The 55,739-nt window shown below is 67.5% G+C and carries 54 protein-coding genes (2 of these 54 cut by a window edge); 34 read left to right on the forward strand and 20 right to left on the reverse strand.

The genetic code is table 11. From position 1 onward, the window contains the following. Positions 1-3,111, reverse strand: partial view of an L-glutamate gamma-semialdehyde dehydrogenase gene (locus AC07O8_RS02005; RefSeq protein ID WP_495046448.1) — the 5' portion only. 477 nt of this gene lie to the left of the window's left edge; 3,111 of the gene's 3,588 nt are visible here — the first part of the coding sequence; it begins with the start codon at positions 3,109-3,111; its stop codon lies off the left edge, out of view. A gap of 114 nt (positions 3,112-3,225) precedes the next feature. Between AC07O8_RS02005 and AC07O8_RS02010 the strand changes: the two genes are divergently transcribed. Next, positions 3,226-3,696, forward strand: coding sequence for an Lrp/AsnC ligand binding domain-containing protein (locus AC07O8_RS02010; RefSeq protein ID WP_088387328.1), 471 nt, complete (start codon positions 3,226-3,228; stop codon positions 3,694-3,696). Positions 3,697-3,865: 169 nt separating this feature from the next. After that, positions 3,866-4,249, forward strand: a complete 384-nt coding sequence (locus tag AC07O8_RS02015; RefSeq protein ID WP_495046449.1) for a hypothetical protein — start codon at positions 3,866-3,868, stop codon at positions 4,247-4,249. A gap of 48 nt (positions 4,250-4,297) precedes the next feature. Here AC07O8_RS02015 and AC07O8_RS02020 read toward each other — a convergent pair whose 3' ends face one another. Together AC07O8_RS02020 and AC07O8_RS02025 are read right to left on the reverse strand one after the other, a co-directional pair. Next, entirely contained in the window at positions 4,298-6,640 is a 2,343-nt protein-coding gene (locus tag AC07O8_RS02020; RefSeq protein ID WP_495046450.1) for a sensor domain-containing protein, read from the reverse strand. A gap of 133 nt (positions 6,641-6,773) precedes the next feature. Continuing rightward, positions 6,774-8,834, reverse strand: coding sequence for an FAD-dependent oxidoreductase (locus tag AC07O8_RS02025; RefSeq protein WP_495046451.1), 2,061 nt, complete (start codon positions 8,832-8,834; stop codon positions 6,774-6,776). Between the two features lie 171 nt (positions 8,835-9,005). On the opposite strand from AC07O8_RS02025, the gene AC07O8_RS02030 reads away from it, so the two are divergent. The 4 genes from AC07O8_RS02030 (at position 9,006) to AC07O8_RS02045 (ending at position 13,517) form a co-directional block, all read left to right on the forward strand. After that, positions 9,006-10,295, forward strand: a complete 1,290-nt coding sequence (locus AC07O8_RS02030) for a DUF4397 domain-containing protein (protein ID WP_495046452.1) — start codon at positions 9,006-9,008, stop codon at positions 10,293-10,295. 204 nt (positions 10,296-10,499) lie between these two features. Next, positions 10,500-11,252 (forward strand): hypothetical protein, encoded by a 753-nt coding sequence (locus tag AC07O8_RS02035; protein WP_495046453.1) that lies wholly within the window; start codon positions 10,500-10,502, stop codon positions 11,250-11,252. Between the two features lie 94 nt (positions 11,253-11,346). Further along, positions 11,347-11,835 carry a GFA family protein gene (locus AC07O8_RS02040; protein ID WP_495046454.1) on the forward strand — a complete coding sequence of 163 codons (489 nt, stop codon included), beginning with the start codon at positions 11,347-11,349 and terminating at the stop codon, positions 11,833-11,835. Between the two features lie 107 nt (positions 11,836-11,942). Continuing rightward, the gene (locus AC07O8_RS02045) at positions 11,943-13,517 is read left to right on the forward strand and encodes a thioredoxin family protein (RefSeq protein WP_495046455.1); all 1,575 of its coding nucleotides are present in this window, start codon (positions 11,943-11,945) and stop codon (positions 13,515-13,517) included. Positions 13,518-13,640: 123 nt separating this feature from the next. On the opposite strand, the gene gstA is transcribed toward AC07O8_RS02045, so the two are convergent. Next, positions 13,641-14,255, reverse strand: coding sequence for a glutathione transferase GstA (gene gstA, locus AC07O8_RS02050; protein ID WP_495046456.1), 615 nt, complete (start codon positions 14,253-14,255; stop codon positions 13,641-13,643). Between the two features lie 74 nt (positions 14,256-14,329). On the opposite strand from gstA, the gene AC07O8_RS02055 reads away from it, so the two are divergent. From AC07O8_RS02055 to AC07O8_RS02070, 4 genes are all read left to right on the forward strand, one after another. Further along, positions 14,330-14,809 (forward strand): MaoC family dehydratase, encoded by a 480-nt coding sequence (locus AC07O8_RS02055; RefSeq protein WP_495046457.1) that lies wholly within the window; start codon positions 14,330-14,332, stop codon positions 14,807-14,809. 129 nt (positions 14,810-14,938) lie between these two features. Beyond that, positions 14,939-16,423, forward strand: coding sequence for an alpha/beta hydrolase (locus AC07O8_RS02060; RefSeq protein WP_495046458.1), 1,485 nt, complete (start codon positions 14,939-14,941; stop codon positions 16,421-16,423). Beyond that, positions 16,420-17,229, forward strand: a complete 810-nt coding sequence (locus AC07O8_RS02065) for an ABC transporter ATP-binding protein (RefSeq protein WP_495046459.1) — start codon at positions 16,420-16,422, stop codon at positions 17,227-17,229. Before AC07O8_RS02060 ends, AC07O8_RS02065 begins: the two co-directional genes overlap by 4 nt. Next, a complete protein-coding gene (locus AC07O8_RS02070; RefSeq protein ID WP_495046460.1) occupies positions 17,226-18,404 on the forward strand; it encodes an ABC transporter permease in 1,179 nt (392 codons plus the stop codon). Before AC07O8_RS02065 ends, AC07O8_RS02070 begins: the two co-directional genes overlap by 4 nt. A 20-nt stretch (positions 18,405-18,424) precedes the next feature. Here AC07O8_RS02070 and AC07O8_RS02075 read toward each other — a convergent pair whose 3' ends face one another. Beyond that, a complete protein-coding gene (locus AC07O8_RS02075) occupies positions 18,425-18,796 on the reverse strand; it encodes a DUF4902 domain-containing protein (RefSeq protein WP_495046461.1) in 372 nt (123 codons plus the stop codon). 233 nt (positions 18,797-19,029) lie between these two features. On the opposite strand from AC07O8_RS02075, the gene AC07O8_RS02080 reads away from it, so the two are divergent. The 4 genes from AC07O8_RS02080 (at position 19,030) to AC07O8_RS02095 (ending at position 23,513) form a co-directional block, all read left to right on the forward strand. Next, positions 19,030-19,743 (forward strand): helix-turn-helix transcriptional regulator, encoded by a 714-nt coding sequence (locus tag AC07O8_RS02080; protein ID WP_297524631.1) that lies wholly within the window; start codon positions 19,030-19,032, stop codon positions 19,741-19,743. Positions 19,744-19,868: 125 nt separating this feature from the next. Then, positions 19,869-20,054 carry a hypothetical protein gene (locus AC07O8_RS02085; protein WP_495046462.1) on the forward strand — a complete coding sequence of 62 codons (186 nt, stop codon included), beginning with the start codon at positions 19,869-19,871 and terminating at the stop codon, positions 20,052-20,054. Positions 20,055-20,107: 53 nt separating this feature from the next. Next, positions 20,108-21,352, forward strand: coding sequence for an HlyD family secretion protein (locus AC07O8_RS02090; protein WP_495046463.1), 1,245 nt, complete (start codon positions 20,108-20,110; stop codon positions 21,350-21,352). Then, entirely contained in the window at positions 21,345-23,513 is a 2,169-nt protein-coding gene (locus tag AC07O8_RS02095) for a peptidase domain-containing ABC transporter (protein ID WP_495046464.1), read from the forward strand. Before AC07O8_RS02090 ends, AC07O8_RS02095 begins: the two co-directional genes overlap by 8 nt. A 17-nt stretch (positions 23,514-23,530) precedes the next feature. Here AC07O8_RS02095 and AC07O8_RS02100 read toward each other — a convergent pair whose 3' ends face one another. Both AC07O8_RS02100 and AC07O8_RS02105 read right to left on the reverse strand, forming a co-directional pair. After that, positions 23,531-24,532: a Bug family tripartite tricarboxylate transporter substrate binding protein gene (locus AC07O8_RS02100; protein ID WP_495046465.1), complete on the reverse strand. Its 1,002-nt coding sequence runs from the start codon at positions 24,530-24,532 to the stop codon at positions 23,531-23,533. Between the two features lie 73 nt (positions 24,533-24,605). Continuing rightward, the gene (locus tag AC07O8_RS02105; protein ID WP_495046466.1) at positions 24,606-24,908 is read right to left on the reverse strand and encodes a YkgJ family cysteine cluster protein; all 303 of its coding nucleotides are present in this window, start codon (positions 24,906-24,908) and stop codon (positions 24,606-24,608) included. A 212-nt stretch (positions 24,909-25,120) separates the two neighbouring features. Here AC07O8_RS02105 and mnmG point away from each other — a divergent pair, with 212 nt between their 5' ends. From mnmG to AC07O8_RS02125, 4 genes are read left to right on the forward strand one after another with little or no spacing between them, the layout of a single operon-like run. Further along, the gene (mnmG, locus tag AC07O8_RS02110) at positions 25,121-27,085 is read left to right on the forward strand and encodes a tRNA uridine-5-carboxymethylaminomethyl(34) synthesis enzyme MnmG (RefSeq protein WP_495046467.1); all 1,965 of its coding nucleotides are present in this window, start codon (positions 25,121-25,123) and stop codon (positions 27,083-27,085) included. Positions 27,086-27,119: 34 nt separating this feature from the next. After that, entirely contained in the window at positions 27,120-27,788 is a 669-nt protein-coding gene (rsmG, locus tag AC07O8_RS02115; RefSeq protein WP_495046468.1) for a 16S rRNA (guanine(527)-N(7))-methyltransferase RsmG, read from the forward strand. A gap of 38 nt (positions 27,789-27,826) precedes the next feature. Continuing rightward, on the forward strand, positions 27,827-28,600 hold the full coding sequence (locus AC07O8_RS02120) for a ParA family protein (protein WP_495046469.1): 774 nt from the start codon (positions 27,827-27,829) through the stop codon (positions 28,598-28,600). 15 nt (positions 28,601-28,615) lie between these two features. Continuing rightward, positions 28,616-29,401: a GNAT family N-acetyltransferase gene (locus tag AC07O8_RS02125; RefSeq protein WP_495046470.1), complete on the forward strand. Its 786-nt coding sequence runs from the start codon at positions 28,616-28,618 to the stop codon at positions 29,399-29,401. A gap of 3 nt (positions 29,402-29,404) precedes the next feature. Here the strand turns inward: AC07O8_RS02125 and AC07O8_RS02130 are convergent, their stop codons facing one another. Together AC07O8_RS02130 and argC are read right to left on the reverse strand one after the other, a co-directional pair. Further along, a complete protein-coding gene (locus tag AC07O8_RS02130) occupies positions 29,405-29,854 on the reverse strand; it encodes a GNAT family N-acetyltransferase (RefSeq protein ID WP_495046471.1) in 450 nt (149 codons plus the stop codon). Then, complete coding sequence (argC, locus tag AC07O8_RS02135; protein WP_495046472.1) at positions 29,854-30,819, reverse strand: N-acetyl-gamma-glutamyl-phosphate reductase; 966 nt, start codon at positions 30,817-30,819, stop codon at positions 29,854-29,856. Before argC ends, AC07O8_RS02130 begins: the two co-directional genes overlap by 1 nt. Before the next feature lie 68 nt (positions 30,820-30,887). On the opposite strand from argC, the gene AC07O8_RS02140 reads away from it, so the two are divergent. From AC07O8_RS02140 to AC07O8_RS02160, 5 genes are all read left to right on the forward strand, one after another. Continuing rightward, positions 30,888-31,478 carry an RBBP9/YdeN family alpha/beta hydrolase gene (locus AC07O8_RS02140; RefSeq protein ID WP_495046473.1) on the forward strand — a complete coding sequence of 197 codons (591 nt, stop codon included), beginning with the start codon at positions 30,888-30,890 and terminating at the stop codon, positions 31,476-31,478. Positions 31,479-31,540: 62 nt separating this feature from the next. Next, entirely contained in the window at positions 31,541-32,449 is a 909-nt protein-coding gene (locus AC07O8_RS02145; protein ID WP_495046474.1) for a ParB/RepB/Spo0J family partition protein, read from the forward strand. A 421-nt stretch (positions 32,450-32,870) separates the two neighbouring features. Further along, positions 32,871-34,793, forward strand: a complete 1,923-nt coding sequence (locus tag AC07O8_RS02150) for a PrkA family serine protein kinase (RefSeq protein ID WP_297524652.1) — start codon at positions 32,871-32,873, stop codon at positions 34,791-34,793. Positions 34,794-34,824: 31 nt separating this feature from the next. Further along, a complete protein-coding gene (locus AC07O8_RS02155; RefSeq protein ID WP_495046475.1) occupies positions 34,825-36,114 on the forward strand; it encodes a YeaH/YhbH family protein in 1,290 nt (429 codons plus the stop codon). A 113-nt stretch (positions 36,115-36,227) separates the two neighbouring features. Continuing rightward, positions 36,228-37,736, forward strand: a complete 1,509-nt coding sequence (locus AC07O8_RS02160; RefSeq protein ID WP_495046962.1) for a SpoVR family protein — start codon at positions 36,228-36,230, stop codon at positions 37,734-37,736. A gap of 13 nt (positions 37,737-37,749) precedes the next feature. On the opposite strand, the gene AC07O8_RS02165 is transcribed toward AC07O8_RS02160, so the two are convergent. Beyond that, complete coding sequence (locus AC07O8_RS02165) at positions 37,750-39,117, reverse strand: FAD-binding oxidoreductase (protein ID WP_495046963.1); 1,368 nt, start codon at positions 39,115-39,117, stop codon at positions 37,750-37,752. A gap of 279 nt (positions 39,118-39,396) precedes the next feature. On the opposite strand from AC07O8_RS02165, the gene AC07O8_RS02170 reads away from it, so the two are divergent. Beyond that, a complete protein-coding gene (locus AC07O8_RS02170) occupies positions 39,397-39,705 on the forward strand; it encodes a hypothetical protein (RefSeq protein ID WP_495046476.1) in 309 nt (102 codons plus the stop codon). A gap of 76 nt (positions 39,706-39,781) precedes the next feature. Continuing rightward, the gene (locus AC07O8_RS02175) at positions 39,782-40,426 is read left to right on the forward strand and encodes a cob(I)yrinic acid a,c-diamide adenosyltransferase (RefSeq protein WP_495046477.1); all 645 of its coding nucleotides are present in this window, start codon (positions 39,782-39,784) and stop codon (positions 40,424-40,426) included. 18 nt (positions 40,427-40,444) lie between these two features. On the opposite strand, the gene AC07O8_RS02180 is transcribed toward AC07O8_RS02175, so the two are convergent. Beyond that, positions 40,445-41,425: a helix-turn-helix transcriptional regulator gene (locus AC07O8_RS02180; RefSeq protein WP_495046478.1), complete on the reverse strand. Its 981-nt coding sequence runs from the start codon at positions 41,423-41,425 to the stop codon at positions 40,445-40,447. A 159-nt stretch (positions 41,426-41,584) separates the two neighbouring features. Here AC07O8_RS02180 and AC07O8_RS02185 point away from each other — a divergent pair, with 159 nt between their 5' ends. Beyond that, a complete protein-coding gene (locus tag AC07O8_RS02185; protein ID WP_495046479.1) occupies positions 41,585-42,673 on the forward strand; it encodes a hypothetical protein in 1,089 nt (362 codons plus the stop codon). A 15-nt stretch (positions 42,674-42,688) separates the two neighbouring features. On the opposite strand, the gene AC07O8_RS02190 is transcribed toward AC07O8_RS02185, so the two are convergent. From AC07O8_RS02190 to AC07O8_RS02225, 8 genes are all read right to left on the reverse strand, one after another. Then, positions 42,689-42,907, reverse strand: coding sequence for a hypothetical protein (locus AC07O8_RS02190; protein ID WP_495046480.1), 219 nt, complete (start codon positions 42,905-42,907; stop codon positions 42,689-42,691). Positions 42,908-42,925: 18 nt separating this feature from the next. Further along, the gene (locus AC07O8_RS02195; RefSeq protein WP_495046481.1) at positions 42,926-43,405 is read right to left on the reverse strand and encodes a PIN domain-containing protein; all 480 of its coding nucleotides are present in this window, start codon (positions 43,403-43,405) and stop codon (positions 42,926-42,928) included. Beyond that, a complete protein-coding gene (locus AC07O8_RS02200; RefSeq protein WP_495046482.1) occupies positions 43,402-43,704 on the reverse strand; it encodes an AbrB/MazE/SpoVT family DNA-binding domain-containing protein in 303 nt (100 codons plus the stop codon). Before AC07O8_RS02200 ends, AC07O8_RS02195 begins: the two co-directional genes overlap by 4 nt. 4 nt (positions 43,705-43,708) lie before the next feature. Next, complete coding sequence (locus AC07O8_RS02205; RefSeq protein WP_297524668.1) at positions 43,709-44,227, reverse strand: GNAT family N-acetyltransferase; 519 nt, start codon at positions 44,225-44,227, stop codon at positions 43,709-43,711. Positions 44,228-44,393: 166 nt separating this feature from the next. Continuing rightward, a complete protein-coding gene (locus tag AC07O8_RS02210; RefSeq protein WP_495046483.1) occupies positions 44,394-45,056 on the reverse strand; it encodes a 3'-5' exonuclease in 663 nt (220 codons plus the stop codon). After that, positions 45,053-45,367: a nucleotide pyrophosphohydrolase gene (locus tag AC07O8_RS02215; RefSeq protein ID WP_495046484.1), complete on the reverse strand. Its 315-nt coding sequence runs from the start codon at positions 45,365-45,367 to the stop codon at positions 45,053-45,055. The genes AC07O8_RS02210 and AC07O8_RS02215 overlap by 4 nt, the downstream gene beginning before the upstream one ends. 383 nt (positions 45,368-45,750) lie before the next feature. Then, complete coding sequence (queE, locus tag AC07O8_RS02220) at positions 45,751-46,398, reverse strand: 7-carboxy-7-deazaguanine synthase (protein WP_495046485.1); 648 nt, start codon at positions 46,396-46,398, stop codon at positions 45,751-45,753. Continuing rightward, positions 46,395-47,525, reverse strand: a complete 1,131-nt coding sequence (locus AC07O8_RS02225; RefSeq protein ID WP_495046486.1) for a 6-pyruvoyl trahydropterin synthase family protein — start codon at positions 47,523-47,525, stop codon at positions 46,395-46,397. The genes queE and AC07O8_RS02225 overlap by 4 nt, the downstream gene beginning before the upstream one ends. A 346-nt stretch (positions 47,526-47,871) precedes the next feature. Between AC07O8_RS02225 and AC07O8_RS02230 the strand changes: the two genes are divergently transcribed. Both AC07O8_RS02230 and AC07O8_RS02235 read left to right on the forward strand, forming a co-directional pair. Further along, positions 47,872-48,258 (forward strand): type II toxin-antitoxin system RelE/ParE family toxin, encoded by a 387-nt coding sequence (locus AC07O8_RS02230; RefSeq protein ID WP_495046487.1) that lies wholly within the window; start codon positions 47,872-47,874, stop codon positions 48,256-48,258. 10 nt (positions 48,259-48,268) lie between these two features. Next, complete coding sequence (locus tag AC07O8_RS02235) at positions 48,269-48,571, forward strand: helix-turn-helix domain-containing protein (protein ID WP_495046488.1); 303 nt, start codon at positions 48,269-48,271, stop codon at positions 48,569-48,571. A gap of 63 nt (positions 48,572-48,634) precedes the next feature. Here the strand turns inward: AC07O8_RS02235 and AC07O8_RS02240 are convergent, their stop codons facing one another. Further along, positions 48,635-49,693: a S1/P1 nuclease gene (locus AC07O8_RS02240; RefSeq protein WP_495046489.1), complete on the reverse strand. Its 1,059-nt coding sequence runs from the start codon at positions 49,691-49,693 to the stop codon at positions 48,635-48,637. A gap of 294 nt (positions 49,694-49,987) precedes the next feature. Here AC07O8_RS02240 and AC07O8_RS02245 point away from each other — a divergent pair, with 294 nt between their 5' ends. The 6 genes from AC07O8_RS02245 to AC07O8_RS02270 form a co-directional block, all read left to right on the forward strand. Beyond that, positions 49,988-50,206: a TOBE domain-containing protein gene (locus AC07O8_RS02245; protein WP_067280234.1), complete on the forward strand. Its 219-nt coding sequence runs from the start codon at positions 49,988-49,990 to the stop codon at positions 50,204-50,206. A 31-nt stretch (positions 50,207-50,237) separates the two neighbouring features. Next, entirely contained in the window at positions 50,238-50,858 is a 621-nt protein-coding gene (locus AC07O8_RS02250; protein WP_495046490.1) for an RBBP9/YdeN family alpha/beta hydrolase, read from the forward strand. A gap of 182 nt (positions 50,859-51,040) precedes the next feature. Beyond that, complete coding sequence (locus tag AC07O8_RS02255) at positions 51,041-51,487, forward strand: SRPBCC family protein (RefSeq protein ID WP_495046491.1); 447 nt, start codon at positions 51,041-51,043, stop codon at positions 51,485-51,487. Between the two features lie 326 nt (positions 51,488-51,813). Further along, positions 51,814-54,045, forward strand: a complete 2,232-nt coding sequence (locus AC07O8_RS02260) for a protein-disulfide reductase DsbD family protein (protein WP_495046492.1) — start codon at positions 51,814-51,816, stop codon at positions 54,043-54,045. A 57-nt stretch (positions 54,046-54,102) separates the two neighbouring features. Then, positions 54,103-54,765, forward strand: coding sequence for a redoxin domain-containing protein (locus AC07O8_RS02265; protein WP_495046493.1), 663 nt, complete (start codon positions 54,103-54,105; stop codon positions 54,763-54,765). A gap of 160 nt (positions 54,766-54,925) precedes the next feature. Beyond that, positions 54,926-55,739 carry the 5' portion of a diguanylate cyclase gene (locus AC07O8_RS02270; protein WP_495046494.1) on the forward strand. It continues 4,607 nt past the right edge of the window, so the window shows 814 of its 5,421 coding nt (coding positions 1-814); its start codon is at positions 54,926-54,928; its stop codon lies off the right edge, out of view.

Genomic DNA, 55,739 nt, shown 5'->3' on the forward strand with positions numbered 1-55,739 from the left:
CAGCGCGCGACGCGCGCCGGCGGCCAGCGTGCGCCAGGCGCCGGCGACCACCGGGGCCTGGCCGGCCGCGGAGCGCTCCAGCGCCGTGGCGCGCTCATCGACCGGACGTTCCGCCCAGGCCTCGTGCGCGCTGAACAGCGGCGACAGGTCGGCTCCCGCGCCGGTGGTCGACAGCGCCGGCGTTTCGGCGGCGGCCTCCACCTTCGGCTGAGCGACGAAACGCAGCAGGTAGTGCGGGCCGCCGGCCTTCGGGCCGGTGCCGGACATGCCTTCGCCGCCGAAGGGCTGCACGCCGACGACCGCGCCGATGATGTTGCGGTTCACGTAGACGTTGCCGATGCGCGCCTCCGATGCGAGCCGCAATGCGCGGCTGTCGATGCGGGTCTGGATGCCCAGCGTCAGGCCGTAACCCAGCGCGTTGATCTCGCGCACGACGCCGTCGACGTCACCGTTCCAGCGCACCACGTGCAGCACCGGGCCGAAGATTTCCTTCTTCAACGAGGCGATCGTCGGGAGCTCGACCGCCACCGGCGCCAGCAGGCGCGGGCAGCCGTCGGCCGGCACGGCCTCGGCGATCAGCGTCGCCTCGCGCTTGAGGCGCTGGACGTCCTTGGACACACCCTCGAAGGCCTCGTCGTCGATCAGCGGGCCGACGTCGGTCGCGAGGTCCGCCGTATCGCCGACACGCAGTTCCTTCACCGCGCCGCGCAGCATCTCGATGACGCCGTCGGCGACCGCCTCATGCACCGCCAGCAGGCGCAGCGCCGAGCAGCGCTGACCCGCGCTGCGGAAGGCCGATTGCACGACCGCGTCGATGACCTGCTCCGGCAGCGCCGTCGAGTCCACGATCATCGCGTTCAGGCCGCCGGTCTCGGCGATCAGCGGCAGCGCGGCGGCGCCGGGCTTCGCCGCCAGCTGGCGGTTGATGATCTGGGCGACCTGCGTCGAGCCGGTGAAGCACACGCCCGCCGTCTGCGGCGCGGCGACCAGGCGCGCGCCGACGGTCTCGCCGCGGCCGTGCACCAGTTGCACCGCGTCGACGGGAACGCCGGCCGCATGGAGCAGCGCGACGCACTCGCGGGCGACGGCCGGCGTCTGCTCGGCCGGCTTCGCGGCCACCGCGTTGCCGGCGGCCAGCGCCGCGACCACCTGACCGGCGAAGATCGCCAGCGGGAAGTTCCACGGCGAGATGCAGACGAACACGCCGCGCCCGTTCAACGCGACACCGTCGCCGGCCAGGCGCTCGGCCTCGTCGGCGTAATAGCGCATGAAGTCGATGGCCTCGCGCACTTCGCTGATCGCGTCGCCCAGGCTCTTGTAGGCCTCCTTGACCAGCAGCGCGCAGTACTGCGGCAGCTGGGCCTGCAGCGCGTCGGCGGCGCGGCGCAGCACGGCGGCGCGCTCGGCCACCGGGGTCGCATTCCAGCCGGCGAAGCCGCCTTGCAGGCGCGTCATCACGGCGTCGACCTCCTCCGGCGATGCCTCCACCATCACCGGCACCGTGCATGCCGCGAGCGCGTCCAGCAACACCTGGCGCTGCGCCGGCACCGCGAGGTCCAGGCCCGACGAGTTGTCGCGGCCGCGGCCCTGGGCGTCGCGGTACAGGTCGACCGGCAACGGCAGGGACGCGTCCTCGCGGATCTCGGTCATCGGCGACGCCAGCAACTCTTCCGGCGCGACGGTCGGGTCGGCGAGCTGGTGGACGAAGGACGAGTTGGCGCCGTTCTCCAGCAGGCGGCGGACCAGGTAGGCGAGCAGATCGCGGTGTTCGCCGACGGGCGCATACACGCGGCAAGGGATCGACCCGTCCTTCAGCACTTCGCGATAGACGCCCTCGCCCATGCCGTGCAGGCGCTGCATCTCGAACTTGGCGCCCAGCGAGCGCGCCATCTGCAGGATGGCGGCGACCGTGCCAGCGTTGTGGGTCGCGAACTGCGGATAGATGACGTCGTGGTGCCGCAGCAGCGCCTGCGCGCAGGCCAGGTAGGAGATGTCGGTGTGCGGCTTGTGCGTGTAGACCGGATAGAACGGCAGGCCCTGCTCCTGCGCGCGCTTGATCTCGCCGTCCCAGTAGGCGCCCTTCACAAGGCGCACCATGAATTTCAGCCCGTGCTTGCGGGCGATCGCGGCGACCGCCTCGACGACATCGCGGGCCCGCGTCTGGTAGGCCTGCACCGCGAGGCCGAAGCCGCGCCATTGCGGGAAGTGCGTCGCGATGCGCGCCGCCAGCGTGTCGAGCAACTCCAGCGAGAGCTCGAGCCGGTCGACTTCCTCGGCATCGATCGTCAGGTTGATGTTGGCCTGCGCGGCCTTCTCGACCAATTGCCACACGCGCGGCAGCAGCTCGGCGTAGACGCGCTCGCGCTGCAGGACCTCGTAGCGCGAGAACAGCGCCGACAGCTTGATCGAGATGCCGTCGCTGCCCTCGGGCGACTCGGCCTTGCGGCCGGCGGCGATGGCGGCGATCGCGTTCAGGTAGGACGCCTGGTAGCGTTCCGCGTCACGTTCGGTGCGGGCGCCCTCGCCCAGCATGTCGTAGGAGAAGCGCAACTGCGCCTGCACCTTGCGCGCAGCGTCCGCTTCCTTCATCGCCTCCTGGATGTTGCGGCCGAGCACGAACTGGCGGCCCAGCAGCTGGATCGCGCGCACCGTCGCGGCGACCACGGTCTGCGCGCCCAGGCGCTTCATCAGGCCGGCATCGGCCTCGGCATCCGGCAGGAACTTCTTGGACAGCGAGATCGCGCTGGCCGCCAGGCCGGCCAGCATCTTGTGCGGGCCGTCCGAGGCGCCGTCGAAGTCGGCGCGGCCGAGCTGGTCGGCAGTCAGCGCGATCGCGGTCTCGGCGTCGGGCACGCGCAGCAGGGCTTCCGCCAGGCGCATCAGCGCCAGGCCTTCCGCGCTGGTGATCGGGTACTCGCGCAACAGCGATTCCATCGCCCAGAACGGCGCCGGGTTGCCGCGCACCTGCTGCACCCAGGGCCTCGCCTGGTCGACCACCGCCTGCCAGTTCAGCGCCTGCATCTCGGCGGCCAGGGCGCGCACCAGGGGCAGTTCCTCGCGGTACGGGTCCGGCAGGCGGGAGGTCTCCGGCGGGAGGGAAAAGGCGGTCATAGAATCCTCGGATGTTCGTGCGAGGGGCGCTCCCCTAGCGAATAGCGGGAGTTTAGAAACTTACGCTCCGAATTACTCTCCAATGTTTCCGGTGTCCGCCGGATGGAATCCAGCATGAGCAGCCTCGAGGACCTGGACAAGATCGATCGGCGCATCCTGGGCCTGCTGCAGCAGGACGGGCGCATCAGCAACCTCAAGTTGGCCGAGGAGGTGCAGATGTCCGCGACGGCGGTGCTGGAGCGCGTGCGGCGCCTGACCCGCGACGGCTTCATCCTCGGCTACGAGGCCCGGCTCAACCCGGCCAAGCTGGGTGCGCAGATGCTGGTGTTCATCGAGATCCTGCTGGACCGCACGGTGCACGACGTCATGGACAACTTCCGCGCCGCGGTGCAGGCCCGACCGGAGATCCTGGAGTGCCACCTGGTGGCGGGCGGCTTCGACTATCTGCTCAAGACCCGGGTGTCCGACATGGCCGCCTACCGCGAGTTCATCGGCGCGGTGATCTGGACGCTGCCCGGCGTGCGCGAGACGCGGACCTATGCGGTCATGGAAGAGGTGAAGAACACGACCGCGCTGCCGCTGTGATCCGGAGGGCGTTGTCCCGACGCTGGTGATTCCCACACACCGCCGCCGCTGGCAAGCGAATTCAAGGGGGAGATGTCCTCCCCCGTCGGCCCCTCCATCTGCGGGCTGACGGTCGGGCTGCGACAGGATCACCATGGAGTGCCTCTCCCGTGATCCCGAGGTTTCCGAGATGAAGTACCGGTCCTCCCAGTCCCCGTCCCCGCTCCCGCGCGCCGCGTCCCGGCCGTTCGCCGGAGGCGGACCCGACGGCGAGCTGCCCAGCCACTACGGCGACAGCCGGTTCAGCCATGGCGACAGCCGCTATTCCGACAGCGGCAGCAGCTTCGGCGATTCCGACTTCGGCGCCGAAACGCCCCCGCGACGATCGCTCGCCGGTCCGGTGGAGAGCTGGCACGACTCCAGCTTCATCCTGCGTCGCGGCCTGGAGGTGCGCGAGGTCAGCGCCAAGGAGTGGCGCGTGTGGGCGGAGGCGCCCGCGGCGCCCTCGGCGCCCTCGGCGCTCCCGGCGCCGGCCACACCGCGGCGGCGGATGAATGGCGATGGCGACGCGTGATCGGGCCTGGGCCCGCCGTCCGCAGGACGATCAGCCCGATCAGGCCGATCAGGCCAGCTGCAGACGCTTGGGCGCGCGGCGCAGCGGCTCCGGCGGCGGCGTCACGACGAAGTCCTCCGGCGGCATGGGCCGGCCGTAGTACCAGCCCTGGGCCCAGTCGCAGCCCTCGCGGCGCAACCACTCGGCCTGCTCGATCGTCTCGACGCCCTCGGCCAGCACATCGAGGTTGAGGCTGCGCGCCAGCACGATGACCGTGCGGGCGATCGCGGCGACGTTGGCATCGCTGCTGAGTTCGTTGACGAAGCTGCGGTCGATCTTCAGCGTGCTGACCGGCATCCGCTTCAGGTAGGCCAGCGACGAGTAACCGGTGCCGAAATCGTCGATCGCGATGCGCACGCCCCGGTTGGAGATCCGCGTCAGCAGGCTGATGGCCTGCTCGGCGTCCTCGAGCAGCAGGCTCTCGGTGACCTCCAGCTCGAGCGCGCTCGGCGGGCAACCGGTTTCGCCAAGGACGAAATCCAGCGTCTCGATGAAGTCCGGCTGGCGCAGCTGCCGCGCCGACACGTTGACCGCGACCTGCTGCGGCTTGCCTTCCTGGCCCTGCCAGCGCACCACCTGCGCGCAGGCCTGCTCCAGCACCCAGCGGCCGATCGGGATGATCAGGCCGGTCTCTTCGGCCAGGGGGATGAAGTCCGCCGGCGAGATGGGGCCGCGCGTGGGATGGCGCCAACGCAGCAGCGCCTCCGCGCCGATCAGCGCGCCGTCGCTCAGGCGCACCTGCGGCTGGTATTCCAGACGAAACTGCGCGGCCTCGTTGGCCTGGCGCAGTGCGTGCGTCAGCTCGAAACGCTGCTGCACCGCCTGCGTCAGTTCCGGCCGATAGGCCTGGACCGAGCCGCGGGCATGCAGCTTCGCGCGCACCATGGCGACCTCGGCGTTGCGCAGCAGCTCGTCGACGTGCGTGCCGTCGGCCGGGAACAGCGCCAGGCCGATGCTGGCGCCGACATTGAAGCGGTGGTGGTCGATGACGATCGGCTCGTCCATCGCCTGGATCAGCCGGTCGCCGAGCCGCATCGCGGTCTCTTCGTCGACCAGGCCGGACAGCACGACGACGAATTCATCGGCGCCGACGCGCGCCACCGAGTCGCTCAGGCGCGTGACGTTGGCGAAACGCGCCGCCGCCGTCAGCAACACCTGGTCGCCTGCGGCATGGCCGGCGATGTCGTTGACGTCGCGGAAGCCGTCCAGGTCGATGTACAGCACGGCCACGCAGGTGTGTTCGCGCTGGGCGTTGCCGACCTGGCGCGCGATGCGGTCGCGCAGCAGCGCCGCATTGGGCAGGCCGGTCAGGCTGTCATGCAGCGACTGGTGCAGCAGCTCGGCTTCGGTCTGCTTGATGCGGGAGATGTCGGTCAGCACGCTGAGGTACTGCACCTGTTCCGGATCGCCCGAGGGCGCCGGCACCTTCACGAAGGTCGCCCACATCGGGATGGAGTCGCCATTCTTGTGGCGCTCGGTGACCTCGCCGCTCCACTTGCCGCGGGTCTCGATGTCGGCCCACAACGCGCGGAGCTTCTCGGGATCCTGCTCGGCATCGCGCAGCAGCAGCGGGCGCTTGCCCAGCAGCGTCTGCCGGTCGTGGCCGACCATCGCGACCAGGGCGGGATTGACGTCGACGATGCGCAACTCGTGGTCGATGACCATGATGCCTTCGCCGCAGTGCTCATACACGGTCGCGGCACGACGCGCCGCGTCGGTGGCCTGCTGCAGCTGGGTCACGTCGCGCGCGATCGCCACCTGGCCGAGGTACTGGTCCTCGTCGAACACGCGGGCGCTGGAGACGTCCAGGCAGCGCGCCCCGCTGCCGGCGTCGGAGGTGTCGTCGCGCCAGGTCAGGAGACGGCCGTCGGACTGCGTGTCGACCCAGCCCGGGGGGTTCGGCAGGTCGGCGTCGCGGCGGCCGATCAGCTCCTGCTCGGTGAGGCCGACGGCGCGCTCGAAGGCCGGATTGCAGCCTTCGTAGGCGCCGTTGGCGTCCTTGAAATACATCGGATCGGGGATCGCGTTCAGCAAGGCGCTGAGGCGGGCGCGCTCATGGCGGACGCGCTTGAGTTCCTCCCGGCGCCGGTGCAGACGGCCGCGCTGCTGGACGAACAGGCTGACCATCACGCCCAGCGTCAGTCCCCCGATCACGCAGCCGGCGCCCAGCCAGAACACGGTGGAGCCCGAATCGATCCACGCCGGCAGCTCCGCCACCATCGCCCGCGCCGCGGACGGCACCGCCGCGGGGACGGACGCGGACGCACCCGCCCACGCCGGCGTGCTCAGGCACGCAGGCAGCAGTGCGGACGCGGCAAGGCACCCCCAACGACGATTCAGGCGAAGACGCATGGCTCACCCAAGGATCTTTTTATGAATGGAGGGGCAACAGCTGGCCCCATGTCGGCGCCGTCCACGTGTGGTGGACGTTCCCTCATGCACGACCGCCGGAGTATCGACGCCGGTAAGAAAACGTAGCTAGGGGTTACAGCGAGGCCGCCACTTGCGTTCCCTGCAAGATTGCACGCTTTGCATCCAATTCTTTGGCCTCGGCCGAACCGCCGATCAGTTGCACCGACCGGCCCGCCGCGCGCAGCGGCGCTTCGAGTTCGCGCAGCGGTTCCTGCCCCGCGCACAGCACGATGGTGTCGCAGTCGATGCGCTCGGGATCGGTGCGATCCTCGCCCTGACTGATCCACAGGCCGTGCTCGTCAATGCGCTCGTACTGCACGCCGCCGACCATCCGTACACCGTGCGTTTTCAGGGCGGCGCGATGGATCCATCCGGTGGTCTTTCCCAGACCCGCGCCGAGCTTGCCGGCGCGTCGCTGCAACAGCGTGACCTCGCGCGTGGCGGGCTCGGGCTGTGGGCGCGCCAGACCGCCGCGCGTCTGCTCGGGATCGCCGACACCCCAGTGCCTGCGCCACGCCGGCGCATCGAGCGCCAGCGAGTGGCCCTGCTCCAGCAGGAACTCGGCCACGTCGAAGCCGATGCCGCCCGCGCCCACGACCGCGACGCGCCGTCCGACCGGCTTCTCACCGCGCAGGACTTCGAGGTAGGTCAAGACCTGACCCCGGGCGATGCCGTCGTCCTGGCCGGGGATGCGCGGATCACGCGGTGTCACGCCGGTGGCGAGCAGCACCTCGTCGTAGTCCATCAGGTCCTCGGCCGTCACGCGACGTCCCAGTTGCGGCGTGACCCCGAGCAGTTCCAGCCGCCGCTTGAAGTAGCGCAGCGTCTCGTGGAACTCCTCCTTGCCCGGGATCCGCTTGGCGAGGTTGAACTGGCCGCCGATCTCGTGGGCCGCATCGATCAGCGTGACGTGGTGGCCGCGCTCCGCGAGCGTCGTCGCCGCAGCCAGGCCGGCCGGTCCCGCGCCGACGACGGCGACCCGCTTGCGCGGCTGGCCCGCGGCGACGGGCACGATGCGCAGCAGGGTCTCATGACCCGCGCGCGGGTTGACGAGGCACGACGCGACCTCCTGTTTGAACACGTGATCCAGGCAGGCCTGGTTGCAGGCGATGCAGGTGTTGATCTCGTCGGCGCGGCCTTCCGAGGCCTTGCGCACGAAGGCGGGATCGGCCAGCAGCGGTCGCGCCATCGACACCATGTCCGCCGAGCCGTCGGCCAGCACCGATTCGGCGACCTCGGGCGTGTTGATGCGGTTGCTGGTGATCAGCGGGGTGGCAATGCCCTCGGCGCGCAGCTGATCGCGCAGCTTCTTCGTGACCCAGGCGAAGCCGGCGCGCGGCACGCTGGTGGCGATGGTGGGGATGCGGGCCTCGTGCCAGCCGATACCGGTGTTGATGATCGTCGCGCCGGCCCGGGCCACGGCGCGGGCCAGCTGCAGCACCTCGTCCCAGTTCCCGCCTTCGGGCACCAAGTCCAGCATCGACAGGCGGTAGATGATGATGAAGTCGGGACCGACGGCCTCGCGCATGCGGGTGAGGATCTCGACCGGCAGCCGCATGCGGCCTTCGAAGTCGCCGCCCCAGGCGTCGGTGCGCCGGTTCGTGGCGGCGACCAGGAACTGGTTGATGAAGTAGCCCTCGGAGCCCATGACCTCGACGCCGTCGTAGCCGGCCTCGCGCGCCAGCGCGGCGCAGCGGACGAAGGCGCGGATCTGGCGTTCGATGCCGCGCTCGCTCAACGCATGCGGCGTGAACGGCGAGATCGGGGACTTCAGCGCCGACGGCGCCACGTTGAACGGGTGGTAGCCGTAGCGGCCGGTGTGCAGGATCTGCAGCGCGATCTTGCCGCCCTCGCCATGGACGGCGCGCGTGATGGCCTGATGCCGGCGCGCGGCGCCGCCGGTCATGAGCGTGCCGGCGAAGGGCTTGGTCCAGCCGGCGATGTTGGGCGCGTAGCCGCCGGTGACGATCAGGCCGACCTGGCCGCGGGCGCGTTCGGCGAAGTATTCGGCCAGCCGGTCGATGTGCTTGCGCGAGTCCTCGAGTCCGGTGTGCATGCTGCCCATCAGCACGCGGTTCTTGAGGGTCGTGAAGCCCAGGTCCAGGGGCGACAGCAGCTGCGGGTAGGCGTTCATCGCGCGGATGCTAGCGCCGGACCTCGCGCGCGTTTAGAGAGGTGGTACCAGGGGGCGCCAGCAACTCTGTGTCGGCGTTGATATCGAAGTTCACAAAGCTGGCAAGCGGCCACAAGCCCCAGCAACACGGCCCGCGTTCAATCGCCGCATTCTCAACCGGAGTGTCGGACGATGCGATTCAAGACCTGGGCCTGGGGCCTGAGCGTGGCCACCGCCGCCCTGCTGGCCGCCTGCGGCGGCGGCAGCGACAGCAGCTCGGCGCAGATGCGCCTCCTCAACGCCAGCATCGGCTACGCCGCGCTGGACATGGCCGTGGACAGCACGACGGTGAACGCCGGCGTGACCTATGCCGGCGTGGGCAGCTATGCCGACGTGAAGACGGACGCGACCGGCACCGAGGTGCAGAGCAACAACGTCGGCAGCACGCTGTCGTCGTCGACGCCGTCGCTGGCCTCCGGCAGCCACTACACGATGATCGCGTACGGCGCGGCCGGGTCAGTGCGCACGACCCTGCTCCAGGAAGACCAGGAAGTGCCCGCCACCGGCAAGTCCAAGCTGCTGGTGCTGAACCTGGCGCCGGACGCCGGCGCGATGGACGTGTACGTCACCGGCGCCGACGAGTCCCTCGACACCGCGTCGACCGTGGCGAGCAGCATCGCGACCGGCTCGGGCAGCGGCTACATCACGCTCAACAGCGGCACCTTCCGGGTCCGCATGACCGCCGCCGGCGCCAAGACCGACCTGCGGCTGGACATCCCCAGCATCACGCTGCCGTCGGCCGGCGTCTCGACGCTGATCCTCACGGGCAGCACCGGCGGCGTGCTGGTCAACGGCATCCAGCTGCTGCAGCAGGGCGCGACCGCCAACTTCCCCAACACGACCGTCCGGACGCGTCTGGTGGCCGCGGTGGGCGGCAGCGCCCTGGTGTCGGGTTCCATCGGCCAGACCTCGCTGATGCCGACCTCGGTGGCGCCCACGATCGGCGACTACACGACGGTCACCGCCGGCGCGGCCGACCTGTCGATCTACGTCAACGGCGCCCTGATGTCCTTCGCGAAGCCGACGCTGACCGCGGGCAGCGACTACACGCTGATGGTGTGGGGCACGGCGGCCGATCCCAAGCTCGCGGTCCTGACCGACGACAACCGCCTGCCGACCAGCCCGACGACCACGGCCAAGATCCGCCTGGTCAACGGCGTGGCCAGCGCCACCACCGGCCTGACGCTGAACGTGGACTACAGCGCCCTGGCCTCGAACGTCGCGGCGGGCACGTCCTCGTCGCCGCAGACGACCTCGGCCTCGACCTCCGCGCTGCTGACGGTGACCTCGCCGTCCTCGACGACGCCGGTCTACAGCCTCAGCGAACTGGGCATCCAGGCGGGTTACGTCTACACCGTGTTCGTGATGGGCGACAGCAACGCGATGGTCGGTTCGCTGCGTCGCGAGCGCTCGTCCAACTGACCCCGGGCGCGCCTCGGCGCGCCACCCGGCCGGGAACAGGTCCCGGCCCCGGACCACTCAGCGCGCATCCCGGCGCGGCGGCCCTGTCGGCCGCGGTCCGGTGCAACCTCCTCCCTGTTGGCCACGTCCTCTCACGAGGCGTGGCCTTTTTTTCGTCCGTCGCTGCTGACGTCCTTCGTCCGGCGCCTGCGGCAACATCGCGGGATGTCGACGACGCCACCCCGCCCGACCGTGATCCAGGTCCGCCGCCTGCGCCAGCTCTGGCGCTCGGCCGGCTGGCCGTGCCAGGACATGCTGGAGGTGGAGCTGCTGGCGATCGGCTGGCTTGAACGCCGGGTCGATCCCCATGGCCGGGAAACCTTGCGGCTGACCTCGCCCGGGATCGACGCGCTGCACCACGGGCTCCAGAAGAACCGCACGGCCCGCGACCGCCACGAGGACCTGGTCGCCCGCATGGCCGTCGAACTGCAACGCGCGGGGCGCGTCGTCTGGCGCGGGCTGTCGCTGCGCGCGGGCCTGCCGCGTGAGGACGAACCGGAGCGGATGCGATGGGTGAACGCGATGCCGGATGTCTATTCGGTGCGCAACACCACCGTCGAGGACTACCTCGAACCCGCCGTGCACGAGATCAAGGTCAGCCGGTCCGACCTGTTGTCGGAACTCCGACGCCCCGCGAAGTCCCAGGCCTATCTCGCGCTGGGCGGGCAATGCTGGTACGTGCTGCGCGCCGGCATTGCCGAGGTCGAGGAGATTCCCCCGGCCTTCGGCGTGCTGTTCGCGCATGCGCTGACGGGCGGCGACGGCTTCCGCTTCGAACTCGGCAGGCCCGCGCCGCGCCGCGCGATGAAACCGGACTTCGCGACCTGGATGGCGCTGGCCAAGGCGAGGCCGGAGCCCGCGCCGCTCGACGAGGGTCAGGACTTGCTGGGCGAGGTTGGAGGTTCGGGCGACGGGTGACCTCCGTCGTCCCCGGTTCGTGCGGCGCCACGCCGACGCATCAGCCGTTTCCGGACGGCTATCCTGCGCGCCTCGCTTCACGGAGGGGATGCCCATGACCGACACGACGGAGACCTTCGAAGGCGGCTGCGACTGCCGCCAGGTCCGCTACCGGATGACCAGCCGACCGCTGATCGTCCATTGCTGCCACTGCCGCTGGTGCCAGCGCGCGAGTGGCGCGGCCTTCGCGCTCAACGCGATGATCGAGGCCGATCGGGTCGAGCTGCTGGCCGGCGAGCCGGTCCCGTTCATGAATCCGAGCGAAAGCGGCAAGGGCCAGAAGATCTGGCGTTGCGCCAGCTGCGCGATCGCCGTCTGGAGCAACTATGCCGGCGGCGGCGACGCGGTGCGCTTCGTGCGCGTGGGCACGCTCGACGAGCCGGACCGCCTGCCGCCCGACATCCACATCTTCACCGCGTCCAAGCAGCCGTGGGTCCAGCTGCCGCCCGACGCCGTGGCCATGCCCGAGTACTACGACGTCCGCCAGCACTGGTCGCCGGCCAGCCTGGAGCGCGGCGCCCTCCTGCGCGCCAAGAAAGCTTAGAAGGGTCCCTCATATCGGGTTGGCCGGCGCGGCGCCACAATGCCGGCTTTCCTCGACATCGGCCGGCTCACGAGGCCGCGCTCACCGCCATGACTTTCCACACCTCGATGGCCCGTCGTCTCCGCTCGGCCGCCCGGCTGACCGCCCTGGCCGCGGCGCTGTCCACGATCGGCGCGCTGCCGGCCCTGATGTCCGCGGCGACCGCCGCCAGCGCCTCGGCCTCGGTGTCGTGGCAGGAGGCTTCCGGCGACGCGGACATCGAGCGCGCCTTCACCCAGGCGCGCGGCGAGAAGAAGCCGGTGCTGCTGTACTGGGGCGCCAAGTGGTGCCCGCCGTGCAACCAGCTCAAGGCGACGCTGTTCAACCGCGCCGACTTCATCGAGCAGTCGCGCGCCTTCGTCGCGGTCCACATCGACGGCGACAACCCCGGCGCGCAGCGCCTGGGCGCGCGCTTCAAGGTGCGCGGCTACCCGACCATGATCCTGTTCAGCAACGACGGCCAGGAGCTGACCCGCCTGCCCGGCGAGGTCGACGCGCCGCAGGTGCTGCGCGTGCTGCAGCTGGGTCTCGCCGGCGGACGCCCGGTGAAGACCGTGCTGGCCGACGCGCAGGCCGGCAAGAAGATCTCCGCCAACGAGTGGAAGCTGCTGGGCTTCTACTCCTGGGAGACCGATGAACAGCAGCTGGTGCCCGCTGCGCAGCGTCCGGCGCTGCTGGCGAAACTGGCTGCCACGAGCCAGGGGGTCGATGACGAGACCACGACCCGCCTGTGGTTGAAGGCGCTGGCCGCCACCGAAGGCGGCGGCTCGCTGAAGGCGGACGCCGCGCTGCGCGTCCGCGTCGACCAGGTGCTGGCCGACCCGGCCGCCGCCCGGGCGCAGATGGACGTGCTGAGCAACAACGGCGACGACATCGTCCGCGCGCTCGCGCCCGCGGCCGGCCCCGACCGGCAGGCGCTGATCGCGAAGTTCGATGGGGCGCTGAAGCGCTTCGAGGCCGACGCCTCGTTGTCGCGCGCCGACCGGCTGCAGTCGCTGCTGGCACGCGTCGAACTGGCGCGCCTGGACCAGAAGAAGGACGAGCTCGCGCCCAAGCTGCCCGCGCCCTTGCTGGCCGAGGTCAAGGCACACGCCGCCAAGGTCGACAAGGAGGTCACCGACGGCTACGAGCGTCAGGCGGTGATCACGTCGGCGGCCTACCTGCTCGGACGCGCCGGATTGTGGAGCGACAGCGATGCGCTGTTGAAGGCCAGCATCGCCAAGAGCCACAGCCCGTACTACCTGATGAGCTCGCTCGGCAGCAACGCCCGCAAGCAGGGCAAGAAGGACGAGGCGCTGCGTTGGTACGAGGAGGCCTTCAACAAGAGCGAAGGTCCGGCCACACGGCTGCAATGGGGGTCGAACTACCTGAGCGCGCTGGTCGAGCTGTCGCCTCAGGATTCGGCCCGTATCGAGAAGGCCGCGGCGCAACTGCTGGCCGAAGCCGAGAAGGACAAGGGGGCCTTCTACGAACGCAGCGCGCGCTCGCTGCAGAAGGTCGGCAGCCAGCTGGTCGCATGGAACGCGAATGGGCAGCATGACGCCGCCCTCGGCCGTCTGCGCACCCAGCTGGATGGCGTCTGCGCCAAGCAGGATGCGGGCGACAAGGGCGCCTGCGAATCGCTGCTGAAGAAGAAGGGCTGAGGTCGGGAGACCTTGCGGGAAGGCCTAGGGACTGCCGCGGCCGCTGGCCCTCACCCCTGCCCTCTCCCACAAGCGGGAGAGGGAGCAGGAAAGGCGTCGGCGCTACGTCGTCTGGCCTGCTGATCAGGCCTGCTTCAGCAGGCCTTCGGCCTTCATCGCTTCCTGGACTGCCGGCCGCGCCGCGATGCGGCCGCGGTAGGCGACCAGGGCCGGATAGGCGGACAGGTCGACGCCGACGTGCTGGCCCCAGTTCGACACGGTGAACAGGTAGGCGTCGGCCACCGAGAACTGGTCGCCCATGAGGAACTGCTTGCCGGCGAGCTGCTCATCGACCCACTTGAAGCGTTCGTGCAGCTTGGTCCGGAAGACGCCCTTGGCGTCATCGGAGATGGCCGGATTGAACAGCGGGCTGAAGGTCTTGTGCAGCTCGGTGGTGATGAAGTTGAGCCACTCCTGCAGACGGTAACGCTCCATCGTGCCGTTGGCCGGCGCGAGCTGCTTGCCCGGCGCCTGGTCGGCGATGTACTGGATGATCGCCGGGCCTTCGCTCAGGCGCTGGCCGTCGTCGAGCTCCAGCAGCGGCACGTAGCCCTTCGGGTTGATGCCGTAGTAATCCGTACCGTCCTGCAGCTTGTGGGTCTTGGTGCTGGCCAGGACCGGCTCGAAGGCCAGGCCGGCCTCGCGCAGGACGATGTGCGGCGACAGCGAGCAGGCGCCAGGGCTGTAGTAGAGCTTCATGGGGGGTCTCCTTTGGGGCCATCGATCGTACTCGTACAGTCGACCGGTCGACATCCCGTCCAAGGGCCCCCGCCATGAGCACTGCATCCCCCGCCAAGACCCATGCGTTCGAGGACTTCAGCGTCGGCCAGGTGCGCGAGTTCGGCTCGCGCCTGGTCGACCGTCAGGAAGGGCTCGCCTTCGCGGCCGCCTACGATCCGCAGCCGCTGCACCTGGACGAGGCCGCCGCGGAGGCCTCGGTGCTGGGCGGGCTGTCGATCAGCGGCTGGCAGACCTGCGCGCTCGTCATGCGCATGATGTGCGACGCCTACCTGCTGGACTCCACCAGCCAGGGCTCGCCCGGCATCGACAACCTGCGCTGGCTCAAGCCGGTGCGCCCCGGCGACACGCTGCGTGTGCGCATGACCGTGTTGGAGACCAAGGCCAGCCGCAGCCGGCCGACCATCGGCCTGGTGCGATCGGGCTGGGAAGTCTTCAACCAGAGGGACGAACAGGTCATGAGCATGGAGGGGTGGGGGATGTTCGGACGCAGGGAAAGCAGATCGGAAAGCTGACCGAAGGCACGCTGCCTCGCGCCTCACGCTCGCCATAATCGCCGGGCACCATGGAGGAGCGAGTTGATGACAATGCGTCCCCGGGCAAGTCCTGCCCCCCGAGCCCGGCCGTTTCACGTCCTGGCCCTGATGACGACGGCCGTCCTGGCGGCCTTCAGCGGCGGCGAGGCGCGGGCCGAAGCGCCCGCCAAGGCCCTGCAGCCCTGTCGCGTCGAAGGGGTGCCCACGGAGGTCCTGTGCGGCAGTCTCAAGCGCCCGCTCGATCCGGCGCGGCCTGACGGAGTCCGCATCGACGTCCACTACGTCGTTGTGCCCGCACTGGCGCGCAACAAGCTGCCGGACCCGGTGCTGCTGCTCGCCGGCGGCCCTGGCCAGAGCGCCATCGCGTTGACGGCCTCGGTCCTGCCGCGGCTGTCCCGATTGAACTACCGGCGCGATCTCGTGTTCGTCGACCAGCGGGGCACCGGACGCTCCGCGCCGCTGGCCTGCCCGGACAACAGCGGCCGCAGCCTGGACGAATTGCTCAAGCCCGGCGCCAAGGTCCGCCTGCTGGAGCAATGCCGCGACGCGCTGAAGCAGCTGCCTCACGGCGATCTGCGCTTCTTCACCACGACGATCGCCATGCAGGACATGGACGCCGTGCGCGCGGCCTTGGGGGCCGAGCGCTGGAACCTGGTCGGCGCCTCCTATGGCACGCGCGCCGCGCTCGAATACCAGCGGCAGTTCCCCGATCGCGTGCGCCGCAGCGTGATCGACGGCGTCGCGCCACCGGACATGGTGTTGCCGGTCAGCTTCTCGCAGGACTCGCAACGCGCGCTGGACGCCGTGTTCACCGCCTGTGCCGCCGACGCGGCCTGCACCGCGCGTTTCCCCGGGCTTCGCTCCGAGTGGCAGGCGCTCCTCAAGAGCCTGCCGCGCAAGGTGTCGTTCACCCATCCGCTGACCGGACAGCCGGAAGAGGCCACGCTGACCCGCGAGGGGCTGCTCGGCCTGGTCCGGCCGCCGCTGTATGCGCCCGGCGTCGCGGCCGCGCTGCCCGCGGCGCTGCACGAGGCTTCCCTGGGGCGCTTCGACGCGATGGCCGGCCTGGCGGGCCAGCTGGGCGGCGGCTCGCGGTCGATGCGGATCTTCGAGGGCATGCACTTCTCCGTCGTCTGTGCCGAGGACGCCCCGCGCATCGCGGCATCGACCGAGACGCCCGCGCCCGACTTCGGCACCCTGGACCGCGACCTCTACGCCCGCGTCTGCAGCGCCTGGCCACGCGGCGACGTGCCGCCGGCCTTCTATGCGATCCCCCCGGCGAAGTCGCCGGTGCTGCTCACCAGCGGCGGCGACGATCCCGCCACGCCGCAACGGCACGGGCAGCGCGTCAAGGTGGCGCTGGGCGACCAGGCGCGTCACGTCGTCGTGGACGCGGCGGGTCATGGCGTCGCGCTGACGCTGCCCTGCATGCGTGACGTGCTGTTCCGCTTCATCGACGCACCGCGCGATGCCGACGCCCTCGAGGTGGATGCGAGCTGCGCCAAGGGCGTCCCTCGCCCGCCCGTCTTCCTGCCCCCCACGCCGGCTGCCATCGCGGCCGCCGCCTCAGCCGCCCGGGAGTCCGACCGATGATCCGACTGCATGCGCTTCGCAAGACCTTCGAGACGCGCGGTGGCGGCTCGCTGACCTCGTTGTTCGGAAAGAAGGGCAAGGCCCGCACGGTCGTCGCCGTCGAGCAACTGAACCTCGACGCGCCCAACGGCCGCATCATCGGGCTGCTCGGCCCGAACGGCGCGGGCAAGACCACCTCGCTGCGGATGCTCGCGGGCCTGTTCCCGCCCGACCAGGGCAGCATCGAGGTCGACGGCCTCGACGTGCTGAAACAGCCGCGCGCGGCGCTGGCCCGGATGGGCATCCTCGGCGACGCGCACGGCCTGTACCCGCGGCTCACGGCGCGCGAGAACATCGTCTACTTCGCGCGCCTGCAGGACATGCCGATGGATCAGGCGCAGGCACGCGCCGAATCGCTGGCCGAACTGCTGGACCTGCGCGCCATCCTCGATCGCCGCGCCGAGGGCTTCAGCCAAGGTGAACGGATGAAGACCGCGCTGGCCCGCGCGCTGGTCCACGACCCGGCCAACATCGTGCTGGACGAACCCACCAACGGCCTGGACGTCGTCGCCACGCGCGCGCTGCGCGAGGTGCTGCGCCATCTGCGCTCGCCCGAAGGCGGCGGCAAGTGCATCGTCTTTTCGAGCCACATCATGCAAGAGGTGGAGCAGCTCTGCGACCAGGTCGTCGTGATGTCCCACGGGCGTTCGGTCGCGACGGGCACGGTCGACGGGCTGCTCGCGCAGACCGGTCGACAGCGCTTCGAGGACGCCTTCGTCGACCTCGCCTTCCCTGAAGCCGCGCCCACGCACATGGAGTCCGCATGAACGGTCCGTTCTTCAAAGCCTTCCGCACGGTCTTCGCCAAGGAGATCCTCGACGCGCTGCGCGATCGCCGCACCTTGCTGCGCCTGCTCATCCCGTCAGTGCTGATGGGGCCGCTGATGCTGACCTTGATGTCAGGCCTGGCGGCGTCGCTGCAGGAGCGCGCGGAGCAGCGCGAGGTGATCGTCGCGGGCATCGAGCACGCGCCGACGCTGCGCAACTACATCGAGCGCCAGACCTACACGATCAAGTCGGCGCCCGTCGATTACGAGGCGCGCTTGCGCGACTCGAAGCTGACCGATCCGGTGCTGGTCGTTCCGGCGGACTTCGAGACACTGCTTGCGGGGGGCGAACCGGCAACGGTGGAGATCGTCAGCGACAGCGTCAACCAGCGCGCCGAAGCCGGCGTGGGAGCGCTCAGCCGGCTGCTCCAGGGCTTCAGCAGCGAACGCGCGACGCTGACCCTGGCGATGCGCGGCATCGGCGCGCAGCAGCTGCGTCCGATCGTCGTCCAGGAACGCGACCTCGCCAGCATGCAGGCACGTTCGACGCGGCTCACGCAGATGCTGCCGATGTTCATCATGATGGCGGTGCTCTACGGCGCGCTGACCGCGGCGCTCGACAGCACCGCCGGCGAGCGCGAGCGCGGCTCGCTCGAGCCGCTGCTGGTCAACCCGGCGCCGCATTCGGCCATCGTCGCGGGCAAGTGGGCCGCCGTGCTGATGGCCGGCCTGATGGTCGCGGTGCTGTCCAACCTCAGTTTCCTTCCGGGCCAATGGCTGATGCGCAGCGACGCGCTCGCGGCGATGTTCCAGTTCGGATGGGGCGAGGCGATGCGCTTCCTGCTGCTGCAGATTCCACTCGGCGCAGGGCTGTCCGCGGTGCTGATGGCGCTGGCGATCCGCACCAAGACCTTCAAGGAGGCGCAGGCCAGCACGACGCTGGTCATCACCGCCATCGCCTTGACGCCGATGGTGGCGATCGTCAATCCGGGGGGCGAGGCGTCCTGGCACCTCTGGGTGCCGGGGCTGGGTCAGAACCAGCTCATGATGCAGGTGCTCAAGGGGGAACCGCTGACCTTCGCGAAGGTGATGCCGACGGTGATCGTCGGCGCGGCACTCACGATCGCCGGGCTGACGCTGGTGGCCCGCTCCATGCGCGCGGCAGTGGCGCGATGAGCGGGCGGCGCCGGAACCACTCAGTGGCGCGTGGCGAGCGCCAGTTGCACCTGCTCCTGCCACGGCAGCATGTGCACGATGCCGTTGAGCTGGATCGCCGATTCGATCGGCGCGAGCACTTCGCCTTCGCAGTTCAGGAACTGCATGTTGGTCACGAGCGCCATCGGGTCCACCATCGAGACGACCCCGTAGGGCATGCGGACCCAGTCCCAGGCGACGCCGGCCGCACCGAATTCGGATTCGCCGCTCCACAGGGTTTGCCCCATGGCCGGGTGATCCTCGTCTCCCGTCACCAACACGCGCGTGCTCAAATGCGCGAACTGTAAGCGGGGCAAACGCTGGACATCACACAATATTCGTGGCCACGCGTACACAATCCAAGCTGGTGTCATTGTCAGAATTGTTTGGTTTGGCTATTGCGGATCGGCGGTTGCTGCTTCTCCCCTTGACCAGAAGTGTGGTCACGAAGCGGTCGACTCGCCAGCTGTAAACCCTGTCAGGGGCGTGAATGCGTCACGTGACCTATGCGGCCCATGGGGGTGCGTGGCGCATCACAGACAGGCGAGCAGGTCCGCCACAGCGACCGAAGAAGGCCCACTAGGCCGGCCACGGGCCGGAGCGATCAATGCTGCAAGGCGGTTATCAATCAGTCCTGGAAGCGCGCTCACGCGAAGAGTTCCGCAGTGAGGTGATCCGCTTCGCCCAAAAGCTGGACTTCCAGACGGTTTCGGCCATCACGGTCGTCGACCACACGCTGGCCGAAACCGAGTTCATCACCATCGACAACTGTCCCGACGGCTACGCGGAGGTGATGCACGCGCCGGAGTTCGGTCGACGCGATCCGGTCATGCAGCATTGCAAGCGCAACAGCATGCCGATCGTCTGGGACCGCCAGACCTACGCGCGTCACGGCGCGAGCGACATCTGGGAATCGCAGGCCCAATTCGGCTACAGCACCGGCATCTGCCTGGCGCTGCACCTGCCGGAGGGGCGGCACTTCGTGCTCGGCGTGGATCGCGATCAACCGCTGCCCAGCGATTCGGCTCAACTGACGCGCATGGTCGCCGACCTGCAGCTGTTCGCCGTGCACGCCGTGGACACCGCCCTCCGCGTGCTGCTGCCCGAAGAGAAGGTCACTGAATCGCCCCGGCTCACGCCGCGCGAGCTCGAGTGCCTGCACTGGACGATGGAAGGAAAGACCGCCTGGGAAGTCGGTGCGATCCTCAGCATCACCGAGCGCACGGCCGTGCTGCACATCAACAACGCGATGCACAAGCTGGCCTGTTCCAACAAGCACCAGGCGGTGCTCAAGGCCTTGCGGCTCGGCCTGATTCGCTGATGCTGCCCTCGGCGCCAGCTTGTAAACACTGTAAGAGCTGACAGTTATGCGGGCGTCTGCACGCTGCTTCAATTCGCTCCGTGCTCACGACTTTTCTGGGCACGTCACCGAATCTGGAGCCTCTCATGCAAGCCCAACCGCAAAACGTCGTCGTGAACACGCAAGTCGAAGAAGGTCTGGTCGAGTTGGACCTGCAATCCCTCGTGCATGTCGGCGGCGGCGCACCCAAGGGCACTTGGCTGGTGGGCCAGACGGTCGTCGTGGAGCTGTCCACCGCGGACATCGAGCCCGCGCCGAAGGGCACCTGGTAAGACCTTCGGGCGCTGCGATCCGTCAGGTTCGCAACAAGGCGTAGCAAATCGTGGTGGCGCTGTTCCGCGCCGAGGCCCAGGCCTCGCAACAGCAGGCCTGGCTGGGTTCGGTGCAATTGCATCGGCCGACCACCTTGAAATGGCTGAGCATCCTGGCGCTGGGTGGCGTGATCGCCGTCGGGGCTTTCCTGTTCAGCACCGAATACACCCGCAAGGCCCGCGTCAACGGCTTGCTGGTGCCCGAACGCGGCGTGATGCGGCTGAGCGTGTCGCAGAGCGCCACCGTGATGGCACGACCCGTCCAGGACGGGCAGCAGGTGCGCGAAGGCGATGTGCTCTTCGTGCTGTCGCTCGACAGCGCGAACCCGACCGGCGATGGCCTGTCGCGGACCTTGAAGGATCGCGAGCTGTCGCTGGGCGCGGCGCAGGTGCAGCAGAGAGAACTTTCACTGAGTCAGGCATCGTCGCTGAAGGCACGGATCGCCACGCTCACATCGACACTGCAACAGGCTGACGCCGAGTTGCAGCTGCATGCCCAGCGCGAAGCGCTGGCGCAGCAGAGCCTGGGGCGGCTCGAGTCACTGGCGAAAGACCAGTTCGTCTCGAGCGCCCAGGTCCAGACCAAGCGGGAGGAGTTGCTTGGCTTGCAGGCCCAACGGCAGGCGCTGGCGCGAGAGCGCGAGAACCTGCAGCGGGAGGCGTTGGGCTTGCAAGCTGAGCTTCAGTCGATCCCCTTGAAGGCGCAGGTCCAGCAAGGCGAAATCGCGCGCGACATCGCCGCGCTGCAGGCGCAAGGCGTCGAGAACGAGGCACGTCGGCGGCTCGTCCTGCGGGCGCCCAGCGACGGACAGATGAGCACCGTGCTCGCCGAACCCGGCCAGGTCGTCCAGGCCGGCACGCAGCTCGCCGCCCTGCTCCCCGCGCGCACCCCACTGCAGGCCCATCTCTACGCGCCGTCCAGCGCTGTCGGTTTCCTGCGCCCGCACCAGTCGGTGCTGCTGCGCTACCAGGCCTTTCCGTACCAGAAGTTCGGCCAACAGCAAGGCGAGGTGCTGCAGGTGTCGCGCACGCCGTTGCAAGCCGCGGAGCTCGCGCAGCTCGGCCTGCCCGCCGCGATGGCGCAAGGGGAACCGATGTACCGCATCACCGTCCAGCTGCAGCGCCAATCGGTCGAGGCCTATGGTCAGGACCAGACGCTGAGCCCCGGTATGCTGCTCGAAGCCGACGTGCTGCTCGAACGGCGCCGTCTGATCGAATGGATTTTCGAACCGCTGCTGAGCCTCGCCCGCCGTGTCTGATGCCCCCTCTTCCGGCACGCCCGTCATCGGCGCCACATCCGATGGCTTCCTGTCCCGGTTGAATCTCGGCTGGCGTCGACGCCGACCGGTCATCCTGCAGACCGAGGCCGCTGAATGCGGCCTCGCGTGCCTGGCCATGGTCGCCGCGGCACACGGCCAGCGCTGGACGCTGGGCGAGTTGCGCGACCGCTTCGCGGTCTCCCTCAAGGGACTGACCATGGCGGACCTGGTGCGCATGGGAGCTCAGCTCGGTCTCACCGCCCGCGCGCTGCGCGCCGAACCGCACACGCTTCACAAGCTGCAGACGCCTTGCATCCTGCACTGGGATTTCAACCACTTCGTCGTGCTGGAACGCGTCGACGGAGACAGGGTCGTGGTCCTCGACCCCGCGCACGGCGAGCGCAGGTTGATGCTGGCCGAGGTGTCCAAGCATTTCACCGGTGTGGCGCTCGAACTGCGCCCGGGCATGGACTTCGCGCCCAAGGCGCCGGCGCCCGCGCCGAAGTGGCGCCAGCTGCTCGGCCACGTGACCGGCCTCAAACGCTCGATCGCGCAAGTCCTGGCCCTCGCGCTGGGCTTGGAACTGCTCGGCCTGCTGGCGCCCTTCCTGTTGCAATGGACCGTCGACGGCGTCATCGTCAGTGCAGATCGCGACCTGCTCGTGACACTGGGCATCGGCTTCGCCCTGCTGGTGCTGCTGCAAGTGAGCGTCGGTCTGCTGCGCTCGTGGGCGGTGATGATCCTGTCGGCATCGTTGAATCTTCAGTGGCTCTCCAACGTCTTCTCGCATCTGCTGAGGTTGCCGCTGGCCTGGTTCGAGAAACGCCATCTCGGCGACATCTGGTCGCGCTTCTCCAGCGTGCAGGAGATCCAGAAGACGCTCACCGGCAGCTTCATCGAGGCGATCCTCGACGGCGTCGTGGTGCTGCTGACGCTGGCGATGATGGTGCTTTACAGCGGCCGGTTGACGGCGGTCGCGCTGGCTGCCGTGGCCGGCTACGCGCTGCTGCGCTGGGCCTGCTTCCGGCCGCTGCGCGACGCGCAGGAAGAGGCGCTGACCCACGAGGCACGCCAGAACACCCACTTCCTCGAATCGCTGCGCGGCGCGCAGGCGATCAAGCTCTTCAACGCGCAGGCGGACCGCGGCGCGCGCTTCGCCAACCTGATCGTCGAGCAGATGAACGCGTCGCTGACCGGCCGCAAGCTCGAGCTCGGCATGACGCAAGGCAACAAGCTGCTGTTCGGCCTGGAGCGCGTGGTCATCGTCGCGATGGGCGCGATGCTGGTGCTGGACAAGGAGCTGTCGGTGGGGATGCTCTTCGCCTTCCTCGCCTACAAGGACCAGTTCAGCCAACGCGTCGCCGGCTTGATCGACAAGGTGGTCGCGCTGAAGATGCTGCGCCTGCAAAGCGAGCGCCTGGCCGACATCGTGCTGACGGCACCGGAAGCCGAGTTCGAGGCACCCGGCCGCGCCGTGCCGCTCGACGCGGCACTGGAACTCGACGGCCTTCGCTTCCGCTATGCCGACGGGGAACCCGAGGTCATCGCCGGGTGCTCGCTGCGGATCGAACCGGGCGAGTCGGTCGCGATCGTCGGCCCCTCGGGCTGCGGCAAGACGACGTTGATGAAGCTGATGCTGGGCATCCATGCGCCGCAGCACGGCGAGATCCGCATCGGCGGCGTGGCTTTGCCGCAGTTGGGTGCGAACGCCTGGCGCGAGCGCATCGGCACGGTGATGCAGGACGACCAGCTCTTCGCGGGCAGCATCGCGGACAACATCAGCTTCTTCGACCTCGACGTCGATCCGGACTGGGTGCGCGAGTGCGCACGGCTCGCCTGCGTGCTCGAGGACATCGAGGCCATGCCGATGCGCTTGCAGACGCTCATCGGCGACATGGGGTCCAGCCTATCGGGCGGGCAGCGCCAACGCATCCTGCTGGCGCGAGCGCTGTACAAGCGGCCGCGCTTCCTGTTCCTGGACGAGGCGACCAGCGCGCTCGACGTGGAGCGCGAGCGGCTCGTCAACGCGAGCCTGCGCCAGCTGTCGCTGACGCGGATCGTCATCGCGCACCGCCCCGAAACGATCGCTGCGGCGCAGCGCGTCGTCAGCCTTCAGGGCGGGCGCGTGGTGCAGGACCTTCGATCAGTCCAGCACCGTTGACGCCTGGGGCGCGCCGCTCAATCGGGCTTGATCTTGGCGCGAGCCACGACCTGCTTCCAGCGCTGCTGCTCTTGCGCGATGAATGCGGTGAACTGCGCGGGCGTGTTGCCCACGGCCTCCGCCGCGTCGTGGCTGAGGCGCTCCCGGGCCGACGCCGAACGGATCGCCTTCACCGATTCGACCGCCAGCTTGTCGGCATTGGCCTGTGCCAGGTTGGCCGGCGCACACAGGCCGTACCACTGCGTCATCTCGAAACCGGGATAGCCCTGCTCCGCCACCGTCGGGACCTCAGGCAGTTGAGGCAGCCGCTCCTTGGAGCCCGTCGCGATGCAACGCAGCTTGCCGGCCTTGATGAACTGCATGATGGCCGGCGCGCCGACCGAGGCCGCCTCGAGTCGCCCAGCGAGCAGGTCCGTCAACTGCGGGCCGGTGCCGCGGTACGGCACGTGCAGGATGAAGAGGTCGGCGACCATCTTCAGGTACTCCATCGCCAGGTGCCCCGCGCTGCCGTTGCCCGCCGAGCCGTAGCTGAACTTGCCCGGGTTCTTTCGGACGAGCGCCACCCACTCCTTCAGGTTGCGCGCCGGCACGTCGGGATGGACGACATAGAGGCTGGGCACCTTCGCCAGCAGCGTGATGGGCTTGAAATCGCGATTCGGGTCGTAGGGCAGCTTGTCGTAGATGTACGGGTTCACGGCCAAGGTGCCGATATGGCCGAGGATCAGCGTGTGCTGGTCTTCCGCGCGGGCAACTTCGCCCATCGCGATGTTGCCGCCGCCGCCGGGCTTGTTGTCGACGTACACGGACTGCCCCAGCGTCTTGCTGAGTTCGGCAGCCGTGGCGCGCGCAACGATTTCGCTGCTACCGCCCGGCGCGAAGGGCACGACGAAGCGCACGTTGCGCGACGGCCAGGTCGATTGCGCAAACGCTGAAAGCGGCGTTCCGAAGGCAGCGCCCGCGGCACCGAGCGCGGCGGACTGAAGGAGGAAGCGGCGACGGTCCTCGTCGGTGGGGGTCATGCAGAGTCTCCGATGTGATCTTCTGGAAACTCCGACTCTACGTGGGCCGCGCTTTCAATGCGCTGTCGCAGCGTCAGCTCGAGCGCGACCGGGCGATGCCGCCGGACTGCTCCGGCGGGGGTGCCGGCATCGTCTGCTCCTCCATCCACCCGAGCCAGCGCATCGCCTGCTCGCGGGACTCGCCGCACATGTCTTCGCTCGGGGGCAAGGAGCCGCACACCGAGGGCCGCTCCGGATGTCCGAAGATCTTGCAGCGCAGCGCCTCGTCGAGCTGGATGCAGCGCACCCCGGCCGGCTTGCCGTCGGGCATGCCAGGGATCGGGCTGCTGATCGACGGGGCGATGCAGCAGGCGGCGCAGGAGGGGCGGCAATTCATGGGAGAGCAATTGTCGCCGCCCGTCCACGAACGTCGCCAACAAGGTCCGTGCGGCATGCCCCTGACGCAGTGACTTATCCACAGGCCCGCGTAAAATCATGGCCTTCCCTCATCTGAACGCCAGCCGGCTGCCCGTCGCCTGATTCCGCGCCCTGCGCGCGTCGCGATGGCCTCGATCCCCTTCGATCGCCGATTCCGCTGGACGCCTTGCCATGCTTTATCCCAAAGAGTTCGACGTGATCGTGGTCGGTGGCGGCCATGCCGGCACCGAGGCCGCGCTGGCTGCCGCCCGCATGGGTGTCAGCACGCTGCTGCTGACCCACAACATCGAGACGCTCGGCCAGATGAGCTGCAACCCGTCGATCGGCGGGATTGGCAAGGGGCATCTGGTCAAGGAGGTCGACGCCCTGGGCGGCGCGATGGCCGCGGCGACCGACGAGGGCGGCATCCAGTTCCGCATCCTCAACGGCTCCAAGGGACCGGCTGTCCGCGCCACCCGCGCACAGGCCGATCGCATCCTCTACAAGGCCGCCATCCGCCACCGGCTGGAGAACCAGCCCCATCTGATGCTGTTCCAGCAGGCTGTGGACGATCTGATGGTGGAAGGCGATCGTGTCGTCGGCGCCGTGACACAGTCGGGACTGCGCTTCCGCGCCCGCGCCGTCGTGCTGACGGCCGGCACCTTCCTCGACGGCAAGATCCACATCGGTCTCGAGAACTACGCCGCCGGCCGCGCCGGCGATCCGCCGGCGGTCTCGCTGTCGGGCCGCCTCAAGGAACTCAAGCTCCCGCAGGGCCGCCTGAAGACCGGCACTCCGCCGCGTCTGGATGGTCGCACCATCGACTTCTCCCAGTGCGCCGAGCAGCCCGGCGACCTGGACCCGGTGCCGGTCTTCAGCTTCATGGGGAACGCCGCGCAGCATCCGCGACAGCTGCCCTGCTGGATCACCCACACCAACGAGCGCACGCACGAGATCATTCGATCCGGTTTCGACCGCAGCCCGATGTTCACCGGCGTCATCGAAGGTGTCGGCCCGCGCTATTGCCCGTCCATCGAAGACAAGGTCAACCGCTTCGCCGACAAGAACTCACACCAGATCTTCCTGGAGCCTGAGGGGTTGACGACGCATGAGTTCTACCCGAACGGAATCTCGACCTCCCTGCCCTTCGACGTCCAGCTGGCGGCCGTCCAATCGATCCCCGGCCTGGAGAACGCGCACATCCTGCGCCCGGGTTACGCGATCGAGTATGACTACTTCGACCCTCGCGAGTTGAAGTCCAGCTTCGAGACGCGCGCCATCAGCGGCTTGTTCTTCGCCGGTCAGATCAACGGGACGACCGGATATGAAGAAGCGGCCGCTCAGGGACTGTTCGCCGGCTTGAATGCCGCGCTCCAGGTCCAGGGCAAGGACACCTGGCTGCCCAGCCGCGATCAGGCCTACCTGGGCGTGCTGGTGGACGACCTGATCACCAAGGGCGTCACTGAGCCTTATCGCATGTTCACGAGCCGCGCCGAATTCCGCTTGCAGCTCCGCGAGGACAACGCCGACATGCGTTTGACCGAGGCCGGCCGTCAAATGGGCTTGGTGGACGATGCGCGTTGGGACGCCTTCAACCGTAAGCGGGATGCTGTTTCACGTGAAACAGAGAAGCTGAAATCCACTTGGGTCAATCCGAACATCCTTCTGGCGGCCGACGCAGAGCGGCTCGTGGGCAAGGCGCTCGAACGTGAGTACAACCTGATCGACCTGCTGCGTCGACCCGGCGTCACGTTCGACACGATCTCCGAAGTGGCGGCCATTGCCCGGCCGGCCGCTGGTGTCACCCGCGCGGCCCTCACCGAATCGCTCGGGAGCGACCTCGCGGCCGCCGTCATCGAGCAGCTGGAAGTCGGCGTCAAGTACGCCGGCTACATCAGCAAGCAGCAGGAAGACGTGGCCCGTGCGTCGAATTACGAGCATCTGAAGCTGCCCGACGATCTCGACTATGGCCTGGTTACCGCGCTGTCCTTCGAGGCTCGCCAGAAGCTGGGGAAGCACCGTCCGGAGACGCTGGGTCAAGCGTCACGGATCTCCGGCATCACGCCGGCGTCGATCTCGCTGCTGCTGATCCACCTGCGCAAGGGCCGCTTCAAGGGCTTCACCGATCACGCCCCGATCGACTCGACCGCCGCCTGATTGCCTCCCTCTTCCGTCCTCTTCCGTCCCATCGATGACCGACCTCGACCTTCGTTCCCGCCTCGCTACTGCCGCCGAAACGCTTGGGCTCGGCCTCACCGATGAGCAACTCGACCGGCTGATTGCCTATCTCGGGCTGCTGTCGAAATGGAACAAGGTCTACAACCTGACGGCTGTCCGCGATCCCGAGGCGATGCTGACGCAGCATCTGGTGGACAGCCTCAGCTTGATCCCGCCCCTGCGTCGTCACGCCGCCGGCCAAGCGCTGCGGTTGATGGACGTGGGCAGTGGCGGCGGCCTGCCCGGCGTGGTCATCGCGATCTGCGATCCGACGATAGCCGTCACCTGCGTCGATACCGTTGGCAAGAAAGCCTTCTTCATCGCGCAGGTTGCCGCTGAGATCGGGCTCCCCAACCTGCACGCGGAGCATTCGCGTGTGGAGCAGCTGAAGACGGCGCCGTTCGACGTCATCACGTCGCGGGCTTTCGCGTCGTTGGCGGACTTCACCGAGTGGACCCGCATGCACCTGAAGCCGGGCGCCGTATGGGCGGCGATGAAAGGCCAGCATCCGATCGACGAGATCGCGGAACTCGCCAGACGCGCACCGGATCTGTCCGTGTTCCACGTGGAACAGCTGGAAGTCCCCGGGCTGGATGCTCAGCGGTGCCTGCTCTGGATCCGACCGACCGCTGCCATCGGTTAAGCTCCGCCCCTCTGAGAGCCCCTGCTGACCGACGATTCATGGCCAAGATCTTTTGCGTTGCGAACCAAAAAGGTGGCGTCGGCAAGACGACCACCACCGTGAATCTGGCCGCAGGACTGGCCAAGGTGGGACAACGGGTGCTCGTGGTCGATCTGGACCCCCAAGGCAATGCCACGATGGGCTCGGGCATCGACAAGCGGGCCCTGTCGCTGACAGTCTATGACGTGCTGCTGGAGTCAGCCACGCTCGCCGAAGCGCGTCAGCGCAGCGAAAAGGCCGGCTACGACGTGCTGGGCGCCAACCGCGAACTGGCAGGCGCCGAAGTTGAACTGGTCGAACTGGACCGGCGCGAGCAACGCCTGAAATCGGCATTGGCGGCCTCCGCCAAGGACTACGACTTCATCCTGATCGATTGCCCGCCGTCGCTGTCGATGTTGACGCTGAACGGTTTGTGCTCGGCCCACGGCGTGGTCGTCCCGATGCAGTGCGAATACTTCGCGCTCGAAGGTCTGACCGACCTGGTCAACACCATCAAGCAGATCCACGCCAACCTGAATCCGGACCTCCAGATCATTGGCCTGCTGCGGGTCATGTTTGATCCGCGCATCACGCTGCAGCAGCAGGTGAGCGAGCAGCTGAAGGCGCACTTCGGCGAGAAGGTCTTCGATACCGTCATCCCTCGCAATGTCCGTCTGGCCGAGGCGCCCAGCTACGGCCTCCCGGGTGTCGTCTTCGACGGCAGCTCCAAGGGAGCGCAAGCCTTCGTCGATTTCGCCAAGGAAATGGTGAAGCGCGTCGGCGCCATGCGTTGAACGATGCGCTGAGCGATGTCCCCCGAGCTGGACGCCCTCGCACGCCGCGCCGAACTGGCCGGCTTGAACGCCGCGTCCGCGCCACGTGAAGCCCAGGTCGAGGGCTGGCTGCTGCGACTGTCGCCCGGCAAGGCCAAGCGCTCACGGTGCGTGAACGCGCTGGCGAGCGGCGCCCTCCCCCTTGACGAGGTACTCCGCCGCTGTCGCCTGAGCTTCGACCAGGCCGGGTTGCCGCTGATCCTCCGCGTCACGCCCTTCAGCAAGCCGACCGACCTCGACGACCAGCTCGCCGCGAAGGGTTGGACACGCTTCGATCCCGCCGACGTGATGGTCCTGCCGGCGCTGGACAACTTCAACGATCCAAGCGGACTGACGCCCCTCGCTCCTGCGGAATATGCGGCATTGATCGGGGCCCTGCGCGGCTCCAGCGCGGAAGAGATCGACGGCCATGCGCGGCGTCTTGAGCAGGCCAGCGTGCCGCATCAGGCCTTCAAAATGGCACAAGGCGACGTGCTGCTCGCCTGCGGCCAAATCGCCATCGACCCGGGACCGGACGGAACACCCGTCGGTGGCATGGCGGGGCTGTTCGACATCTTCACGCCGGACGAGCAGCGCGGTCGCGGGCACGGGTTCCGGCTCTGTACGGCCCTGCTGGCCGAAGCGCGCCGCCAGGGCGCCGCGTGCGCGTATCTGCAGGTTGGGGCCGACAACGCCTCGGCGCAGCGGCTCTACGCCCGCCTGGGCTTCCTGCAGGCCTATCGCTACCACTACCGCAGCGACGACCCGCGCGCCTGGGCCTGAAGACTAGTCCCGCGCCTGCCAGACCTTCAACAGCGTGTGGCGGGTGAAGCCCGGCACGAAGTCGTGCACATGGCTGATGCAGGCATAACCGAGGTGCTCATACATCTCCGCGGTCTCGTCCAGCAGCGTCTCGATGAGCGCGTCGACGCAACCCCGCTTCAACGCCATCGCTTCGAGTTGGCGAAGGCAGTCGCCGCCGATGCCTTGCCCGCGATGATCCGCGTCCACCCAGAGGTAGCCGACGTAGAGACGTTGGAACTCGGTCCGCCCGAATGCGCCCGCAATCAACGCATCGCCGTCGTACAAGGTCACGGCGATGTCTTCCGCGTCGCTGCCTTGCGCCTGTTGGCGACCGTAGGCGATGACGCCTTCGCGGATGGCGTCGAGGTCGTGCTGCGGAACGGCGCCATCCCGACGCCATTCACGGCCACCGACCTTCGTAGCCGCCGCCATCAGATGCCGTTGACGTCCGGACCGGTCAGGCCCAGCGATTCTTCCACGCCCAGGTGCACGTTCATGCTCTGGACCGCGGCGCCGCTGGCCCCCTTGCCCAGGTTGTCCAGGCGGGCCATCACGAGGATCTGCTGCTCGCTGCCGAACACGAACAGATCAACGTTGTTCGTGTCGTTGCAGGCCTGCACGTCGAAGAAACCGACGGCCAGCGTGTCCGCATCGCGCAGCGGTTTCACGTGGATGAAGCGCTCACCCTCGTAATGCGCGGCCAGCGCATCTCGGACCTGCTGCGGCGTGGTGCCGGCGCGCAGCTGGCTCAAGTGCAGCGGCACGGTGACGGCCAGACCCTTGTAGAAGCTGGAGACGATGGGCATGAACACCGGCGCGGTCGTCAGACCGGTGTGCGCCATCATTTCCGGCAGATGCTTGTGGGCCAGCCCCAGCGCGTAAGGACGCGGCGCGATCAGCTTCGGATTTCCACCCGCCTCGTACTCCGCGATCATCGACTTGCCGCCGCCCGAGTAGCCGGTGATCGACGTCGCCGTGACCAGCGCATCCGCCGGCAGCAGGCCGGCATCGACCAGCGGACGCACCGCCAGGATGAAGGCGCTGGCGTGACAGCCCGGGTTGGCGATGCGCTTCGATTCACGGATCGCCGCGCGCTGGCCCTTGGCCAGTTCCGGCAGGCCGAAGGCCCAGCCCGGCGCCGTGCGGTGCGCGGTGCTCGCGTCGATCAGGCAGGTCCTGGGATTCGTGATCATGGCGGCCGCCTCGCGAGAGGCGGCGTCGGGCAGGCACAGGAAGGCGACGTCGGCGGCATTCAGCAGGCGGGCGCGCTCGGCGGCATCCTTGCGCTTGTCGGCGTCGATGCGCAGCACCTCGATGTCGGCGCGCTGGGCCAGATATTCATTGATGCGCAGGCCGGTCGTGCCTTCCTGCCCGTCGACATACACCGCGTACTTCATCGCCGCTCCTGCAAAATCCGCTGCCTCCGGGACCCTCCCGAAGAAAGCGCGAAGCATAAGGCCAACCGATGTCGACACACGCCATTCCGCCGAATGACCCGGACCTCTCCCCGATCACGCGACCCGTCTACCTGCTGCCGGGATGGATGAACTCCGATCCCGACCATTGGCAGAGCGGATGGCAACGGCTCCACGGCGACACGCGGGTCGAGCAGAACGACTGGGAATGGCCGCGTCGCGGCGATTGGATGGCCCGACTCGACGAAGTCCTGCAGCAGGACGGCCGCCTGGATGATCAGCCGGCGCTGCTGGTGGCACACAGCCTCGGCTGTCAGCTGGTGGCCGCCTGGGCGGAACACTCTTCCCACACGCGTCGGGTCGCGGGCGCCCTGCTGGTCGCCCCGCCGGACACCGAGCGGGAGGACATGCCGCCTCAACTGCACAACTGGCGGCCGATCCGACGCCCTCGGCTGCCCTTCCCCGCCATCGTCGTCGCTTCGAACGACGATCCCTTCTGCGCCCCCGAACGCGCCGCGGGCATGGCGGCGGACTGGGGCGCGGAATTCGTCCTGGCGGGGCCGCTCGGGCACATCAATGCCCAGTCCGGCCTCGGCGTCTGGCCCGAGGGCCGCGCGATGCTGAAGCGCCTCGCGGGCTGATTCCGACGACACCCCTCATCGGGCCGACGGCGCCGCCCAGGAATCACGGAGAATCGCGCCCCATGGCGACAAAGAAACCCAAGGGCCTGGGCATGGGCCTGGAGGCCCTGCTCGGCCCCAAAGTGAGCGACGCACCGGCGGTGCGCGAAGGCGAACCCGGCGTGCTGCCGCTCGCGCAGATGCAGGCCGGCAAGTACCAGCCGCGCACCCGCATGGATGAAGGCTCGCTCTACGAGCTGGCCGAGAGCATCAAGGCGCAAGGGATCATGCAGCCGATCCTGGTGCGTCCGATCGCCCCGAACGGCGCGGTCCGCTACGAGATCATCGCGGGCGAACGGCGCTTCCGCGCCGCGAAGCTGGCCGGCCTGGCGGAGGTGCCGGTGCTGGTCAAGCCGGTGCCGGACGAAGCCGCCGCCGCGATGGCGCTGATCGAGAACATCCAGCGCGAGGACCTCAATGCGCTGGAAGAGGCGCAAGGCCTGAAGCGGCTGGTGGACGAATTCGGCCTGACCCACGACCAGGCCGCGCAGGCGGTGGGCCGCTCGCGCAGCGCAGCGTCCAACTTGCTGCGCCTGCTGAATCTGGCCGAACCGGTCCAGAACATGCTGATGGCCGGCGACATCGACATGGGCCACGCACGCGCGCTGCTGGCCTTGGACGGTGCCCATCAGATCACCAGCGCGACCGAGATCGCCGCGAAGAAGCTCAGCGTGCGCGAGGCCGAGAAGCTCGTCCAACGACAGCAGGGTGGCGGCCGCCAGGCCCCGTTGCTGCGCGTGAAGGCGAACAAGAGCCGCGACGTGCTCAGACTCGAGGAACAACTGTCGGACCTGCTGACGGCGCAGGTCGAGATCCGCGTCAAGAAGAAGACCAAGCGCGGCGAGCAGGGCGAGGTCGCGATCAGCTTCGGCTCACTCGACGAACTGAACGGCTTGCTGCAAAAACTTCGACCGACCGACGCGGACGAGTGAACCCCCGCGAGCCTCCCGCCGGGGCTCGCCAGACAGCCAATCCGCAAGAATGGCACGCGGGATGCGTGCTGTCTTCTTCGTACTTCCCACAGGTGCCCCACGTCGGGGGATCGTCAACTTTCGCGCTTCACAGGCGTTGGACATGGGAGTACAACGGGGTCATGTCTTGCTATCGCGCATCGCTTCCGATGGGCGTAGCATGACCCATAAAAGCCGCACCCCCCTCGCGGTCGTCGAGCGTGCCCTCACACACGCGGCGCTCTTTGGACCAGCATGGGCTGGCCGTTTGCTGAATGCTTGCTGAGCTCGGAAAGCTCTGATGACGCCTTGAGTCATGGACGTCGCCAGAACTTCCTGGACGATGCGAGGTCCGTTGTCGCACGGACGCGCGTCGCCTCCCAATGAACCACTGGAGGTCAGCATGGATGTGATCAGTCATTTCGCGGCACGTTATGAACGCAGCAAGGTCGAGGAACTCACCCTGGAGGAGTACCTCGACGAGTGCAAGCGCAATCCCCTCGCCTACGCCACCGCCGCCGAGCGCATGCTCAAGGCGATCGGCGAGCCGCAGATGCTGGACACGCGCAACGACTCGCGCCTGTCGCGGATCTTCCAGAACAAGGTCATCAAGATCTATCCCGCCTTCGCCGAGTTCTACGGCATGGAGGACGCGATCGAGCAGGTCGTCAGCTACTTCCGCCACGCGGCGCAGGGGCTGGAGGAAAAGAAGCAGATCCTGTACCTGCTGGGCCCGGTCGGCGGCGGCAAGAGCTCGATCGCCGAGCGCCTCAAGCAGCTGATGGAGCACGTGCCGTTCTATGCGCTGAAGGACAGCCCGGTGAACGAGAGCCCGCTCGGGCTGTTCGACCTCGTCGAGGACGGCCCGCTGCTGGAACGCGAGTACGGCATCCCGCGCCGTTACCTCAACCGCATCCTGAGCCCGTGGGCGGTGAAGCGGCTCGACGAGTTCGGTGGCGACATCCGCAAGTTCAAGGTCGTCAAGCGGCTGCCGAGCGTGCTCAAGCAGATCGGTGTCGCCAAGACGGAACCGGGCGACGAGAACAACCAGGACATCAGCTCGCTGGTCGGCAAGGTGGACATCCGCAAGCTCGAGACCTACGCGCAGGACGATCCCGACGCCTACAGCTACTCCGGCGGCCTGTGCCTGGCCAACCAGGGGCTGCTGGAATTCGTGGAGATGTTCAAGGCGCCGATCAAGGTGCTGCACCCGCTGCTGACCGCGACGCAGGAAGGCAACTTCAAGGGCACCGAGGGTTTCGGCGCGATCCCGTTCGACGGCATCGTGCTGGCGCACAGCAACGAGAGCGAGTGGAAGACCTTCCGCAACAACAAGAACAACGAGGCCTTCCTCGACCGCATCTACATCGTCAAGGTGCCCTACTGCCTGCGCGTCAGCGAGGAAGTGAAGATCTACGAGAAGCTGATCCGCGGCTCCTCGCTGGCCGAGGCCAAGTGCGCGCCCGGGACGTTGAAGATGATGGCGCAGTTCGCCGTGCTGACCCGGCTGAAGGACCCGGAGAATTCGAGCGCCTTCAGCAAGATGCAGATCTATGACGGCGACAACCTGAAGGACACCGACCCGAAGGCCAAGTCGCTCCAGGAATACCGGGACTACGCGGGCGTCGACGAGGGCATGGCCGGCATCTCGACGCGTTTCGCCTACAAGATCCTGTCGAAGGTCTTCAACTTCGATTCGACCGAGGTGGCCGCCAATCCCGTCCACCTGATGTACGTGCTCGAGCAGCAGATCGAGCGCGAGCAGTTCCCGCAGGAAGCCGAACAGAAGTTCGTCGGCTTCATCAAGGAAGTCCTGGCGCCGCGCTACGCCGAGTTCATCGGCAAGGAGATCCAGACCGCCTACCTGGAAAGCTACAGCGAATACGGCCAGAACATCTTCGACCGCTACGTGACCTATGCGGATTACTGGATCCAGGACCAGGAGTACCGCGATACGGACACCGGCGAGGTCTTCGACCGCTCGTCGCTGAACGCGGAGCTCGAGAAGATCGAGAAGCCCGCCGGCATCAGCAATCCGAAGGATTTCCGCAACGAGATCGTCAACTTCGTGCTGCGCGCGCGCGCCAACAACGCGGGCAAGAACCCGCTGTGGACCAGCTACGAGAAGCTGCGCACGGTGATCGAGAAGAAGATGTTCTCCAACACCGAGGAACTGCTGCCGGTGATCAGCTTCAACGCCAAGGCCAGTGCGGACGAGGCGAAGAAGCACGAGAACTTCGTCCAGCGCATGGTCGACAAGGGCTACACGCCGAAGCAGGTCCGGCTGCTCTGCGAGTGGTACCTGCGCGTGAGGAAGTCGAGCTGAGTCGAACGAACGCCACCGGAAAGGTCCCTCAATGACCGGGCTTCAACAGATCATCGACAGGCGGCTGTCGGGCAAGAACAAGTCGATCGGGAATCGGGAGCGCTTCCTGCGCCGCTACAAGGACCAGATCCGTGAAGCGGTGCGGCGCGCGGTGGACAAGCGCGGCATCCGCGACATGGAACGCGGCGAGGACGTGCAGATCCCCAAGCGCGACCTGAGCGAGCCCGTCTTCAGCCACGGCGACGGCGGCACCCGCGAAGTCGTGCGGCCCGGCAATACCGAGCACATCAAGGGCGACCGCGTCGGCAAGCCCAAGGGCGGCCAGGGCGGCGGCGGCGGATCGCAGGCGAGCGACTCCGGCGAGGGCGAGGACGATTTCGTCTTCCACCTCAGCAAGGAGGAGTTCATGCAGGTCTTCTTCGAGGACCTCGCGCTGCCCAACCTCGCGCGCACCACGCTGGCCGAAACGCCCGAGTACAAGACGGTCCGCGCCGGCTACGTCACCGACGGCACGCCGACCAACCTCCATGTCGTGCGCTCGATGCGCGGCGCGCTCGGGCGCCGCATCGCGCTGGGCATGGACAAGCGACGGGAGCTCCACGAACTCGAGACCCGGCTGCTCACGCTGCAGCAGGAAGAGGACCCACGCCGCCCCGAGATCCAGGCGCTGGTCGCCGAGACCGAGGCGCGCATCGTGCTGCTGCGACAGCGCCTGTCCAACATCCCCTTCCTGGACCCCATCGACCTGCGCTTCCGCAACCGCGTCAAGGTGCCGCAGCCGACGACGCGGGCGGTGATGTTCTGCCTGATGGACGTGTCGGGGTCGATGGACGAGAGCCGCAAGGACCTCGCCAAGCGCTTCTTCATCCTGCTCTACCTGTTCCTGACGCGGCACTACGAGAAGATCGAGGTCGTCTTCATCCGCCACCACACCCAGGCGCAGGAGGTCGACGAGCAGAACTTCTTCCATGCCACGGAGACGGGCGGCACGGTGGTGTCGTCGGCGCTGGTGATGATGGAAGAGATCATCCGCGCGCGTTATCCCGCCGGCGACTGGAACATCTACGGCGCGCAGGCCAGCGACGGCGACAACTGGCACCACGACAGCGGCCGCTGCCGCGAGCTGCTCGCCGACAAGATCCTCCCGCTGTGCCGCTACTACGCCTATGTGCAGGTGGCGGAGGCCGAACAGAACCTCTGGGAGGAGTACGCGAAGCTGGAGGACGAGGTGCACCACTTCGCGATGCGCAAGGCGGTCGAGGTGGCGCAGATCTATCCGGTCTTCCGCGACCTGTTCAAGAAGGAAGGGGCGACCGCGTGACCGCGGCGCCGGAGGGCATCACCATGAGCAGTCTCGAGAACCGCCGCAATGTCGGCATGGGTGTGGGCACGAACGAGTACGGAGGCCGCCGGGTGCGGGCGCCCCTGACGCAGATGCGGCCGCTGGAGAAGCGGCCCGAGCACCCGCTGCCGTCGCCCAGCGACTGGACCTTCGAACTGGTCGAGCAGTATCACGACGTCATCCGCCAGACCGCCGAGCGCTACGGGCTCGACACCTATCCGAACCAGCTCGAGGTCATCACGGCCGAGCAGATGATGGACGCCTACGCGTCGGTCGGCATGCCGGTGAACTACCGGCACTGGAGCTACGGCAAGGAATTCATCGCCACCGAGCGCAACTACAAGCGCGGCCAGATGGGCCTGGCCTATGAGATCGTCATCAACTCCGACCCCTGCATCGCCTACCTCATGGAGGAGAACACGATGGCGATGCAGGCGCTGGTGATCGCGCACGCCTGCTACGGCCACAACAGCTTCTTCAAGAACAACTACCTGTTCCGGATGTGGACCGACGCGTCGTCGATCATCGACTACCTGGTCTACGCCAAGAACTACGTCGCCGACTGCGAGCAGCGTTACGGCCTCGACGCGGTCGAGTCGACGCTCGACTCGTGCCATGCGCTGATGAATCACGGCGTGGACCGGTATCGCCGTCCGGCGAAGCTCTCGCTCGCGCAGGAACAGGCGTTGCGCAAGGACCGCGAGTCCTATGCGCAACTGCAGGTCAACGACATGTGGCGCACGCTGCCGCGGCGCCTGGAGGACGAGGCCAAGGAGGAAGAGAAGCGCCGCTTCCCCAGCGAGCCGCAGGAGAACCTGCTGTACTTCATCGAGAAGAACGCGCCGCTGCTGGAGCCGTGGCAGCGGGAGATCGTGCGCATCGTCCGCAAGGTCGCGCAGTACTTCTATCCCCAGCGGCAGACGCAGGTCATGAACGAAGGCTGGGCGACGTTCTGGCATCACAGGCTGCTCAACACCATGTACGACGACGGCTACCTGTCGGACGGCATGATGATCGAGTGGCTGAAGTCGCACACCAACGTGGTGGCGCAACCGGCGATGGCGCAGCTCAATCCGTATGCGCTGGGCTTCGCGATGTACACCGACATCAAGCGCATCTGCGAGCACCCGACCGCCGAGGACCGCGAATGGTTCCCCGCGATCGCCGGCAGCGACTGGCTGCCGACGCTGGACCATGCGATGCGCAACTTCAAGGACGAGAGCTTCATCGCCCAGTACCTCAGCCCGAAGATCATGCGGGACTTCCGGCTGTTCTCCATCCTCGACGACGAGCACCAGGCGGAGTACGAGATCTCCGCGATCCACGACGAGCAGGGCTACCAGTACGTGCGACAGGCCTTGTCGCGGCAGTACGACCTGTCCACGCGCGAGCCCAACATCCAGGTCTGGAACGTCAACCTGCGCGGTGACCGGTCATTGACCCTGCGCCATCAGCAGCACCAGGACCGCCCGCTGCACGACGGCGCGCAGGAGGTGCTGAAGCACGTCGCCCGCCTGTGGGGATTCGGCGTCCAGCTGGAAAGCGTGAACGCGCGGGGCGACGTGTCACGTCGTTGGAGCGTGCCCGCGCCTCCCCACTGAATGGCCGGGTCCTTCAGACAAAGATCTTCCCGGGATTCATGATGTCGTTCGGATCGAGCGCGCGCTTGAGCGCCCGCATCTGATCGATCGCGCCTTCCCCCGCCTCCTGCAGCAGGAAGCCCTGCTTGTGCAGGCCGATGCCGTGTTCGCCGGTGCAGGTGCCTTCGAGCGCGATGGCCCGCGCCACCATCCGTGCGCTCAGGCGTTCGGCGGTTTCACGCTCCGCGGGGATCGTCGGATCGATCAGGTAGCCCATGTGGAAGTTGCCGTCGCCCACATGGCCGACGATGAAGTACGGCAGTCCACTGGCCTCGACTTCGTCGACCGAGATGTTGATCGACTCCGCCAGGCGCGAGATCGGCACGCAGGTGTCCGTCGTCACCGCGCGGCAACCGGGTTTCGTCTGCAGCGCCGACAGGTAGGCGTGATGGCGCGCGGTCCAGAGCCGCGTGCGTTCTTCGGGCGTCGTCGCCCACTCGAAACCGGTGCCGCCGTGGTCGGCCGCGATCTCCTGGACCGTGGCGGCCTGCTCCGCCACACCGGCCTCGGAGCCATGGAACTCCATCAGCAGCATCGGCGCCTCGCGCAGCGTCAGCTTGTCGTGGCGATTGACCGCCCGTACCGCATGCGCGTCGAGCAGCTCGCAGCGCGCGATCGGCACGCCCATCTGGATGATCGCGATCGTCGTGCGGACGGCCGCGTCGATCGATTCGAAGGAGCACACCGCCGCCGACACCGCCTCCGGCAGCGGGTACAGCCGCAAGGTGATCTCGCAGATCACACCCAGCGTGCCCTCGCTGCCCACGTACAGACGCGTGAGGTCGTACCCCGCGCTGCTCTTGCGGGCCCGGGAGCCGGTGCGTATCAAGCGCCCATCCGGCGTCGCGACGGTCAGCCCGAGCACGTTTTCCTTCATCGTTCCGTAGCGGACGGCGTTCGTGCCGCTCGCCCGCGTCGCCGACATGCCGCCGATCGACGCATCGGCGCCCGGATCGATGGGGAAGAACAGGCCCTGGTGCCGGATCTCTGCGTTCAGCTGATGCCGCGTCACGCCCGCCTGGACGGTCACCGTCAGATCCTCGGCGTTGATGCTCAGGATGCGCTTCATCCGCGACAGGTCCAGGCTCACCCCGCCCTGCACCGCCAGCAGATGACCCTCCAAGGAGGTGCCCGCGCCGTACGGGATCACCGGCACGCGGTGCGCATCGGCCAGCGCGAGGACTGCCGCCACGTCCTCGTTGCTCTCGGCGAAGACGACGGCCTCCGGCGGCGGCACGTCGAACGGGGATTCGTCCCGACCGTGCTGCTCACGCAGCGCCATCGCCGTGCTGCAGCGCTCGCCGAACATGGCCTTCAATGCCTCCAGCATGGCTGCCGGCATCGGCCGTGGCGCATGGTCCGGCTGATGCGCGGGCTGATGGTCCGGCTGATGGTCCGGTGGACGCGACGTCGCGGGATCACCGAGTTCTCGAGGCGCATTCATCGCTGTCTCCTGGTTCCACGCGGTCCGATGTGGAGCAGTTCCCCGGCCGGTGTTGTCCGGTCGATTCTAGGAAGGACGGCCGCCGCAACCGCTTGCCGCGTCGCGCTTGCGCCGCGACCCGCACAGTGACAGCATGGACGGACCGCGCGGCCGACCGCGCGACATGAGGAGTCCGCCATGTCCCATCTGTGGTTATGGACGATCTGGGCCCTGCTGCTGGCGCTGCTGGTGCTCGCCACCCTGCACATGGAGTGGCTGAAGGTCTGGTGGATGGATCAGCTCCGTCACCTCCCCAACGACGTCGCGGCCCGCGACATCGACCCCGGCATCCCCGCCGAGCCCGCCGAACCGGGCACACGCCCGCAGACGCATCACGTCCCGAGACCCGTCGGCATTCCCCGCCCCACGGTCCACGACATCCACGGCCATACGACCGGGATGAGCCACCACCGCCCGGTGTTCCACCGCAGCGGCAGCCGGAACTGACGGTCCCCGCCCGCGGGGCGGGCGAGTTGCGGCAAGATGCCGGGTTTGCACTTCCGCAGCCCGCGCGGCACCCGTCATGGCCAATCGACTTTCCCAGATCGCGACCCGCACCGGCGACGACGGCACCACCGGCCTCGGGGACGGCTCCCGCGTCCCCAAGGATCATCTGCGCGTGCAGGCGATGGGCGATGTGGACGAATTGAATTCCCAGATCGGCGTGCTGCTGGCCGAGCCGCTGCCCGACGATGTGCGGGCGTTGCTGGTCACGATCCAGCATGAGCTGTTCAACCTGGGCGGCGAGCTCTGCATGCCCGGCTACAGCCTGCTGAAGGAGGCCGCCGTGCTGCACCTCGACCAGGCGCTGGCCGACCACAACGCCGCCCTGCCCCGCCTGGCCGAGTTCATCCTTCCCGCGGGCACCCGCAGCGCCGCGATCGCCCACGTCTGCCGGACGATCGCCCGGCGCGCCGAACGCGCCGTCGTCACCCTGGCCGCGACCGAGACGATCAACACGGCGCCGCGCCACTACCTGAACCGCTTGTCGGACCTGCTGTTCGTGCTGGCGCGGGTGCTCAACCGGGCCAACCTCGACGGCAAGGGCGGCGACGACGTCTACTGGAAAAGCGAGCGCCTGGCCCGCCATGTCGCCGAGGACGCCGCCAAGGACGCCACCGAGAACGCCTCGGAACAAGCCCACGAAGGCCCTGGAAACGCCTCCTGAGCGTCTGGAACGCTCCGCTCAGGCCACGGCAGCCGCCGCGGTCCTGAGGCGCTTGGCGTAGGCCTCGCGCAGCGCGGGCGGTTCCAGGACCTCGACCTGCCCGGCATGCCGCAACAGGTCCATCAGCAGCTCGGTCGCATCGACGAACGGCAGCTCCAGCCGCCAGCGTCCGTCCGGCAGCCAGTCGCTGCGCTGGGCAGGATGCCATTCTTCGCTGGACACCCAGGCGGCGATCTGCTCGCTGAAGATCACCGTCGCCCATTGCGGATCGCCGCCGGCGAAGATCCCGTAACCCTGGTCGAGCTCCCCTTCGAGTTCCTTCAGCGGCAAGCTGCGGGCGGCCTGGTCCTCCAGCACCGCCGCATCCTCCATCGCGTCGAGCGCGAAACGTCTGAGCCCGTCGCTCGCGTGGCACCAGGCATCGAGGTACCAGGTGTTGCGGTAGTGCACCAGACGCTGCGGGGACACTTCCCGCTCGCTGACCGATCCGCCGCCGGGTCCGCGCTTGCGGTAACGCAGCTTCAGCCGCCTGCGCTTCACCACGGCGCTCCCGACCGTCTCGAAATGCTCCGACGGCACCCGCCGCCGGGCCGTCGAGATCAGCTTGATGCGACGCGTCATCTCCTGCGCCTCGACCTCGTCGCCGCCGAGCATGCCGGTCAGCTTGTCCAGCATCGGCTGCAAGTGGCGACTGAGCAGCCCGTTCTCGTCGAGGCCGGCCATCATCTGATGCATGGTCAGCAGCGCATGCAGCTCCTTCTCGCTGAACCACACGCCAGGCAGCTCATGCCGCTGGCCGCGCCACTGCTGACCGAAGCGGTAGCCGTTCTCGGCAGCGTCGTATTCGATCGGGGCGTCCATCCGCTCGCGCAGGTACTGGAGATCGCGCTTGAGCGTCGCCGGCGAAACCTCCAGCAGCTCCCGCATCTCCGCGAAGCTCACGCAGCCGCGGCTGCGGATCAGCATCTCGATCTTGTAGAAGCGCTCGGTGCGGTCCATGCGGGGCTCTCCTGACAGATCTGGGTGATCGATCACCACTTTTCTGTCGACTGACGATTCGATGGCTCATTCTATGAGCTACCCACCTTGAATACTTGATCCAAGCCTGAAGCAGTCCTGTCCCAGGCCCCGGTTTCCAAGTCCTCAAGGAGAAGCTCCATGGTCGCCACGATCCGCCGCACTGCCAACGACATCGCCATCCAGCAACTGCCCCTGCCGATGACCGTGGTCGAGGTCCTGGACGACACCAAGGACGACACCGGTGCCTCGAGCCACGAGCGCGTCGGCTTCGAACTGGGCTGGGACTACGCCCACCACGGCCTGACGCCGCCGGTCGAGCAGCTGTTCCGTCAATCGCCGTTGCAGCAAGGCTGGCAGCTGGGCCGGTCGACCTTCGGCGCCCGAACGCTCAAGTCGCATCGTCATACGCAGCTGTGGCTGTCGCTGCGATTGCATGCGTGGCAGCGTGGCCGCAGCTTCGAGACGCTGCTGGTCACGCCCAACTACCTGCAGCAGTTGGACACGACCCACTGCCCGGTCAGCCGCCTGGCATTCAACGACGAACAGGATCACCCGCAGCGCCGTTCGATCGACCGGGTCCGTGACGACGCCGGTTATGCCGCGGGCAACCTGGCCCTGATGAGCCACGCGGCCAACGTCGCGAAACTGGACCGCGGATGGCAGCAATGCTGGGCGATGGCGCAGAGCCTGCGCCAAGGGCCGATGACGATGGCCGGCGGCATGAATGCGGACGCCTGGGAACGCATGGCCATCCTGACCAGCTTCGTGACGCCGATGTCGCACGACCTGGCCGCGCAACTGCCGATGCTCGTGCTGCCGCCCAACCGGCTGCGGATGTTCAACCCCGTGCAAGCCTTGCAGGCCCTGGTCACGAGGCAACTGGCCACGCCGGGATGGAGCCAGCGCCTGACACGCCTGGAAGCCCTGATGGCGTCGCAACAGCGCGCCGATTTCTCGAAGTTCGTCCTGGCGCTGGTCCCGCGCGTGTTGCGCTCCCAGTCGCTCACTGATCCGATGGAGATCCGCTGGGCGCTGGAGGATGCCTGGCGCGATCCCCTCCTGCAGAAGCGCTGGACGCGATTCGCGCAACAACTGACCCCGGAGCAGGCGGAGCAGCTGGTCCAACGGGCCGCCAGCAAGCGCCTGAGCACCGTGCGTGTCCAGAGCCACGTCGCACCGACGGACGGCTGGGCATTGGAACGTCAGGGATTCCGCTCCGCCGCCTGAGCCTCGACGCGAGCGTCAGCCCGGGAGGCCCACATGCAGCTTTTCAAGACTGCCGTTCTGGTCCTGGAGCGCGACGTGATAACCCTGCTCCTTGAACCAGTCGGCCCATTTCATGGCCTGCGATTTCTCAGGCAGCCAGGGACCGGTGCGATCGAGGTGAACACGGTTGCCGCGGCGTTCGTAGAACACCACGCGCCACATGTTGGAGGGGATGCGGTCGTGAAAGCTGGACATAAGCGACCGCGGAATCTATCAAAGCAGGATGTCCCGCTGAGAGGGGGGCAACACCTGGAACCATGCAGACATCGCACGGACCGTGCAGAGTTGCCGGGCCGACTGGCTGCGACTGTTCGCAGACCATGCCGACAGCACCAGGTCGTCGCACATCAGCAATGACGCACCACCCTGCAGCGCGAGTTCGACGAGCGATTGCGCGTGCGCCGACACCCCCGCGATCCGCGGTCCGCGCACCGGTTTCACGACCTCGGCGTACGGCAGGAAGTCCGCGAGCAATTCCTGCTGCTGCGCCTCGGACAAGGCGAACTTCGGATAAGCCAATGCACGCATCAGCGTGGCCGCGAGCTCCGGGCTCACGAGCGGCCTCAACACACCCTGCTGCCAGGCACGACGCAGACCGAGCGCCTCGCCGCCGGACATCAGCAACGCGCGCAGGATCAATGCCGGATCGATGACGGCGAGCTCGGCCGCCGCCTTCTTCGATCGACGGGTCATGCCGCTTTGCGTGGGGTCTTGGGAGCGACCTTCCTGGCCGCCGCGCCGGATTTCTTCACCACCTTGGCGGCGGGCTTCGCCGCTTTGGAGGCGAAGGCCATCGCCTGGGCGATGACACCGTCCGCCACCTCGAGTTCCGCCAGCTTGGCCCGGACCGCATCGCCGCGCTGGATGCGCACCGGCGTCAACACGACCTGACCGGCCTGCAGCAGCACCTCGAAGTACTGCACAGGACCGAGCTTGTCGGTGACGCTTTTCGGCAGGGTCAGCTGGTTCTTGGACGTCAGCTTCGCCAGCACGTGATCAGACCAGCGAGCGCTGCAGCCGGAGCTGTTCCAGCGCACGGCCTTCGACGTCGACCGCCTTGACGCTGTCGTTCTCGGCCTTGAAGCCGGCGATCTCGAAGAAGCGCATCGCGCGCTCGTTGTTCTTGTAGGTCCACAACGTGACGCGGGTGCAGCCTTCTTCCTGGAGACCTTCCTGCGCCGCTTCGACCAGCGCCTGGCCGACGCCCTTGTCCCAATGCGCGGGCATGGCGTACATGGCCCAGATCTCACCGGTGGTGGAGGGCGTGCCCTTGTCGCGGGAGCGGTCGAAGCCGACGAAACCCATGACCTCGTTGTCCAGATGAGCGACCAGCACCTGCGGCTCGCACATGTTGATGGCCTCGCGCCAGTAAGCCTGGCGCTGAGCGACGGACAACCCGTTCAGGGCGCTGTCGGGCCAGAACTCCTTGTACGCGTCCTGAGCGGAACTCACCTGGATCTGGGCGATGGCCTTGGCATCACGCAGTGTGGCCGGGCGAATCTGAATACTCGACATACTTGGAGAACAAACGCATTTCGGGGAAAGGGCGGGATTGTCCCAGTCAATGCGCCCGAACGGGCACCTTGACAGCAAATGTTTTGATGATCTTGATCCGCGCAGGCCGGATCGACGCGGTCCATGCCATGAAGCTCACGACATGCGAACTTCGGACCAGCGAACTTCAGACCAGCGAGACCTGCTGATGACGGCGGACATCGTGCGAATAGCCGGTCGCGGCCTTGTGCCAGTGGGGACGTGCCACGGCCTGCAAACGCAGCAGCAGCTCGTGTTCGACACTCAGTTCACCGAGAAATTCAGCGAGTTCAACACCGATGTCGCGCTGCATCCGCTGCACCAGTTGCGCGGTGGTCAACGCGTCCGCGAGGGCGCGGTGGGCGCGTCCGTTGTCCGGCAGGCGGTGATGACGCGCGAGCGTCCCGAGCTTGCAGTTCGGTGATTCCGGATAGAGACGGCGAGCCAGTTTCACGGTACAGGCGAACTCGGGCGCGATGCGAGGCGCGGCGTCCGCGCGATCGAGCTCGTGCAACCAGAAGCCGCGATCGAAGCTCGAGTTGTGCGCGACGAAACCGCAGCCCTCGGTGAAGGCCGCCACCTCGCGCATCACCTTGGCGGCGTCGGGCGCGTCCTCGACCATCTCGTTGCTGATGCCGGTCAGCCGCTCGATCATCGGCGGGATCCAGGCGCCGGTGTTCATGAGGCTCTGGTACTGGCCCACGATCTCGCCGTCGCGCAGCAGCACGGCGGCGATCTCGGTGGCACGGCCACCGCCCTGCGGGGAGTTGCCCGTGGTCTCGAAGTCGATGACGGCGATGGTGCGTTTCATGCGGTCGGGGCGGGGTACTTCCGGGCGTTCATCGTGATCTTGCGTTCGACCGCCGCGGGCAGGTCCACGCCGGCACGGTCGGCGATCTGCAGCAGGTACATCAACACGTCGGCGATCTCCTCGCCCAGGTGCTGATGGTCCTCGGCCGACAACTGCCGCGACTCCTCGGCGGTCTTCCACTGGAAGATCTCGACGAGCTCGGCCGATTCCACGACCAGCGCCATCGCCAGGTTCTTCGGCGTGAGGTACGGGTCCCAGTCGCGGGCTGCGGCGAAGTCGCGCAGCCGTCGTTGCAGGTCGGCAATGTCCATGGGTTGGCAGTGTGCAAGTCCGGCGTCGCCTGCTCAAGCACCGTGTGCGCTGCAGGCGCCACACGGCAACGTCGCAGAGAAATTTCTCGCCTCTGTTTTCAACATCAAGGTTTTAAATATCTCTTTAGTCGTCTTAGTAGAGGGACGACCTTTCTGTGGACAAGTCGAAAATCCCTTTCAGAAACAACGCCCTGTATCGATCGAAACCTTGTGCGTGGAAGGCGTGGTTCGCGTTGCATGGATAGTCAACAACAAGACCCGACCCCCACCCGCCTGTGGAGAAGTGGCCAGTTGCCAGAAAGTTTTCCACAGCGTTGTTGGCTATACAGCCGCGCCCGACTTGCGCTAGCGGCTCCGGAAACGGGGATAACTCCCCGCCGCCTTCAGTCGATGCCGACCACCTTGTGCATCTGGATCGACAACTTCCACTGCGGATGCGCCATGCAATACGCGATGGCGGCCCTGGTGTTCTGCTTCTGCAGGACCGAGTCCATGGGCTGGAGGAAGAAGTGGTCGAAGGCCAGGTCCGAGAAGCGCTCAGGCAAGGCCAGAGGCTGTGGATAAACCAGCTTCAACTCATGGCCCTTCGTCAGCACGACTTCCGCGTCGGCCTTGGGACTCACGCAGATCCAGTCCAGGCCTTCAGGCGCGGGCTGCGTCCCGTTGGTCTCGACGGCGATCTCGAAACCCTGGGCCTTCAACGCGGTGATCAACGGGCTGTCCAGTTGCAGCAACGGCTCGCCGCCGGTACAGACGACGTACGGCGTGCCGGTGTTGCGGCCTTGCTCGTCCTTGGGCCATTTGGCGGCGATGGCTTCCGCGAGCGCGTCGGCCGAGCCGAACTTGCCGCCGCCCTGCCCGTCCGTGCCGACGAAGTCGGTGTCGCAGAAGGTGCAGACGGCCTTCTCGCGGTCCTGCTCGCGGCCGGTCCACAGGTTGCAGCCGGCGAAGCGGCAGAACACGGCCGCGCGGCCGGCCTGGGCGCCCTCGCCTTGCAGCGTGTAGAACATTTCCTTGACGGCGTAGGTCATACCGGAATCAGCTCCTCGAACGGACCGTGGCTGACGATGACGCCGCTGCCGCGGGTTTCGTACAGGTCGACGCGCTCCAGCGGCGGCAGCTGCGCCTTGGCCTGCTGCAGCACCCAGGCGGCCAGGCTGGCCGTGTCCGAGTCCGGCAAGCCGGCGAGTTCATGCAGCGGATGGTGATCCATGGCCTTGTAGATCGGATCGAACAGCAGCTTCACGTCGCTGAAGTCCATGGCCCAGCCGAAGACCTGGTCCAGCGCCGCGCTGAGGTGCAGGCGCAGCGTGAAGGTGTGGCCATGGATGCCGGCCAGCGGATGTTGCGACGGCGCGCGCTTGAGCTTCACCGCGCTGTCGAGGGTGAACTCCTTCCAGATCCGGTAGCGCTCGCCGTCGAAGTTGGCTCCGCTGGAGCCGGTCTCGTAGACCGTGACCCAGCTCAGTTCAGGCAGCTGCGGCTTCAGCCGGGCCCACAACCAGGACGAGATGAGCTCACTGGTCGGGTTGGCCAGGCCCTCGATCTCGTTCAGGCACTGGTAGTTCAGCTGCGCGTGGAACGGCGCCCACAGTTCGTCGAGGTGGTCGTAGTCGATGCTCAGGTCGCGTTCGCCGAGGTCCTGGTTGGCGTGCAGGATCAACTCGAAGCCGTGACCGTGCATGCGACCGCACTTGTGGCCCATCGGGACGTTGGGCAACTGATGGGCGGCCTGGAAACGATATCGGCGCCAGACGTGCGCATGGCCGTTGGCATCCAGGTCGACGCCGGAGTTCGACGTGCTCTGGATGCCCACCTGCGTGATGCCGGGCACCTTGAACTCGGTCTCGAGGCGGTGCCGGATCCAGCGGGCGATGTTCTCGTCGGTGGGTTGCGTGATGTGCTGGTTCAGCAGCGCATGGTCCAGCGGAGCGATGCAGCGTTCGAGGCCATCGCGCAGCGCGCTGACTTCGCCCCCTGGGAATGGTGCCCAGCCGGCGGGAAGTTCAGCCCGCACGGTGGCCAGATAGCTGTGGCCGTGAAGACCGCGGGCGCGGTGTCCTGGCGGGAGCGCGTCGATCTGACACGCCGATTCGAACCCCGCGGAGGCGGTGAAAAGCGAAGCGGGGGACGTTGGAGAAGCAGGTAAAGCAGACATTCCGAGAGTGTGACATGCCCGCTTTTCTTATCTTCTTGTATTGAATATCTCCTTGGTCGTATTAGTAGGTGTTTGCGGGTTCGTGTGGACAACGCCCGAATTGCTTGTCAGAACAAGGACTTGCGAGCAGGGCAACGGTGTGGGCCGAACCCGGGGAAGCGCGGGATGGAAAGACAACAAGTTCCGGACGCGCTGGGCCGCTGTGGACAACCCGCCAGTTGTTCATCGCGCATCCCCAGGGTTGTGCACAGGCCAACCCATCAAGACTAAGTGCATCTTTGAGCCAGAGACAAGCTCGAGCCGGTCGAACAGACTATGGCACCAAGTGCTACAGTTTGGAGATCGTGTGAAGAGGGTTTTCAAGACACGTGCATTTGATCGATGGGCGAGGAAGTTGGTGCCCGATTGCTTGCTGTGTCTCGCGGCGCGAGACATTGAGGCGGGTCGATTCGAAGCGGACCTCGGCCATGGGCTCTGCAAGAAGCGCATCGCTGTGGCGGGCCGCGGCAAGCGAGGCGGTCTACGGGCGTTGGTGGCGAAGCGCCACGCGGAAGCCATCTTCTTCGTCCTGGGACGAGAAAAAAATGAACCGGGGTCCGACTTCCCGCTTGCGGTGCTTGAAGTGGCGAGGCAGACAGCGCTGGACCTGCAGGGCATGTCGCTGCAAGACATGGCCGAGCCCATTCGTCGTGGTCAATTGATGGAGATTTGCAATGGCACGAAAGGATCCTGAAGAAGCTCGGATGTTGAGCGACCTGCTTGAGTTTGCCGAGGATCTCAATTCGTATGGGCTCATGTCCAAGACGAGCATGGCCAAGATTCGTTCGCTTTGCGCCCCACCTCCGGCATACACAAGCGAGCAGATCGCGGCGATCCGCACGCGGGTCGCGAAGATGAGCCAATCGGTCTTCGCGGCGTTCTTGAATGTCAGCGTGTCGACGGTCCAGAAGTGGGAGTCTCCCAGAGCGAACAAGCAGCCGACCGGCACCGCGCTCCGACTCTTGCAACTCGTCGAATCCAAGGGAGTCGAAGCGCTGATCGCTTGAGGGATACGGCAAGGAAATGAAAAAGCCCCGCACTGCGGGGCTTTGCTCATCCGGGTCGGACGATCACTTCTTGTCCGTCATCCCAGTCTTGTCCGGCCAGATGCTCTCCAGCATCTGCGCCAAGCGGGCGCCGCCCTTGATGACGTTCAGTCGCGTCTGCTCCAGGCTGCGGGCGTCGTAGCCCGCCGGCGGCGTGGCCAGCCAGCGCGGGCCGCGCAGGCTCTGCTGGCGGGCGCCGAAGCTCATGCCGTCGAAGGCGTCCCGAGCGCCCAGCAGGGACTCGCTGGCCCACAGCACGGGCCAATCGTCCGGATTGCCGGTTGCGGGCGGCACGTCCCTGGCCAGCGCGGGCATCGCCGCCAGTTGCTCGGCGCTCAGCCGACCCGGCATCCCATCCCAATAGCTGTGCAGGTTGCCGCCCGGCGTGCCGTCCGGCTTGGGCAGCGTGATGGCGTTCGCGCCCACCGTGTGAGTCTGCGCGTCGGCCCCTTGCGTGTCCGGGTCGTAGGGCTTGCCGTCCGCATCCAGGTACAACGAGCCCATGTGCAGCGGCTGGTGCATGTCGCCGATCGCATGCACGACCAGCGCCAGCGCGTCGCGCTCGTTGAAGTCCATCGGCGGCGTCTGCTTGCCGGTCTTCAACACGAGGATCGCCGCCTTGAGCGCGGGCACCAGGTCATGGTCGCTGGTGCCGATCGCGCCCGGCACATACCGGCCGCGCTGGATCGCGACGTTGGCGTAGTGGTACTGCTTGTTGCAGGACTCCTCGCCCGGCTTGGGGGCGCACTGCTCGAAGTTGCGCTTCACGTAGTCGCGCATCCGCGCTTCTTCTTCGGCGTTGTTCTCGAAGACCGCGCACTCGGCAAAGCGGCCGGTCACGGCGTACTTGAAGTCGTTGCCGGTATCGATGCCCTTCACGCAGTCGTCCCACACCGCGATGTCGCGCAGCGAGACCGTTCCGAGGATGCGCCTGACCTCGGTCTCGGCGCGGTGGCCCTTGATCAGCTGGGCGGCGATCTCACCCACGGAATTGTGGCCGACGGCGCCGAATCCGAAGGCCTGGCCGCAGCAGGCGGCCATCAGCGACAACGCGGCCAGGCCGCGCGCAAACGATTTGGTCATGACAGGAAACCCGTGTCGAACGATGCGCCGGCGGGCGCCGGCAGGGGAGTCGCGATTGTGCATGGCGCCCCATGACTGCCATCAACGGAGATTCCCGCGTGACGGTGACCGATGGGCGCATCGCGCAACGACCTTCTCCCTTGACCTCCGATTCGCTGCGCCCTGCCCGCCCCCCGGACCTCGTCTGCCCGATCCGCTCATATTCGGTCCACGCATGTTGATCCATCAAGCGCTTCGTTCGGCAAATGAGCCGGGCTGCCTAAGCTGGTCCCCATCTTCTTTGGAGCCCCTCACATGACCATCACCGCCATCAACGTCCGCAACCAGTTCCGCGGCACCATCAAGGAAATCGTCGAAGGACCGGTCGTCTCGGAAGTTGACGTGCAGACCGCCGCCGGCCTGATCGTCACGTCGGTCATCACGACGCGCTCGGTGAAGGAACTCAACCTGACGGTCGGCAAGGAAGTCGTCGCCCTGGTGAAGTCCACCGAGGTGTCGATCGCGACCTTGTGAGCCTCCGGCCCGAGACCAGCAGGAGATCGCCATGGCGCTCTACCCCCTCCGTGCGACGCAGCACAACGGCAGCGCCGAACCGCGCCTGTTGATCATCCCCGGCCTGCACGACAGTGGGCCGGCGCATTGGCAGAGCTGGCTCGAGCAACAATATCGCGATGCGCACCGCGTGAAGCAGCGAGACTTCAGCCATCCGGATCTGGAGCGGTGGTCGGAGCGCATCCATGCGCGGATCGACAATGCCGGTCCCGGGGAGTGGATCGTCGTGGCGCACAGCTTCGGCTGCCTGGCGTTGGCGCATCACCTGCATCGCCATCCGGACTCGCCGGTGCGCGAGGCCTTGCTGGTGGCACCGGCCGAGCCGGACAAGTTCGGTCTCGCAGAGAGCCTGCCGCATCAGCGTCTGGGCCGTCCGACGGCGTTGATCGCCAGCCAGAACGACCCGTGGATGAGCGCCTCGAGCGCGCTGCGCTGGGCCACGCGCTGGGGCAGCAGCTACAGCAACATCGGCCTGGTCGGACACATCAACACGGAGTCCGGATTCGGTCCGTTCCCGCTGGCCAAGCGGTGGGTCGAAGCCGCCCGGGCTCGCGCCGCGCGCGAGCGCCGGCCCGAACGTGCGGGCATCCTGGAGTGGTCCTTCTCGGTCTGATGCCGGCATGTCTGATGCCGAGAGGTCCGATGCCGACATGAACGGCCCATGACTGGCGGGGGCCGGGCGACGGTCCGCCAGACCCCCTCCGTGGAATCCCTGTCAGGGGCGCGGGTCTCGCGCCGGACACGTTGCAGAGCTATCGTGAATCTCCCATTCGCCAACGAATCCCGGAGACACCGATGCCCTTCACCATCCGCCTGCACCGCGTCCTGAAAGCCCCGCCGGAACGCGTCTACCGCGCATTCACCGACGCGGCGGCGATGTGCAAATGGCTGCCGCCGCATGGCTTCACCGGGACCATGCATCAGATGGATCCAACGGTCGGCGGCACCTGGCGCATGTCCTTCACCAACCTCTCAGCCGGCGGGTCGCACAGCTTCGGCGGGGAATACCTCGAGCTCGAACCCGGGAAGAAGCTGCGCTACACCAGCCGCTTCGACGACCCCAGCCTGCCCGGCGAGATGACAACGACCATCGAGCTGACCTCCGTTTTCTGCGGGACGGAAATGCAGGTCACGCAGGACGGCATCCCCGATGTCATCCCCTCCCAAGCCTGTCATCTCGGCTGGCAGGAATCCCTGACCCTCCTTGCGCAGCTGGTTGAACCCGATATTCCGAACGGCTGATTTCAGCGTTGATTCCTGGCAGGGGGTGTCAGGCTCTCAGCGTTTTTGAACGACGGTTTTTTGTGTTTTTGAGGCTGACCTACCCCGTTTTGCCAAGCGCGGGCTCTCCACGGGGCATGGGGCACCCCTCCAGGGACCCCAAGCCCCATTCCGGCCCCACCCGCACGCGCTGACTTCCCGGTTCTGGCGCTGGTCACGGATCGTGGAAATCGCAAGTACCGGCTTTTCCGAATTCTTCGAATCGCGGAAGTAAGGAAACAAGGAAAGGCTACGCCTTGTGAGGGGCAGGCCCATTGCCTAGCATCGCGCCCATGCGTCTTCTTCCCATGAACTTGCTGCGTTCGGCGGGGGCATCGACCCTTGCCACGCTGTCGACGGTGGTCGCTCTGGCGACCCTCGTGTCTGTCGCATCGCCGATGCCTGCGGCGAACGCCGCACCGCCCACCGATCGCTCCGCCACCGACGAAGTCCAGGTCCGATTGATCAGCGCCTCCTCACAGGTGGCGCCAGGGCAGACCCTGTTGCTCGCACTCGAACAGCGCATCGCGCCGCACTGGCACACCTATTGGAAGAACCCCGGCGATTCGGGTCAGCCCACCAGCATCGAATGGACGCTGCCCAGAAGCGCAGTCGCCGGCGACATCCTGTGGCCCGCGCCCAAACGCTTCGACGTCGGCCCCATCACCAACTACGGCTACGAGGACCAGGTCCTGCTGTTGACCGAGGTCCGCCTGCCGCAAGACCTGGCCCCTGGCTCGACCGCCACCGTGAACGCCGAGGCGACCTGGCTCGTCTGCCGCGAGGAATGCATCCCGCAACAGGCGACGCTGTCGTTGTCCCTCCCCGTCGGCACCGCGGCAAAAGATTCGGCCGACGCATCCGCCTTGTCCGCGGCGCGCGCCGCACTGCCCGGCAAGGCGTCGTTCCCGGCTGCGGCGCGGATCGAAGGCAGGGATGTCCTCGTCACATGGCCCGCCTCGGCCGTGCCCGCGATCAAGCAGGCCCTGTTCATGCCGCAGGACTGGGGCCGCATCCAGCATGCGGCGAAGCCGCAGCTCGATCGCGCCGGGGACGACTGGCGGCTGCGTATGCCGGTCGGCGAGGAGCCGGCCACTGCAGGCAAGACGATGAACGGTTTGCTGTTGCTCGACGGCAAGGCGTGGGAAGTCAACCTGCCGGTGACCGGTGTTGCAACGGCGCCAGCGCCGACGCCGATCGCCTCACCGACGGCGACGCGCGCCCTGCCGGGGTTAACGGGATCAACGGGATCAACGGGGCCAGCGGCGCTGGCGTCTTCAGGCCGTGGAGAGACCGACCTCAGCCTCTGGACCGCGATGGGCCTCGCGCTGGTCGGCGGCCTGATCCTGAATCTCATGCCCTGCGTGTTCCCGGTGCTGGCGATCAAGGCACTCGGTTTCCTGCATGGCGATGCGGGTGAGCACCGTCGGCAGGGACTCGCCTATACCGCCGGTGTGCTCGCTGCATTCGCCGCACTCGGCGCGGTGTTGCTTGCGTTGCGGGGCGCGGGCGGCAGCGTGGGCTGGGGATTCCAGTTCCACTCGCCGCTGTTCGTGCTGTTGCTGGCCTGGCTGATGTTCGTGCTGGGACTGTCCCTCGCGGGCCAGTTGCAGATCGGCGCCGGCTTTGCAGGCGTCGGGCAAGGTCTGGCGAGCAAACCCGGGCTCGCCGGCAGTTTCTTCACCGGTGTGCTCGCGACCGTGGTCGCGACACCGTGCACCGCGCCGTTCATGGGCGCGGCGATGGCCTACGCGTTGGCGCAGCCGGCGCTCGAATTGATGGCCGTCTTCCTGTCGTTGGGACTGGGCCTGGCGCTGCCCTACCTCGCGCTGGCGTGGTGGCCCGCGCTCCAGAGACGCATGCCGCGACCCGGCGTCTGGATGGACGTGCTTAAGCAGGCGCTGGCGTTCCCGATGTTCGCGGCTGCGATCTGGCTGGTGTGGGTGATCGCCCAGCAGGCCGGACCGATGGGCGTGCTGGCGGCACTCGCGGGGATGGGACTCTTGGCGCTTGCTGCCTGGATCCGATCGGTCAGCCGGAACGCCGCGCCGCGCTGGCGGTGGACTGGCGCCGGTGTGGCGGTCGCTTCGATGGCCGCGGCGGCTGCGCTGCTGCCGGCGGTGGCGGCCCTCGGTGGCGAAGAGTCGCCAGGCGCGGCGACATCGGGCAGTTCCCCGCAAGCCGCTTCCGCCGATCACGAGCCCTACTCCCCCGAACGTCTGGCCGAGTTGCGCGCGCAGGGCAAGCCGGTGTTCGTGAACCTGACCGCGTCGTGGTGCATCACCTGCCTCGTGAACGAGCGGGTGGCGCTCTCGACCGAAGAGGTGCGCGGTGCCTTCGAGAAGCAGGGCGTGACCTACCTCAAGGGCGACTGGACCCGCCAGGATCCGCGCATCACCGAACTGCTGAAACAGCACGACCGCAGCGGCGTGCCGCTGTACCTGTTCTATCCCGCCGGCACCGGCAGCGACGCGCAGGTACTGCCGCAGTTGCTGACGCCCGGCATCGTCACCACGGCCCTTCGGGCCGGCACGACCTGAGCGTCCGCGCTCGGCGCCCCTTCTTTCCACAGCCGTTTTCATCCTGGAGACCCCGTCATGACCCGCTCGATGATTTCCACGACTTCGTCGTTCCGCGGCGCGCTGTCGCGCCGCACCGTGCTGGCCGGCGCCGCCTTCGCGGCGACGATGGCGATGACCGGCCTGGCGCACGCGCAGGCGCAGATCGATCAGCCCGCGCCGGCCTTCAGCGCGACCACGGCCGACGGCAAGACGGTCACGTTGGACAGCTACAAGGGCAAGACCGTGGTGCTGGAATGGACCAACCACGACTGCCCCTACGTGAAGAAGCATTACGGCAGCGGCAACATCCCGGCGCTGCAGAAGGAGGCCACCGCGCAAGGCGTCGTGTGGCTGCAGGTGATCTCGTCCGCGCCCGGCCAGCAGGGCCATGTGGACGGCGCGACGGCGACGAAGCTGAACAAGGACCGCGGCGCGGCGCCGACTCAGGTGCTGCTCGATCCGAGCGGCCAACTGGGCAAGGCCTATGGCGCACAGACCTCGCCGCATCTGTTCATCGTCAACCCGCAGGGCGTGCTGGTCTACAAGGGCGGCATCGACAGCATCGCGACCGCCAAGGCCGATGACATCGCGAAGGCCGATCCGTATGTGAAGACGGCATTGGGCGAGCTGGCCGCCGGCAAGAAGATCACCCATGCGAGCACCAAGCCCTACGGCTGCTCGATCAAGTACGGCAGTTGAGGCGGTGCGGGTCGCCCACTGTTCCACCCGCGCCACGACGCTGGGCCGAGCTGTCGCTTTCTTCCGTTTCCTCCCCGGTTCGCCGTCCCCATGACGGGGGCGTGAACCGGGTCTGTCTCAGCCAGCCGTTACAGTCCGCAGACAACAGAGAGCGGATGGGATGACGGACAGACGAGCGTGGGAGGCGACCGATCCAGGACCCTGGTTGGCGGAGCAGGTGCTCCACCAGGGGCGCCGGAGCGAGGTCGTCCGGGTCCGCGACGGCCAGGGCGGCATGGCGCTGCTCAAGCGCCTGCGGGATGCCCGCGCCGATCCCGCCGCGGTGGCCCGGCTGCGTCGCGAATTCGAACTCGCGCAGCGGCTCGATCCCGCCTTCGTGCTGCGTCCGACCGCGCTGATCGAGCATGAGCGCCGACCGGCCCTGCTGCTGCCCGATCTGGGCGCCGAGACCCTGCGGGACCGGTTGCGGCGCGGCACGCTGCACAACGACGCGCTGATCCGCATCGCCCTCGATCTGGTCGACGCGCTTCAGCACCTGCACGGCCACGGGCTGATCCATCGCAATCTCGGTCCGGGCCAGATCCTGCTGCTGTCAGGTGCCGGGATCGAACCGCGCAAGGTGCTGATCGCGGACTTGGGGCTCGCCGCCGAGATCGAACGCGAACGGCCGCTGGTCCAGCGCGCCGAATTGATCGAGGCGTCGCTGGCGACGCTCGCGCCCGAGCTGACCGGCCGCATGAGCCGCGACGTCGACTACCGGGCCGATTTCTACAGCCTCGGCGCCACCTTGCTGGAAGCGCTGACCGGCGCGCCGCCGTTCAACATCGACGATCCCGCGCGTGCCGTGCATGCGCACCTGGCGCTGGCGGCGCCGCTGGCGACGACACGCAACCGCCAGGTCTTCGAGCCGCTGGCGCAGGTGGTGGCCCATTGCCTGCACAAGGAGCCCGAGGGCCGCTACCAGGGTCACCAGG

This window comes from Roseateles sp. GW821-FHT09G09, from assembly GCF_059415965.1.

Coding starts and splice junctions, on each gene's coding strand:
- AC07O8_RS02085 (WP_495046462.1), top strand. CDS start 19,869: ATGCAAGCCCAACCGCAAAACGTCGTCGTGAACACGCAAGTCGAAGAA.
- AC07O8_RS02155 (WP_495046475.1), top strand. CDS start 34,825: ATGACCGGGCTTCAACAGATCATCGACAGGCGGCTGTCGGGCAAGAAC.
- AC07O8_RS02225 (WP_495046486.1), bottom strand. CDS start 47,525: ATGTCTGCTTTACCTGCTTCTCCAACGTCCCCCGCTTCGCTTTTCACC.
- AC07O8_RS02205 (WP_297524668.1), bottom strand. CDS start 44,227: ATGTCGAGTATTCAGATTCGCCCGGCCACACTGCGTGATGCCAAGGCC.
- AC07O8_RS02210 (WP_495046483.1), bottom strand. CDS start 45,056: ATGAAACGCACCATCGCCGTCATCGACTTCGAGACCACGGGCAACTCC.
- AC07O8_RS02125 (WP_495046470.1), top strand. CDS start 28,616: ATGTCCCCCGAGCTGGACGCCCTCGCACGCCGCGCCGAACTGGCCGGC.
- AC07O8_RS02150 (WP_297524652.1), top strand. CDS start 32,871: ATGGATGTGATCAGTCATTTCGCGGCACGTTATGAACGCAGCAAGGTC.
- AC07O8_RS02040 (WP_495046454.1), top strand. CDS start 11,347: ATGACCGACACGACGGAGACCTTCGAAGGCGGCTGCGACTGCCGCCAG.
- AC07O8_RS02075 (WP_495046461.1), bottom strand. CDS start 18,796: ATGACACCAGCTTGGATTGTGTACGCGTGGCCACGAATATTGTGTGAT.
- AC07O8_RS02165 (WP_495046963.1), bottom strand. CDS start 39,117: ATGCCGGCAGCCATGCTGGAGGCATTGAAGGCCATGTTCGGCGAGCGC.
- AC07O8_RS02010 (WP_088387328.1), top strand. CDS start 3,226: ATGAGCAGCCTCGAGGACCTGGACAAGATCGATCGGCGCATCCTGGGC.
- AC07O8_RS02160 (WP_495046962.1), top strand. CDS start 36,228: ATGCGGCCGCTGGAGAAGCGGCCCGAGCACCCGCTGCCGTCGCCCAGC.
- AC07O8_RS02265 (WP_495046493.1), top strand. CDS start 54,103: ATGACCCGCTCGATGATTTCCACGACTTCGTCGTTCCGCGGCGCGCTG.
- AC07O8_RS02215 (WP_495046484.1), bottom strand. CDS start 45,367: ATGGACATTGCCGACCTGCAACGACGGCTGCGCGACTTCGCCGCAGCC.
- AC07O8_RS02235 (WP_495046488.1), top strand. CDS start 48,269: ATGTTGAGCGACCTGCTTGAGTTTGCCGAGGATCTCAATTCGTATGGG.
- AC07O8_RS02065 (WP_495046459.1), top strand. CDS start 16,420: ATGATCCGACTGCATGCGCTTCGCAAGACCTTCGAGACGCGCGGTGGC.
- AC07O8_RS02035 (WP_495046453.1), top strand. CDS start 10,500: ATGTCGACGACGCCACCCCGCCCGACCGTGATCCAGGTCCGCCGCCTG.
- AC07O8_RS02060 (WP_495046458.1), top strand. CDS start 14,939: ATGACGACGGCCGTCCTGGCGGCCTTCAGCGGCGGCGAGGCGCGGGCC.
- AC07O8_RS02260 (WP_495046492.1), top strand. CDS start 51,814: ATGAACTTGCTGCGTTCGGCGGGGGCATCGACCCTTGCCACGCTGTCG.
- AC07O8_RS02105 (WP_495046466.1), bottom strand. CDS start 24,908: ATGAATTGCCGCCCCTCCTGCGCCGCCTGCTGCATCGCCCCGTCGATC.
- AC07O8_RS02245 (WP_067280234.1), top strand. CDS start 49,988: ATGACCATCACCGCCATCAACGTCCGCAACCAGTTCCGCGGCACCATC.
- mnmG (WP_495046467.1), top strand. CDS start 25,121: ATGCTTTATCCCAAAGAGTTCGACGTGATCGTGGTCGGTGGCGGCCAT.
- AC07O8_RS02175 (WP_495046477.1), top strand. CDS start 39,782: ATGGCCAATCGACTTTCCCAGATCGCGACCCGCACCGGCGACGACGGC.
- AC07O8_RS02195 (WP_495046481.1), bottom strand. CDS start 43,405: ATGACCCGTCGATCGAAGAAGGCGGCGGCCGAGCTCGCCGTCATCGAT.
- rsmG (WP_495046468.1), top strand. CDS start 27,120: ATGACCGACCTCGACCTTCGTTCCCGCCTCGCTACTGCCGCCGAAACG.
- AC07O8_RS02140 (WP_495046473.1), top strand. CDS start 30,888: ATGTCGACACACGCCATTCCGCCGAATGACCCGGACCTCTCCCCGATC.
- AC07O8_RS02080 (WP_297524631.1), top strand. CDS start 19,030: ATGCTGCAAGGCGGTTATCAATCAGTCCTGGAAGCGCGCTCACGCGAA.
- queE (WP_495046485.1), bottom strand. CDS start 46,398: ATGACCTACGCCGTCAAGGAAATGTTCTACACGCTGCAAGGCGAGGGC.
- AC07O8_RS02025 (WP_495046451.1), bottom strand. CDS start 8,834: ATGAACGCCTACCCGCAGCTGCTGTCGCCCCTGGACCTGGGCTTCACG.
- AC07O8_RS02190 (WP_495046480.1), bottom strand. CDS start 42,907: ATGTCCAGCTTTCACGACCGCATCCCCTCCAACATGTGGCGCGTGGTG.
- AC07O8_RS02020 (WP_495046450.1), bottom strand. CDS start 6,640: ATGCGTCTTCGCCTGAATCGTCGTTGGGGGTGCCTTGCCGCGTCCGCA.
- AC07O8_RS02070 (WP_495046460.1), top strand. CDS start 17,226: ATGAACGGTCCGTTCTTCAAAGCCTTCCGCACGGTCTTCGCCAAGGAG.
- AC07O8_RS02185 (WP_495046479.1), top strand. CDS start 41,585: ATGGTCGCCACGATCCGCCGCACTGCCAACGACATCGCCATCCAGCAA.
- AC07O8_RS02240 (WP_495046489.1), bottom strand. CDS start 49,693: ATGACCAAATCGTTTGCGCGCGGCCTGGCCGCGTTGTCGCTGATGGCC.
- AC07O8_RS02100 (WP_495046465.1), bottom strand. CDS start 24,532: ATGACCCCCACCGACGAGGACCGTCGCCGCTTCCTCCTTCAGTCCGCC.
- AC07O8_RS02255 (WP_495046491.1), top strand. CDS start 51,041: ATGCCCTTCACCATCCGCCTGCACCGCGTCCTGAAAGCCCCGCCGGAA.
- AC07O8_RS02145 (WP_495046474.1), top strand. CDS start 31,541: ATGGCGACAAAGAAACCCAAGGGCCTGGGCATGGGCCTGGAGGCCCTG.
- AC07O8_RS02170 (WP_495046476.1), top strand. CDS start 39,397: ATGTCCCATCTGTGGTTATGGACGATCTGGGCCCTGCTGCTGGCGCTG.
- AC07O8_RS02130 (WP_495046471.1), bottom strand. CDS start 29,854: ATGGCGGCGGCTACGAAGGTCGGTGGCCGTGAATGGCGTCGGGATGGC.
- AC07O8_RS02120 (WP_495046469.1), top strand. CDS start 27,827: ATGGCCAAGATCTTTTGCGTTGCGAACCAAAAAGGTGGCGTCGGCAAG.
- AC07O8_RS02055 (WP_495046457.1), top strand. CDS start 14,330: ATGAGCACTGCATCCCCCGCCAAGACCCATGCGTTCGAGGACTTCAGC.
- AC07O8_RS02045 (WP_495046455.1), top strand. CDS start 11,943: ATGGCCCGTCGTCTCCGCTCGGCCGCCCGGCTGACCGCCCTGGCCGCG.
- AC07O8_RS02180 (WP_495046478.1), bottom strand. CDS start 41,425: ATGGACCGCACCGAGCGCTTCTACAAGATCGAGATGCTGATCCGCAGC.
- AC07O8_RS02015 (WP_495046449.1), top strand. CDS start 3,866: ATGAAGTACCGGTCCTCCCAGTCCCCGTCCCCGCTCCCGCGCGCCGCG.
- argC (WP_495046472.1), bottom strand. CDS start 30,819: ATGAAGTACGCGGTGTATGTCGACGGGCAGGAAGGCACGACCGGCCTG.
- gstA (WP_495046456.1), bottom strand. CDS start 14,255: ATGAAGCTCTACTACAGCCCTGGCGCCTGCTCGCTGTCGCCGCACATC.
- AC07O8_RS02030 (WP_495046452.1), top strand. CDS start 9,006: ATGCGATTCAAGACCTGGGCCTGGGGCCTGAGCGTGGCCACCGCCGCC.
- AC07O8_RS02250 (WP_495046490.1), top strand. CDS start 50,238: ATGGCGCTCTACCCCCTCCGTGCGACGCAGCACAACGGCAGCGCCGAA.